Raw genomic sequence first — 57,671 nt, 5'->3', positions numbered from 1 at the left:
TGTTAGGCCGTGAAGAAATGTCTTATACTTATTTAGGTTTCAAAATGGGTAAATGGGATAAAGACAAGAAAGAAAACGTCTTAGATTCAAATGCTAAAATGTCAGATAAAAACTTACGTCAAGCAATGGGTTATGCTATCAATAATGATGAAGTTGGACAAAAATTCTATAATGGATTAAGAAGAAATGCGACCACATTGATTCCGACTGTGTTTAAGTCTTATCATGATAGTGACATTAAAGGATATACACAAGATAAAGAAAAAGCGAAAAAACTATTAAAAGATGCTGGCTATAAAGATAAAGATGGTGACGGATTTGTAGAAGATAAAGATGGTAAGAAATTAACAATTAAATTTGCTTCTATGTCCGGTGGAGAAACAGCTCAACCATTAGCCGATTACTATATCCAAGAGTGGAAAGACATTGGTTTAAATGTTGAATTAGCAACAGGACGTTTGATTGATTTCCAATCATTCTATGATAAATTACAAAATGATGATCCAGGTATCGATGTGTACCAAGGAGCTTGGTCTACAGGTATGGATCCAAGTCCAACAGGTTTATATGGTCGTCATGCCGCTTTCAATATGAGCCGATTTGTTAGTGAAGAAAATGATAAATTATTAGAAGCAATTGATTCTAAAGATTCTTTTGACTCTAAGAAACAGAAAAAAGCTTTCAGTGAATGGCAAGAATATGCTTACAAAGAAGCATTTGTTATTCCAACCTTATATCGTAGTGAAGTTTTACCAGTTAATAAACGGGTAACTGACTTTGACTGGAAGACAACTAGCTATGATGTTTGGGCAAAAGTTGGCGTTTCTGATAAAGAAAGACAATAATTAAGAGGCTGTAAACAGCCTTATAAAATGAGAGATAGATTAGATTATTCTAATCTATCTCTTTTATTTTATTCAGAAAGTTTTCAAAGATAACACAAATTATACTTGCAATCTTTGATTAAGTAGTATATCATCATTATTAAATCATTTTAATTTTTCTAATCAAAAGTTAATTGTTCGGGAGGAAATTATTTATGCAAAAGAAAAAGTTAGTCTATACAGGGATGGTAACATTGATGTCTCTGGCATTAGTAGGTTGTGGTGGTAATAAAGCAACTGACAAGGATGTTTCTAAAAACGACGATAAAAGTGATAAAAAAGAAGTATTAGCTAAAGATCAAGTGTTAAAAACGAACGTTACCCAAGAAATGCCAACAGCAGATATCTCTTTATCCACAGATGTCATTAGTGCGGTAGCCTTAAACAACTGTTATGAAGGAATTTATCGTTTGGGTAAAGATAGTCAACCAGAACTAGCAGGGGCTACAGAAAAAGCAGAAGTAAGTGAAGACGGCAAAATTTACAAAGTTAAATTAAAAGAAGATGCTAAATGGTCAGACGGAAAACCTGTTACAGCAGCTGATTATGTTTATAGCTGGCAACGAACAGTGGATCCTAAAACAGCTTCAGAATATGCTTACTTACACGGCTGTGTAAAAAATGCAGAAGATATTATTGCTGGTAAAAAGGATAAATCAGAATTAGGAATTAAAGCTGTCAGTGATTATGAGTTAGAAATTGAGCTAGACCGAGCAACTCCATATTTTGATTATTTACTAGCGTTCAGTACATTCATGCCTCAACGTCAAGATATTGTTGAAAAATGGGGCAAAGATTATGCGACAACTAGTGAAAAATCAGTTTACAATGGTCCTTTCGTTTTAGCAGAGTTTGACGGACCAGGAACTGATACAGAATGGTCTTACAAAAAGAATGATCAGTATTGGGATAAAAAAGTTGTAAAACTAGATGAAGTTAAAGTAAGTGTGGTAAAAGAAGCTTCTACTAGTCTTAACTTGTATCAAGATAATAAAGCAGAAGAAATTACCTTATCTGGTGAATTAGCTCAGCAAATGGCTAATGATCCAGAATATGTGATTGATAAAAAAGCAAGTGTTACTTGGTTAGAAATGAACATGCGAGATGAAAAATCGCCATTTAAAAATGAAAACTTACGAAAAGCTATTGCTTATTCAATTGACCGAAAAGCTTTAGTTAATCAAATTTTAGGTGATGGCTCAGTAGATGTTCAAGGAATTGTGCCAGCTGATATGGCTAAAAATCCTGAGTCAGGTCAAGATTTCGTAAAAGATTCTGGGAAGCATTTAAGTTACAACGAAGAAAAAGCCAAAGATTATTGGGAAAAAGCTAAAAAAGAATTAAAAGTAGATTCTCTTAAATTTGATATTTTAGCATCAGATACTGACTCTTCTAAAAAAGTGATTGAATACATCCAAGGTGCTATTCAAGACACATTAGAGGGAGTTAAGGTAACTGTTAGTCCAGTTCCTTTTGCAGTTCGTCTAGACCGTAGTAACTCTGGAGATTTTGATACAGTGTTAAGTGGTTGGAACGCTGACTATGCTGACCCAAGTAGTTTTACTGATTTGTTCGTGACAGGTAATTCTTACAACAGAGGACATTATACAAGTAAAGATTATGATGCTAAAGTGAAAGCTTCTGCAGTTGAACATGCCACTGAACCTGAAAAACGTTGGCAAGATATGGTAGATGCTGAGAAAATTATCATGGATGATATGGGTGTTGTTCCTGTCTATCAAAAAGCAGAAGCTCATTTAAGAACAGCTAAAGTAAAAGATTTAGTCGTTCATAGTACTGGAGCACCATTTACTTATAAATGGGCGTATAAAGTTGAATAAAAAAAGTAGTTAACACATGTGTTAACTACCTGATGTTACAAAAAGCAGCAGAACCGAAAGCAAAAGTAGGATGCCCCCTATACATAACCAGTAAACTGGTTGGGTTTGTACAATCTTTGATATCGGTATATAGTCTTTCGGTTCTTGCTTTTTTCTTAAATGAAGTAAATGTTTCATACTTCGTTGAAAATTATCAAAGAATCCAGAGGACATGATTAAAATCGTGAATCCGATGATTAAAAAAAATAAAGAAACCATAAACAAACTATTCGATAACTGAATAAAGGAAAAAGGTTGTTGTGTTAGTAAAAAATAACCTGTTAAACCAACAGCGATGATGAGAAATGTCCAAAATATTTTCTTACTATCCTTCATTTTCTTTTCTCTTTTCTTTGTATTTTTTAATATTAATGTAATGGATTTATAACAAAAAGTCAAAAATAGAGATAAGAGGTGTGATGATTTAATGAAAAATTTTCTTAAATATTTATTGAAACGAATCTTTTTTATGCTAATAACTTTATGGTTGATAGCGACAGTTACTTTTTTCTTGATGAAGTTTTTACCAGGTTCACCTTACGTCAATCAAGAGAAACTATCACCAGAGCAAATAGCTATTTTAAATAAACAAGCAGGATTAGATCGTCCAGTGATTGAGCAATATGGCATTTACCTAAAAAATATTGTCCAAGGTGACTTTGGGACATCTTTCCAATTTAAAAATCAACCAGTAGCTAAACTGTTAGTTGACCGTATTGGTCCATCGGTTCAGTTAGGAGTACAAGCCATTATTTTAGGTACGTTAATGGGGATTTTATTAGGGGTTATTGCGGCAATGAGACAAAACACCTGGGTGGATACAGTAGCTACCTTAGTGGCTATTCTTGGTCGTTCCATTCCTAACTTTGTGTTTGCTGTGTTACTTCAGTTACTGTTTGCAATCAAATGGCAAGTTTTACCAATAGCTAAATGGGACCAAGGGTTTATTTCAACTATTTTACCGACTGTTGCCTTAGCCATGTCTCCTTTAGCCGATTCGGCTAGATTTATTCGGACAGAAATGGTTGAAGTACTAGGAAGTGACTACATTGAGTTAGCAAGAGCTAAAGGATTAAGTTATTGGCAAGTAGCATTTAAACATGGCCTTAGAAATAGTTTAATTCCTCTGATTACTTTATTAGGACCTTTAGCTGTGAGTTTAATGACAGGTTCTCTAGTGGTTGAAAATATTTTTGCCATTCCAGGAATTGGTGAACAGTTTGTTAAATCCATTTTAACAAATGATTATCCAACTATTATGGCGGTGACGTTACTATTTTCAACTATGCTTGTAGTGGTTATTTTGATTGTAGATATTTTATATGGATTAGTGGATCCTCGTATTCGAGTGTCAGGAGGTAGTGAAACCTAATGGAACAAACACAACTTAATGTTAAACAGTTTTCAGCAGATAGTTTTGAACCATTGATTCACGCTGAAAGAGAAAGTAGAGAAAAAATAGTCGCTCCGTCTTTAACTTTTTTACAAGATTCTTGGCGGCGATTGAAAAAAAATAAAGGAGCAGTTATTTCTTTATTTATTTTAATTGCAGTAGCAGTAATAGCTTTTGGCTCAATTTGGGTATCTCCACACGATCCTACTAAACAAAATGTAAAGTACATTAATTTGCCACCTAAAATTCCAGGAGTTTCATTAGATGGTTTCAATGGAACTGCTTTAATTGGTGGACAACGTGTAGATAAATATGCTCAAGCAAATGTCCCAGAGCAAGTTCATTTTTATTTAGGAACAGATGGTTTAGGACGAGATTTGTTGTCTCGTTTATTAATGGGGACACGCGTTTCACTGATTATTGCTATTATAGCCGCCCTACTAGATTTATCAATTGGGGTAACTTACGGCATGATTTCAGGGATGAAAGGCGGCAAAGTAGATAATGTGATGCAGCGAGTTCTAGAAGTGTTATCAGGTATTCCTAACTTAGTAGTTATGATTTTAATGTTAACTATTTTTGAACCAGGTATGACTTCTATTATTTTAGCCATGATTGTGACTGGTTGGATTACGATGGCACGGATTGTTAGAGCTCAGGCTCTTAAAATAAAGGATCAGGAATATGTGATGGCAGCTCGCACATTAGGAGAGTCTTCAAGTAAAATTGCGTTAAAACATGTGTTGCCTAATATTTCAGGGGTCATTATTGTGCAAATGATGTTTAGTATTCCTTCAGCTATCTTTTTTGAAGCCTTTTTAGGATTTATTGGGTTAGGATTACGTCCACCTGCAGCTTCACTAGGAACATTGCTGAATGAAGGGTATAAAACTTTCCGATTTTTACCTCACTTAATGTGGGCACCAGCGATTACGTTATCCGTTATCATGGTTTGTTTTAACTTATTGGCAGATGGTTTAAGAGATGCATTTGATCCAAAAATGAAAGATTAGTGGTGAAAGTAATATGAAAAAAATATTAGAAGTAGATGACTTACATATTTCCTTTGATACATTTGCTGGAAAGGTTCAAGCAATTCGAGGAGTAAGTTTTGATTTATATAAAGGAGAAACTTTAGCGATTGTAGGAGAATCTGGTTCTGGTAAATCTGTTACGACTCGCACGATCATGCGGTTGTTAGCTAATAATGGGCATATTGATCAAGGGAAAATTTTGTTTAAAGGAGAAGATTTAGTCCATAAAACAGAACGAGAGATGCAAAAGATTCGCGGAAAAGAAATTGCCATGATTTTCCAAGATCCTATGACCTCATTAGATCCAACTATGAACATTGGAAATCAAGTCGCAGAATCTCTTAGAAAACATAAAAAAGTATCTAAAAAAGAAGCTTTAGCTAGTGCTTTAGAATTGTTGAAGCTAGTAGGTATTCCTAATGCAGAGCAGCGATTGAAAAATTATCCTCACCAATTTTCAGGAGGACAACGGCAACGGATTGTGATAGCTATCGCTTTAATCTGTTATCCAGAAATTCTGATTGCAGATGAACCTACAACAGCTCTCGATGTAACTATTCAAGCACAAATTATTGAATTAATGAAAGAAATCCAACAAAAGATTCAAACCTCTATTATTTTTATTACCCATGATTTAGGGGTAGTAGCTAATGTGGCAGACCGAGTAGCAGTGATGTACGGTGGTAGAATTATTGAAGTAGGTACCTCTGATGAGATTTTTTATCACCCACAACATCCTTATACTTGGGGACTATTAAGTTCAATGCCAACGTTAGAAATGGAAGAGAATGAGTTATATGCTATTCCTGGCTCTCCTCCTGATTTATTAGATCCACCTAAAGGAGATGCCTTTTATCCTAGAAATGAATATGCTTTAAAAATTGATACACTTGAAGCACCTCCTTTCTTTGAGGTTAGCCCAACCCATCAAGCGGCTACTTGGTTGTTAGCCCCTCATGCACCAAAAGTGACGCCACCAAAAGAAATAGTCAGACGTTGGCGTCTTTATGAACAAAAAACAGGGTTAAAGCAGACCGCTTTAAACTAGACTAGATAAGAAAGGAGAAAGCTATGAATCAAGTAGCTATGCCAAACAAATTGCTAGATGTCCAAAATCTGAAACAATATTTTCATCCAGGCCAAGAAAATGAAGTGCGAGCAGTAGATAATGTGAGCTTTCATATTTATGAAGGGGAAACCTTTGGCTTAGTTGGAGAATCTGGTTGCGGAAAATCTACAACAGGTAGAAGTATTATTCGTTTATACCATCCAACTGATGGAGAAATTTATTTTAACGGTGAAGATATTAGCAAGCTAAAAGGTAAAAAAAATATGCAACAATTTCGTCGGGACATTCAGATGATTTATCAGGATCCTTATGCCTCATTAAATCCTCGGATGAAAGTCCAAGATATTATCGCAGAAGGGATAGACATTCACGGGTTGGCTGAAAGTGATGCAGACCGTAATCAACAGGTGAATGACTTACTTGAATTAGTAGGTTTAGATAAGAGCCATGCTACTCGTTATCCTCATGAGTTTTCAGGAGGGCAACGGCAACGGATTGGAATCGCTAGAGCATTAGCTGTTCAACCACGGTTTATTATTTGTGATGAGCCTATCTCAGCTTTGGATGTGTCTATTCAAGCCCAAGTCGTCAATCTATTACAGGAACTTCAGCGGAAAAAGAATTTAACTTATTTATTTATTGCCCATGATCTTTCTATGGTGAAATATATTAGTGATCGGATTGGTGTCATGCATTTTGGCAAACTGGTAGAAGTAGGAACAAGTGAAGAAGTTTACCGTTTTGGCTTACATCCTTATACAGAAAGTTTGCTATCAGCGATTCCTTTACCAGATCCTGACTATGAACGTAATAGACGGAGAGTAACGTATCAAGCCCCTAAAGAAGATGGCAAAGAACGTTCTCTAAAAGAAATAGCTTCTGGACACTATATTTATTGCAGTGATGATGAAGTCCCTTTTTATCAAAAGAAGCTTGAACAAAAGAAAAGGCAGTAGATACTCTTTCCCCATCTGCTGCTTTTTATAAATAATCTCCGGGACTCTCTGCTCCAGAGTCTCGGAGATTTTTTGTTTTTATTAAAATTAAAGGAAAGCTAGAGAATATATTTCAAATTAAGTTAAAAACAAGTATAATGTAGTTTGATACAAACTAATTGAAAAAAGGAATGTGATCAATGGATGAACAATTTTTAAAGCTATTAAAAGATGAGTATCAAGTGGTCTTTCAGAAAGAAAACTTGTTAAAACAAGCTTTTACTCATTCATCCTATGTGAATGAACATCGCTATTTAGAATTAACAGATAATGAGCGGTTAGAATTTTTGGGAGATGCTGTGTTGGAATTGTTAGTCTCTGAATATATTTATTGTCATTATCAAGAGTCACCTGAAGGAAAGTTAACCAAGTTGAGAGCAGCTATTGTTTGTGAGGAAAGTCTGTCTAAATTTGCTATTGAATGTTCCTTTGATAAATATGTGCGACTTGGCAAAGGAGAAGAAAATTCAAACGGTCGGAAACGTCCAGCTCTTTTGTGTGATTTATTTGAATCTTTTCTAGGGGCGCTTTATTTGGATCAAGGATTAGAAGCAGTCAATCGCTTTTTACAACAAGTGGTGTTCCCTAAAGTTGAAGCTGGTGTTTTTTCACATGAGATGGATCATAAAACTGCTTTACAAGAATTATTGCAACGAAATGGAGATATTCATATTGAATATCATTTGGTGAGTGAAGAAGGACCAGCTCATGATCGTTCTTTTACAGTAGAGGTTCAAGCTGGTGAGAAGATTATCGGAACAGGTATTGGGAAATCAAAAAAATTAGCAGAACAAAATGCTGCCTGTGAAGGTATTTTGTATATGCAGAAAAAAAGCAGCTGAGTAAAAAAGAGAGCTTTCTTTTTTACTCAGCTCTCTTATGTTAGAGGGGAAGTATGAGGGGAGTTTGTCAGATTGTATTTAAAAAAAATAGAAATTGCCGGATTTAAATCCTTTGCAGATCGAACAGTGATTGAATTTGATCAAGGATTAACAGCTGTTGTAGGTCCAAATGGTAGTGGCAAAAGCAATATTACAGAAGCCATTCGTTGGGTACTAGGGGAGCAGTCTGCCAAAAATCTTCGAGGAGGAAGAATGCCTGATGTTATTTTTTCAGGTTCTGCTAAGCGAAAACCATTAAACATTGCTGAAGTCACCTTAGTGTTAGACAATGAACAGCGATATCTTCCACTAGATTTTAGTGAAGTAAGTGTGACCAGACGTTTACACAGATCAGGAGACAGCGAGTTTTTTATCAATAAAAAAAATTGCCGTTTAAAAGATATTGTGGAATTATTTATGGACTCTGGGTTAGGTAAGGAATCTTTTTCTATTATTTCGCAAGGAAAGGTAGAAGCCATTTTTAATAGCAAACCAGAAGATCGGCGAGGAATTTTTGAAGAAGCAGCTGGTGTGTTAAAGTATAAGCAAAGAAAACATGAAGCAGAAAAAAAATTATTTGAAACAGAAGACAATTTAAGTCGGGTACAAGATATTATTTATGAATTACAAGAGCAATTAACCCCGTTAAAAGTTCAAGCAGAAACAGCTGAAACTTATTTAACTTGGTCTAAAGAGTTAAAAAATTGGGATATAGGCACAACTCTACTTAAAATTGAACAAACACAAGCCTCTTTTAAAGAGTATCAACAGGGCATAAATAGCCAGCAGCAAAAAATTGAACAAGTTGTGGCTGAGTTAACAGAAAAACAAAAATATTTAGATAAGCTAAAAGTAGAGAAAAATGGATTAGATACTCACATAGAGCAGATTCAGCAACAATTGTTAAAAACAACGGAACAATTGGAGCAAACAGAAGCTAAAAAGCAGGTGTTACTAGAAAGAAACAGTAATACTCAAGAATTGAAAAAAGAGTACGAAGAACGATTAAATCAGTTAACTGCGACTATGCAGCAGTATGAAGAAGAATGCCAACAACTAGCAAGTGATAAAGAAAAGCAACAACAAAGGTATGATGTTCTTCAAAAAGAAGTCGCAGAATACGCAGAACAAGTGGCTTTTTATAGTCACTCTGTTAAAGAACAATTAGCTATTTTAAGAAATGACTACATAGAAAATATGCAAGGGTTAGCTACAACTAATAATGAAATCAAATATTTAGCTAAACAATGGCAACTGGAGTCGGCTAAAAACCAAGATTTATTAACCAAACAACAACAGTTAAAAGAAAAAGAACAACAGTTGCAAGTGGATAATAGGACTCTTCAGCAGGAGAGTCAGGCACAAGCCTTAGCCTTAAGTCAGTTAACTGAAACTTTTTCCAAAAAAGAACAAGCATTAAAAATAAAACGTGACATAATAAAGCAACAAGAACAAGCTATTTATCAGCTGATGGGACAAGTCCAACAAACAGGTGCTCGGCATAAAAGTCTACAAGAAGTTAAAGAAAACTACACTGGTTTTTATCAGGGAGTTAGAGCTATTTTAAAACAAAAAGCAGCTCAACCAGGAATTATCGGGGCAGTTGCAGAATTAGTAGAGGTTCCTGAAGAGTTAAGTTTAGGGATTGAAACAGCTATGGGAGCTAGTTCTCAACATATTGTTGTTGAGAATGAACAAATAGCACGTCAATGTATTACTTATTTAAAAGAGCAGCGTTTAGGACGGGGAACTTTTTTACCTTTAACCGTAATCCAAGGAAAGTCGCTGCCAGAAAGAGTCAAAGAGGGGCTTCGCTTTGAACCTGGATATTTAGGAGTAGCTAGTGAGTTAATTCAATATGAAACTAAAGTAGCCCCAATTATTCAAAATATTTTAGGCCGGACGTTAATGGCTAAAGATTTAGCTAGTGCTAATCGCTTGGCTCAGCAAGTTCGCTATCAATACCGAGTGGTTTCACTAGAGGGAGATGTAATGAATCCTGGTGGAGCTATGACAGGGGGTGCTTCTAAAAGAGGCCAAAAAGGTGGATTGTTTAATCAACAGCATGATTTGCAGCGGTTAGAAGCATTATTAAAATCTCAGCAGCAACAGCTTAAAAGCTTACAAACAGAAAGAGAAGCTAATTTACAACAACTCCAACAGCTAGAGTTAGGAATTGAAGAATTAAGACAAGCCATTCATCAAGGAGAGATGAAGCAAGAAGGAATTAATCATCAATTAGCGATTGTAATGAAAGAAGTAAAACAATCGGAAAGAGAGCAACAAGCTTTTTCTTTTGAAAATCATGAGTTACAAGTATTTTTACAAAATTATGAACAAGAACGAGATTTGTTAACTAAGAAGAAACAAACATTAGAACAAGAACAAGCCAAGTTAAAAAAACAAATGGACAGACTAGAAGAGCAGGCTGAAACCAACTCACAGAAAAAAGAAGAGGTTCAACAGCTTTATCAAGAAAAACAAGCTAAATGGTTAGTGAGCCAAGAACAGTTGCATCATTTAACTAGTCGCTTAACAGAAAAACAGCAACAATTAACCAAAGAAAAACGAACTTATCAACAATTGTATGATAAACTACAAGTATTGACAGAAGACAGAGTATCAGATGATGAAAGCCAAGAAGACTTGGCAAATAAAACTCAGCTGCTAGCTAGTCAAAAACAACAATTGCAAGAAGAGTTATTAGATCAGCGGCAAATAAAAAAACAACTAGTTCAAACAGTTGAAGATTTAGAAAATAACACTAGTTGTTTGCAAAGTTCAAGAGAAGAATTAGTTAAGATTCACAATCAGTATGAAGTGAAGCTTAACCGTTCTGAAGTAGAATTGGATAATTTGCTAGTCTATTTACAAGAAGAATATCAAACGACTTATGAATGGGCTAAGCAGCAAGGCAATCAGGTTGAGGATTTACATGAAGGGGAAAAAGCAGTTAAACAACTGCGTGAACAAATTCAAGGTTTAGGCCCAGTTAATATTCAAGCGATTGAACAATATCAACAAGTAAATGAGCGGTATACGTTTCTTAGTAGCCAAAGAAAAGATTTACTCCAAGCTAAAGATAGTCTGTTTTGTACAATGGACGAAATGGATGAGTTGGTTAAGGAGCGGTTTTTAGAAGTCTTTAACGGTATTAGAGAGAAGTTTCAAGTTGTATTTCCTAATATGTTTGGCGGAGGTTATGCTGATTTACGTTTAACGGATAAAGAAGATTTACTAAAAACAGGGGTAGAAATAGTTGCCCAACCTCCTGGCAAAAAATTACAAAGTTTAAGTCTACTTTCAGGTGGGGAACGGGCTTTAACGGCAATTGCGCTGTTGTTCTCTATTATTCAAGTCAGACCGGTGCCCTTCTGTGTATTGGATGAAGTGGAAGCAGCTTTAGATGAAGCCAACGTTAGTCGGTTTGGTCAGTATTTAAAAAACTTTGAAAATGATACCCAGTTTATTGTGATTACCCACCGAAAAGGAACGATGGAAGCAGCAGATGTGCTTTACGGGGTAACTATGCAAGAGTCAGGGGTATCCTCGATTGTATCTGTACGTCTGGATGATGTGAATAAAAATGAAACACAGGAATTTGTGTAGAGGAGAGAGGATTTATCACATGAGTATAAAATTAGTAGCGATTGATATGGATGGAACCCTTTTAAATAGTCAAAAAGAAATTTCTGAAAAAAATCAACAGGTTTTAAAAGAAGCTAAAAAGCAAGGGGTTAAAGTGGTTTTATGTACAGGTCGTCCACTTATCTCCGTACTAAGCCATTTGGAAACTTTAGGGTTAGTAGAAGAGGGAGATTATACAGTTACTTTTAATGGGGGAGTTATCCGTGAAAATGCATCAGGTAAAGTGTTAAATCAAATCACGATGTCCTTAGAAGACGTGAAAGAAGTTTATCAAATTATTGATCAACTAGGCATGACAGCAGATGTGTTATCAGATAATTATGCTTATACGTTGGATGGAACTAAGGGAAATGAACCTTCCATATATGACCAGTTAAATCATTTTTCTACCTTTGTTCCTAAAACTATTCATCAGTTAACAGCAGAGATGAACTTTAATAAAGTAGTATGTTCAGGACCTGTTGATAAAATTACTGAAAAATTAGCTCAAGTACCAGCTAATTACCGAGAAAAGTATAACGTTATTCGTTCAGGTGCTAATTTATTTGAATTTGTGCCAAAACAAGTATCAAAAGGCAATGGTTTAGCTATTTTAGGGGATTACTTAGGAATTACAGCCAGTGAAATGATGGGTCTTGGAGATGAAGAAAATGATTTATCTATGATTGAGTATACTGGTTGTGGAGTAGCTATGTCTAATGGCTCTGATATAGTCAAAGAAAAAGCCCAATATATTACTAAAACCAATGACGAAGACGGAGTAGCCTATGCAGTAGAAAAATTTGTGCTAGGTTAAGTTGTTATAAATAAGTCGGAAGATTAAGAGAAAAGGAGTGATCTTGTGGGATTTTTTGATAAGATAAAAAAAGCTTTTACAGGTGGAAAAGAACCTGAACTAACTGAATCAGCTGAAAAGATGGACAAAGGTTTAGCTAAAACAAGAAAGTCATTTTCAGATATTATGAATGAATTTATGGCTAATTTTAGAACGGTTGATGAGGAGTTTTTTGAAAATTTAGAAGAAGCATTGATTACAGCAGACGTAGGTTTTGAGACAGCTCTACGTATTTCTGATGAGTTAAGACAAGAAGTTAAATTGAAAAAAGCGAAAAAACCAGAAGAAGTCCAACAAGCAATTATTCAAAAATTAGTAGAGATTTATGAAGCTCAAGGCATGGAAGAAAACAATGAGTTAAACCTTCAAGAAGAAGGGCTAACTGTGATGCTATTTGTCGGAGTAAATGGCGTTGGAAAAACAACTAGTATCGGAAAATTAGCCAATCAGTACCGAGAAGAAGGTAAAAAAGTATTAATGGCAGCAGCGGATACATTTCGTGCTGGAGCGATTGACCAATTAGTTGTTTGGGGAGAACGAGCTGGCGTTGAAGTGGTGCGAGGCAAAGCTGGCGGTGATCCGGCGGCAGTTGTTTATGATGCGATTGAACGAGCTAAAGAAGAGAAAGCAGATATTTTACTCGTAGATACGGCGGGACGTCTTCAAAACAAGGTTAATTTAATGAAAGAGTTGGAAAAGATTAAACGAGTAATCCAACGAGAAATACCTGAAGCCCCTCATGAAGTCCTACTAGTAGTAGATGCTACTACTGGTCAAAATGCTATGGTTCAGGCAAAACAATTTAAAGAAACAACTGATGTGACTGGCTTAGTTTTGACAAAACTGGATGGGACAGCTAAAGGTGGTATGGTATTGGCTATCCGAAATGAATTACATTTACCAGTGAAATTAGTTGGTTTAGGAGAAGGCATTGATGACTTACAAGCCTTTGACCCTAATGAATTTATTTACGGGTTATTTAAGGATTTATTGACTCCAACTGGTGATTTGCCAGAAATAGCGACTACTTTAGAAGAACCAACTGAGATGGAAGCATCAGCTGAAGTAGAAGAAGAGGAAGCCGAAATAGAGGATTCCCAGACTCAAGAAGACGAATAAAAAGACTTACTAGAGATTTTATCATACACATAGAAACACATAAGAAAAGTTGTGTTAGAACACCTTTTCTTATGTGTTTTTTAGCTATTAAAAAGTAGCAGTTAGGGCAATTTAGCTAGTTAGAGTCAAAAACTTGTTCAATTGGCTTTTTTTTTGCTATTTTAGTAGATGAACTCATTTTAACTATTTTGTTTATAAAATGGTATAATAAAAAAATAAAGACAAAGGAGAGGAGGAGTTATATGGAAACACTCAAACCCTTATTACAATTAGAAAGCCTACGTCCTCTATTTAAAGAAGGTCGATTTGGTATTGAAAAAGAAAGTCAACGGATGGATCAAGAGGGAGATTTAGCCAAAACTGATCACCCTAGTATATTTGGTAATCGGAACTTTCATCCTTCTATTCAGACAGATTTCAGTGAAACTCAATTAGAGTTAATAACCCCAGTGGCAGATTCAGCTAAAGAGGTGCTAAACTATTTGGCAGCGATTCACGAGGTTGTTTTGCGTTCTTTACCAGAAGAAGAAGCGATATGGCCCCTAAGTATGCCGCCTGCTTTACCAAAAAAAGAAGAAGATATTATGATTGCTAAGCTAGAAAGAAATGAGGATGTTCTTTATCGTCGTTATCTCGCTTTAGCTTATGGTAAACGTAAGCAAATGGTGAGTGGTATTCACTATAATTTTGAATTTTCTAAAGAATTTTTACAACAGCTTTATCAAGAGCAAACTAGCTATGCTGATTATGTATCTTTTGAAACCAATGTCTATTTGAAAGTAGCGCGAAATTATTTACGTTACCGCTGGTTGATTGTTTACTTGTTAGGTGCTGCTCCTGTTTCAGAACCTGGCTATTTTACAGATTGCCATCACCGCAAACCTAAAGAACCTGTTCGAAGTTTAAGAACTAGTGATTTTGGCTATACTAACCATGATGATGTGTTTGTTTCTTACGAAACCATTGACCGATATGTAGATGATATTCACCGGTTAGTAGAAACAGGTGTTTTATCTGAAGAAAAAGAATTTTATTCACCTGTTCGTTTAAGAGGAGAGAAACGGGTAGCGGATTTAAAACAACATGGTATTCACTATATTGAAATTAGAAATATCGATTTAAATCCATTTGCGCCTTATGGGATTGATGAAAAAACCATTGAATTTTTACAATTTTTCTTAATGTTAATGCTTTGGATTGATCCATTAGAAACCGATGCTGACCAGCTTTTAAAAGTCGGAAATAAACGAAATAATGAGGTTTCTTTAGAGCACCCTCTAACTAAAACAAGTTATTACGAAGAAGGACACATGCTTCTTACCCAGATGAAAGAGATGGCCAAAGCTCTTCATTTATTGGAAAACGAATGTGAATTAATCAATTGGGTCGAGGAGTTACTTGAGAATCCTCAGAAAACTTTAAGTGGTCAACTGGTAACAGAGTATGAGGAAGGTTTAGCTAATGCTGATTTAGGAAAAGTTTTAGGTTGGAAAAATAAAGCCCAGGCTTTAGAAAAACCTTACCAATTAGCTGGTTTCAGAGATATGGAGCTATCTACCCAAATCTTGATGTTTGATGCTATTCAAAAAGGAATTGATGTTACTGTTTTAGATAGACAAGATCAAATTTTACGCCTTAGTTATGCAGATCATGTGGAATACGTTAAAAAAGCAAACATGACAAGTCTAGATAATTACATTGTGCCACTTATCATGGAAAATAAAACTGTTACTAAAAAATTACTAGCTCAAGCTGGTTTTAAAGTCCCTAGAGGCCGAGAATTTAGTAGTGTAAAAGAAGCTTTGAATGCTTCAGAACTATTTTTAAACAAAGGCTTTGTAGTTAAACCCAAATCAACTAATTATGGGATCGGGATTTCTATTTTTAAAGAAGGGGCTTCTTTTGAAGCTTACCAAGAAGCAGTTGAAATTGCTTTTAAAGAAGATCAAGCTGTTTTAGTAGAAGAGTTTATCGAAGGGACAGAATACCGTTTCTTTACAATTGATGGACAAGTGAAAGCCGTGATGTTAAGAGTACCTGCCAATGTAGTAGGAGACGGGGTTAAACGGATTGATGAACTAGTAGCAGATAAAAATAAAAATCCATTAAGAGGCACTCATCACCGAGCACCTTTACAGTTAATTGAATTAGGCACGATTGAAACCCTTATGTTAAAAGAACAAGGGTATACTCCTGAGACTGTTTTACCAAAAGGAGTGACAGCCTATTTAAGAGAAAACTCTAATGTTAGTACCGGTGGTGATTCTATTGATGTAACTGAAGAGATGTTAGATAGTTACAAACAGATTGCAGGAGACGCAGCTAAGTCGCTAGGTGCTGTGATTTCAGGCATGGATTTAATCATTTTTGACCCTAAAAAAGAAGGCAAAAAAGACTCTGATTCTTATGCCATTATTGAAGCTAACTTTAATCCTGCCATGCATATGCATGCCTATCCTGAAAGCGGAAAAGGCCGCCGCTTGACTAGAGATGTACTTGATTTACTATTTAAAGAGCTACCGAAAGATTAAGAAAGTAGGCTAGTTATGCAGCAAGTTATGACATGGAAACAAGCACTTACCCGCTCTTTTCAGTTAGTTGGGCTTATTCTAGGTATTAAATTAATCAGAAAAAGTCTGACAAACTTTACCGAAATTAGAAGTTTTCTAAGAGAGTTCAGTCAAGAAAGAGACAAAGGACTCGCATTAGTGACTTTCTTAGGCACTTTCCTGCTGATTTATTTAGTTTCTAGCTTAGTTTTAGGGCTTATTTATTACTTAGCCAATCATGTGGGAGCTAGCCTTAAAAAATAGAATAAACAAAAACACTCAGCTTAATCAGAGAAGCTGCCTCATCAAAATGGGACAGCTTCTAAAGCTTGAGTGCTTTTTTATTGTTTGGTCATATCTAGTAATTTATTTTTTAAATCAGCTTCCATAGTTTGTAGCTCTATTTCAGCTGCACGGCGTTTTTCTTTACCTTCTTTTTGGATACGTAAGGTTTCTTGAATAGTTTCAACTAAATCATTTTGAGTTTGTTGCAAGGTTTCAATATCCACTACGCCACGTTCATTTTCTTGGGCAATTTCAATAGCCGAAGTTTTAAGCATCTCTGAATTTTTCTTGAGTAGTTCATTGGTTGTATCAGAGACTTGTTTTTGAGCGGCAACAGCATCTTTTTGTCTAAAGAGAGTTAAGGCAATCGCAACTTGATTTTTCCATAAAGGAATAGCTGTATGAATAGATGTTTGAATTTTTTCAGCTAAAACTTGGTTAGTATTTTGAATCATTCTAAGTTGGGGAGCTTGTTGAATAGTAATTTGCCGAGCCAAATAAAGATCATAGGTTCGTTTGTCTAATCGTTCTAAAAATTGATTGAGATCATTCACTTTTTGAACTGCCATTTGATCGCCAGATAATTCTGCTTCTTTCACTGCTTCAGGAATGAGCTTTGTTTGTAGTTCTTCTTTTTTTAATTCTCCAGCAGCAATATAAATATTTAAAGCTTCAAAATAATCTTTATTTTTTTGATACAGCTGCTCCAGTAGCATATTATCATTTAATAAACCATTTTTTTCTTTTTCTAATTTTATCCCAATTTTATCAATTTGAGCTCCTACTTTTTGGTAGCGAGCGGTAGTTTCATAAATAGATTCTTTGACTTTACCGAACCAACGTTTGAAAATATTTTTATCTTGGGCTTCCAACTCTTCAGGATTGGCCTCGTTTAAACGGTACATGAGTTCATTTAATGACTCTCCAATCGGTCCAACATCTTGATTTTGGACATGATTTAATACCGTATGAGAAAAGTCTCCTAATTTTTGCTGAGCAGCAGCGCCGTAAGCTAATACAGACTGGGAATCATTAACGTCAATTTGTTCCGCTAATTGTTTGGCTTGTTCTTGTCGTTCTTTTGGTAAAGTTTCCAGTAAAGTCGCTACTTTTTTATCTGAAGAGACTGCTGGTTGCTGCGTCCCATGAGGATGTTCGGTATCTATATCGAAGGGATTGGTTAGTAAGTCATCTAAGGTATCATTAACAGAGGATACAGCATCTGTGTTATGTAAATTATCTGTCATCAAAAGAACCTCCTTTGTCTTCTGTTTGCTGAAAATCATTGAACCAATCAGTATCTTTTTGAATATTTTTTTCTGCTAGAGAAACTTCAATTTCTAAATCTTCTAAGTCATCTGCCACAATTTTTTCATAGTCACGAAGGACTAATTGAGATAATTCATCAATCACGGAAGCACTTTTATCAAGGGCTTGATAAGTTTGTTTGTTTTTTAAATCGTGGTTATTAATCTCTATGTATTTTTTGCTTAACTCGACTAAATTGGGGAGATGAGTATATAAAAATTGATCTGCTCGGTGAAGTTTTCTTGGTTCTTTAACTAGCTCTTTAAAAATACCTTTGGCAGCAATTAATGTATCATGTCTTAAATTAATCGCTTTTAGTTTTGGCACTTGATTCATTTGTTGTTCTAGTAGTTGAATTTGTTTTTTGGTAGCTGCCATTGTGTTTCTGAAAAAGATGATTTCTTCATCAGTCATACCAACCTTATAGTAATGATCTAGTAGGTCATCACTAGGTTCTGGCATTCTTCTTTTCTTTTTCTTCGGTGTTTTTTCTAGCCGATTAGCGATAAAGCTGATCAATAGTAGCCAAATGCTTAACACTAAAATACCTTTAAGAAAGGAACTGGATAGACTGACAATGGTTAAGGCACCAATTAAAGCAAGTAAACCTGTAAAGATAATCGACCATTTATATCGACGCATTTTTTTCACTCCTGTTCTCCGTGATTACATATTTAGTTTATCATAGCCTTTAAAAAAGCGTATCCGTCGTAAGATGGATTTACACTCAGTCTTTTTACCCCTATGATAATAGAAGAATTGACCAAAAGAAAGAAGAAAGGTATGATAAAAACAACATAAGTAGCCTAAGATAGGAGAAAAGGGAAGATGACAGATAATTTAGTTGAAAAAACACTGACACGAAAAGAAATTCTAACTGGTAATGTGATTCATGTAGTAGTAGATGAAGTGGAATTGCCTAACCATGAAAAAGGTCAACGGGAGATTGTCCTTCATCCAGGAGCAGTTGCTATCATGGCACTTACTTCCGATAAAAAAATGTTATTTGTAAGACAGTTCCGTAAGCCTTTAGAACGCACTATTTTAGAAATACCTGCTGGTAAAATCGATCCAGAAGATACTGATACATTAGCTACAGCTAAACGGGAATTAGAAGAAGAGACAGGCTATCAAGGTGAAAAATGGCAATTTGTAGCAGAATATGCCACGTCTCCAGGATTTAGTAACGAAATCATGCATACTTATTTAGCTACAGACTTAGTTAAAGTAGAAGACCCATTAGCACAAGATGAAGATGAATTTCTTCAATTAGTAGCTTATACGTTAGAAGAGGCAAAAGCAGGGATTAAACAAGGAGAAATCTATGATGCTAAAACCATTATGGCTATTCAAACTTGGCAGGCTATGACAGAGTCTGGTGAACTGTAAGAAGAAAGGAGTCCTTAAATGGGGGAAAAAGACCCAATCTTAACCCGCTCAAAAATTCGTGAGATGAAAAAAGAAGAAGAACGTACTTTAAGTCGGTTAACGAAACTAGACAAAGAACGTCTAGAGGCTTTACGAGAGAAAGATCGTTCTCAAAAGACCCCTTCAGATTTAACACCGCCCACTGAGGGAGGACGACTGGCACGGAATCAAAAAATTAATGAACGAAGTAGTTTTTTAACCAAAGCCATTATTATTGTGACAATTTTATTAATTATTATGGGGATTATTATTTTTAGACTGTAGAAAAAAGGAGTTAGGAATAGATGAAAATAGGAATTATTGGGGCAATGGCTGAAGAAATTCGCCTATTAAGAGAGGAAATGCAAGAACCAACTGAATGGCAAGAAGCCAGTGCTACGTTTATCTCAGGTAAAATTGGGGATCATCAAGTAGTTGTAGTTCAATCAGGGATTGGAAAAGTTTTAGCCGCTGTGACGGCTACATTATTAATTAGTCATTACCAAGTAGATATGTTAATTAATACTGGTTCCGCTGGTGGAATTGGTGAAAGTTTAGAAATTGGTGATTTGGTGATTTCTAATCGTTTAGCTTATTTTGATGTAGATGTGACGGCATTTGGTTATGCTCCAGGTCAAATGGCAGGCATGCCTCTTTATTATGAAGCTAATGAGCCTTTTGTTCAATATGTAGAACAAATCGCTAAGAGTCAAGAAGTTAGAGCTCATACAGGACTTATCGTAACAGGAGATACCTTTGTTCACAGTCCAGAACAAATTGATCAAATTAAAAGCATTTTCCCAGAAGTTTTAGCTAATGAAATGGAAGGAGCGGCTATTGCTCAGGTAGCCACTCAATACCAAGTACCTTTTGTTGTGCTGAGAGCTATGAGTGATGTTGGAGATGAAAATGCCCATATCAATTTTGACGAGTTTATTTTAGAGGCAGGTAAACGCTCTGCTCAATTGGTTATTGCTTGTATTAAACAATTAGCTTACTAAAAAGGAGAATAACAGATGAAAGCTTTATTAAATATTGATTATACCTATGATTTTGTTGCAACAGACGGGGCACTAACTACAGGGGAAGCCGGTCAAGTTATTGAAGCGGATCTGATAAGAGTGACACAAGAGTTTCTAGAAACAGGCGATTTTGTGGTGTTTCCAATTGATGCTCACGATCCAACAGATACCTATCATCCAGAAAATAAACTATTCCCTCCTCATAACGTTATTGGAACAAAGGGACGCAATCTTTATGGAAAATTAGCTAGCTTATATGAAGAATATCAAGGAGCTAGTAATGTATATTGGATTGACAAACGTCACTATTCCGCTTTTAGTGGAACAGATTTAGATATTCGTTTAAGAGAAAGAGGCATTACTGAACTTCATTTAGTAGGTGTTTGTACCGATATTTGTATTTTACATACAGCAATTGATGCGTATAACTTAGGCTATGATATTGTGGTGCATGAAGCAGCAGTGGCTAGTTTTAATCCAACAGGTCATGCTTGGGCTTTAGAGCATTTTGAAAATAGTTTAGGCGCTAAAGTTATTTGAATAAAAAAATGAGAGAAAAACTGTGAGTAGATGGGTGACAGTCATCTCTCATTTTTTTTACTTTATTATTTGAAGGACTTAGTGATAGAATGGTTCTACAAAACGAATTAGAAAGAAGCGATCTTATGACAGCTATTTATTTAGATAACGGAGCAACAACGCCTCTTCATCCTAAAGTGAAAGAAGCGATTATTGATACGTTAGACAATTTTGGTAACCCATCTAGTATTCATAGTTACGGCCGAACAGCTTATCATGTGATGGAAGAAGCAAGACTAACTCTTAAAACTTATATCCATGCTACAGCCAAGGATCAACTGATTTTTGTTAGTGGTGGAACAGAAAGTGATAATACAGCGATTATGCAAACAGCTATGAGCCGAAAAGAAGTAGGTAAGCATTTAATCACTACCCAAGTGGAACACCCAGCAGTCCTTGAAACTATGCGCTTTTTGGAAACGCAAGGTTTTGAAGTGACTTATTTACCAGTTAGTCAAACAGGGGAAATCACTGTGGAACAAGTTAAACAAGCCTTACGCCCAGATACTATTTTAGTATCGATGATGTATACCAACAATGAAACAGGGGTAATGTTTCCTATTAAAGAAGTAGGAGAATTATTAGCAGATCATCCAGCTTATTTTCACACAGATGCAGTGCAAGCTTTTAGCTTAGAAAGTATCAATGTGAAAGAATTAAAGGTTGACTTTTTATCTGCAACTGCTCATAAAATTAATGGACCAAAAGGGATTGGACTTTTATATGTAAAAGAAGGAATTTCACTTCCTACTCTTTTACATGGGGGAGAACAAGAAGGAAAGAAACGTCCTGGAACAGAAGATATTACTGGGATGCACGCTTTTGCTGTCGCAGCTAGCCAATTAGATGATGAAGAAAAATTACGACGCAAAGAACTGTTTAAAGAGTTTCATCACATCATTAAACAAACCTTAACCGAGGCCCAAGTTGATTTTTCAGTTAATGGATCTGAAGAACATGCTTCCCCTCATGTATTAAATTTATGGTTAAAAGGTGTACCTAATAACTTAATGTTAATGCGTCTTGATTTAGAAGGATTTGTTATCTCAACTGGTTCAGCTTGCTCTGCGGGAAATATTGATCCTTCCCATGTGATTGAAGCGATGTATGGTAAAAATCATCCTAGTTTAGATGAGTCTATTCGGATTAGCTTTGGTTACGGTAATAACACAGAAGATGTCACTAAATTTGCCAAAGCTCTAGCAAGTGTTGCTACTCAGTTAAAAAAATAACGAAAACTAGAGAAACCCTTACATTTATATTATAATAGAGAAAAAGAATAAATGAGGTGGCAAAGATGGCTTTTTCAAAGCAAGCAACAGTGGAAGGATGTCCTGTTAACTATGCAGTGAGTCCAAGTGCACGTAAATTTACGTTTAAAGATGTAGGATTTACCGAAACAGCTTCCGGCAACTTTCAGTACAATCGTCCATTAGAAGGCCTTGTAACAGATAAACAAGGATTTCGGTTAAAAATTACTGTAGCAGAAGATTTAAAAACATTAAAAATGAGTATTACAACAGCTAACGGAATGAAAAGTATGAATATTTTCAAAGGGGATAAATTTAAAGACCAACAAGAAAAATTCTACTTTACCTTAGATGAAATGATTGAACGAGGTTGTTTTGAAAAAATTGAATAGTTTTTCAAAGAAACAGAGCAATCTGTTTCTTTTTTTGGTTAAAAAGGATGCAATGATAGGCAGAAGCGTATATAATAGATTTTACTGAAAAAATCCGACCTTCAAATCGTAGAAATTTTCAGAATCTATTTGAAATGATGGTGATGTAAATGGCAGACAATTCTAAAACTAAGGTTGTCGTAGGCATGAGCGGAGGTGTAGACTCATCGGTCACAGCACTTCTGTTAAAAGAACAAGGGTATGACGTTGTTGGTATTTTCATGAAAAATTGGGATGATACAGATGACAACGGTGTTTGTACAGCTACAGAAGATTATAAGGATGTAGCTAAAGTGGCAGATAAAATAGGGATTCCTTATTATTCTGTCAATTTTGAAAAAGAATATTGGGACCGAGTCTTTGAATATTTCTTAGATGAATACAAACGAGGACGCACACCTAACCCAGATGTGATGTGTAATAAGGAAATTAAATTTAAAGCCTTCTTAGACTATGCAATGGCACTTGGAGCAGATTATGTGGCAACAGGTCACTACGCACGTGTGAGCCGAGATAACAATGGTGTCACCCATATGTTAAGAGGGGTAGACAATAACAAAGATCAAACTTACTTTTTAAGTCAATTATCCCAAGAACAACTAGCTAAAACCATGTTTCCACTAGGGGATATGGAAAAACCAGAAGTCCGAGAACTTGCTGAAAAAGCAGGACTAGCCACAGCTAACAAAAAAGACTCTACAGGTATTTGTTTTATTGGAGAAAAGAACTTTAAAGAATTTTTAGGTCATTATTTACCTGCTCAACCTGGTAAAATGCTAACAGTTGACGGAGAAGAAAAAGGCACGCACAATGGTTTAATGTACTATACCATTGGCCAAAGACAAGGATTAGGCATTGGTGGCGGTGGAAAAACGAATGATCCATGGTTTGTTATTGGAAAAGATTTAGCGACTAATACCTTAATCGTTGGTCAAGGTTTCCATCATCCTCTGCTTTATTCCACTCATTTAAAAGCAAGTGGTATTCACTTCACTACAAACGAAGCAAAACCAACTACCTTTAAATGTACCGCTAAATTCCGTTACCGCCAAAAAGATACTGGGGTAACTGTTTATTTAGACGAAACAGATCCAACTAAAGCTACGGTTGTGTTTGATGAACCAGTTCGTGCTATTACTCCTGGCCAAGCAGTAGTCTTTTATGACGGAGAAGAATGCTTAGGCGGCGGAGCAATTGATGCAGCCTTTGACGGAGAAACTGAAAGACAATACGTATAAACAAAAGACTTTATCTTACGGGATAAAGTCTTTTTTAATTAGAATCTTTCTAAATGGAATCCCTACTTTTAGCACAAAAAAACAAGAATCTTCTCATTTTGTGTATTATCGTTTGAAATTCATTCTCAATTAGGATAAAATGAAAGCAGTTGACAAATTTTGAAATTTGATTAGTTGGAGGGAATAACATGTCCATTTTAGAAATAAAAGATTTACATGTTTCAATAGAAGATAAAGAAATTTTAAAGGGAGTTAACCTGAAGATGCACACAGGTGAAATCCATGCCATTATGGGCCCTAACGGTACAGGAAAATCGACTCTTTCAGCAGCGATTATGGGAAACCCTAATTATACAGTAACCCAAGGTGAAATTTTATTAGACGGTGAAAATATATTAGAGCTTGAAGTAGATGAACGAGCACGTAAAGGTCTATTTTTAGCTATGCAATACCCAAGTGAGATTGCAGGTATTACTAATGCAGAATTTATGCGAGCAGCGATGAATGCTAAGCGAGCTGAAGATGATAAAATCTCTGTCATGCAGTTCCTTAAAAAATTAGATGAAAAAATGGATTTATTGAATATGCCAGAAGAAATGGCAGAACGTTATTTAAATGAAGGTTTCTCAGGTGGAGAGAAAAAACGAAATGAAATTTTACAATTATTAATGCTAGAACCAACTTTTGCTATTTTAGATGAGATTGACTCAGGATTAGATATCGATGCACTAAAAGTTGTGTCTGAAGGAGTCAATGCTATGCGTGGAGATAACTTTGGAGCAATGATTATTACCCATTATCAGCGCTTATTAAACTATATTACTCCTGATGTGGTTCATATTATGATGGACGGAAGAGTAGTCAAAACAGGTGACGCTGAATTAGCAAAACGTTTAGAAGCTGAAGGTTACGAAGGTATTAGTCAAGAATTAGGGATTGAATTAACTGAAAAATAGAAAGGAAGACAAGATAATGAGTGACACAAACTGGAACAACTATCTTGAAGACATCCAATCTTTTTCAGTCAATCAAGGAGAACCTGATTGGATGCTTAACTTGCGTCTTAGCGCATTAGAAAAAATAAAAGAGTTAGCTTTACCAAATATTGAACGCGTTCGTTTTAACCGCTGGCCATTAACTCAGGTAGCAGATTTTTATGAACCCTTAACAGAAGGAGCCGTTTATTCTTTTGATGAAACAAAAGATAGCCCATTAATTGTTCAAAATGGTCAAACTACAGTGATTGAGCAACTACCGATGAGTTTAATTGAACAAGGAGTTATTTTAACGGATATTTTTACCGCGTTACAAGAACATCCTCAGTTAGTGAAAAAAGCTTATATGCAACTAGCAGTGAAATACGATGAAGATCGGTTAACAGCTTTTCATGCTGCTTTTATGAATAGTGGTATTTTCTTGTATGTTCCGAAAAATGTTGTGATAGAAGAACCAGTGGAAGCGTTATTTTTCCACCAAGCTAACAGTGAAGCTAACTTTGTTAAACATGTGCTGATTGTAGCAGAAGAAAATAGTCAGGTGACTTACTTAGAACGTTACCAAACACTAGGCACTAGTCAAACAAAACAAACAGCTAACATCATGGTAGAAGTGATTGCTAAAAATAATGCCACAGTTAAATTCTCTGCTATCGATCAATTAGGGGAGAATGTGTATACTTACATGAACCGCCGAGGACACCTATTAAAAGATGCAACCATTAACTGGGCCCTAGGTGTGATGAACGATGGTAATGTGGTAGCTGATTTTGACTCTGATTTAATAGGAGAAGGTTCTCATGCAGAACTGAAAGCAGTAGCCATTAGTTCAGGGAAACAAACGCAAGGAATTGACACAAGAGTGACTAACTATGGTCGCCATTCAGTAGGACACATCATTCAACACGGCGTTATCCGTGAAAAAGGTACGCTAACCTTTAACGGAATTGGCCACATCATCAAAGGAGCAAAAGGCTCAGATGCGCAACAAGAAAGTCGTGTGTTGATGTTATCAGATAAAGCTAGAGGAGATGCTAATCCCATTCTTCTGATTGATGAAAATGACGTGACAGCAGGACATGCTGCTAGTGCTGGACGAGTAGACCCAGATGAAATGTATTATTTAATGAGTCGTGGATTACATAAAGCTGAGGCAGAACGTTTAGTTATTCGTGGTTTCTTAGGCAGCGTGATTGGCGCTATTCCACTAAAAGAAGTTCGAACAGAATTAACTGAAGTAATTGAAAGGAAGTTAAACTAATGCAAACACTGGATCATTGGCGTCAAGATTTTCCTATCTTAAAACAACAAGTAAATGATGAGCCTTTAGTGTACTTAGACAATGCTGCTACGACGCAAAAACCTCAACAAGTTTTAGATGTGATTGAAGCGTATTATCAACAAGACAATGCCAATGTCCATCGAGGTGTGCATACCTTAGCAGAACGAGCAACTAAAAGTTATGAAACTGCTAGAGAAAAAGTTCAACAGTTTATTCAGGCTAAAAGTACCAAAGAAATTTTGTTTACTAGAGGAACGACTACTAGTTTAAACTGGGTAGCGAAAAGTTACGGAGATTTAGCTGTTGAAAAGGGAGATGAAATTGTCATCTCTTACGCTGAACATCACTCTAACATTGTGCCTTGGCAACAATTAGCCAAGCGCAAAGGAGCTAAACTGGTATACATTGAGTTGACAGATGATGGCTATTTAGATTTAGAAGATGCTAAAGCTAAAATTACAGACCAAACTAAAATTGTGTCTCTTGCCCATGTTTCGAATGTATTAGGTGGCATTAATCCTATTAAAACATTAACAGAATTAGCCCATCAACACGGAGCGGTGATGGTGGTGGACGGAGCACAATCTACTCCCCATATGCCAGTCAACGTAACAGAGTTAGATGTAGACTTTTATGCCTTTAGTGGTCACAAAATGTGTGGTCCAACAGGCATTGGGGTTCTTTATGGAAAACAAGCCTTGCTAGAAAAAATGGAGCCAGTTGAATTTGGCGGAGAGATGATTGATTTTGTCTATCCACAAGAAAGCACTTGGAGTGAGTTGCCTTGGAAATTTGAAGCAGGGACGCCGAACATTGCTGGTGGCATTGGTTTGGGAGCGGCGATTGATTATTTAACAGCTATTGGCATGGATACTATTCACCAATATGAACAAGAATTAGTGGCTTATGTGCTACCTAAACTGGAAGCCATCGAGGGTGTCACGATTTACGGACCGAAAGATCCCAAAGATCATACTGGAGTGATTGCTTTTAATATTGAGGGACTACATCCTCATGACGTGGCCACTGCCCTTGATATGGAAGGTGTGGCAGTTAGAGCAGGTCATCATTGTGCTCAGCCTTTACTTCAATATTTAAAGGTTCCTGCAACAGCTAGGGCTAGTTTTTATTTTTACAATACAAAAGAAGATGCGGATCGTTTAGTGGACGCTATTCTTGCAACGAAGGAGTTTTTCCAAAATGGCCTTATCTAAATTAGATAATTTATACCGACAAGTCATTTTAGACCATTCCAGTCATCCCCACCATCACGGAGTTTTGGATGAGTCTACTAATGAAATTGAGATGAACAATCCAACCTGTGGCGATGTTATTCAATTACAACTTCATATCGAAGACGGTGTGATAAAAGATATGCGATTTGATGGTAGTGGCTGCTCGATTAGTACAGCCAGTGCTAGTATGATGACAGATGCAGTCATTGGTAAAACAGAACAAGAAGCTTTGGTGTTAATTGAACAATTTTCAGAGCTTGTTCAAGGAAATGAAACAGGAGACTTAGATGACTTAGGAGATGCTGCTATGTTATCAGGTGTGGCAAAATTCCCTGCTAGAATTAAGTGTGCTACTTTAGGCTGGAAAGCCTTAGAACAAGGTATTTTAGAAAAACAAGACACCACAGTCTCTAAGCAGTTACACAGGGAGGATAAAGGAGAGTGACCGACGTGAGTGACACAAATGTACCTGAATTAGAAGAATATAAATACGGATTTCACGACGAAGATATGCAAGATGTTTTCAGTACCGGTAAAGGTTTAACTGAAGAAGTAGTTCGTGAGATTTCTAAAATAAAAAATGAACCAGAATGGATGCTAGAATTCCGGTTAAAATCACTAGAAACATTTAATAAAATGCCTATGCAAACATGGGGACCAGATTTATCTGATATCGATTTTAACGATTTAACATACTTTAAACGTGCCAGTGATGAAAGTGTGCGAGACTGGGATGATGTACCGGATAAAATCAAAGAAACTTTTGAAAAAATTGGTATTCCAGAAGCAGAACGAAAATATTTAGCAGGAGCTGCTGCTCAGTATGAATCAGAAGTGGTTTACCACAACATGAAAGATGAATTTTCTAAATTAGGTATCATCTTTACAGATACAGATACTGCTTTACAAGAATATCCTGATTTATTCAAACAGTACTTTGCTAAATTAGTCCCTCCTACTGACAATAAACTAGCGGCACTTAACTCAGCAGTTTGGTCAGGTGGAACGTTTATTTATGTACCAAAAGGCGTTAAATGTGAAGTTCCTTTACAAACCTACTTTAGAATTAACGCAGAAAAAATGGGACAATTTGAGCGAACATTAATTATTGTGGATGAAGGGGCTAGCGTTCACTATGTGGAAGGCTGTACTGCACCGACTTATTCAAGCAGTAGTTTACATGCAGCTATTGTAGAAATTTACACACATAAAGACGGATACTGTCGTTATTCTACCATCCAAAACTGGTCAGATAACGTGTATAACTTAGTAACTAAACGTGCTAGAGCAGATGAAAATGCTACAGTTGAATGGATTGATGGAAACTTAGGAGCTAGAACTACCATGAAATACCCTAGTGTTTTCTTAGATGGAGAAGGGGCTCGAGGTACTATGTTATCTATTGCTTTTGCTAATAAAGATCAAATTCAAGATACTGGGGCAAAAATGATTCATAACGCACCGAACACTTCTAGTTCTGTAGTATCTAAATCAATTGCAAAAGGCGGAGGAGAAGTGAACTTCCGAGGCCAAATCAAGTTTGGTAAAAATAGTGAAGGTTCTAAATCACACATTGAATGTGACACTATTATTATGGATGACTTATCTAAGAGTGATACTATTCCTTTTAACGAAATTCATAATGATAAAGTGGCTTTAGAACATGAAGCTAAAGTATCTAAAATCTCTGAAGAACAACTGTATTATTTAATGAGTCGTGGTCTTTCAGAAGAAGAAGCTACAGAGATGATTGTCATGGGCTTTGTAGAACCATTTACGAAAGAATTACCAATGGAATATGCTGTTGAATTAAACCGTCTGATTAGTTATGAGATGGAAGGGTCAGTGGGTTAATATTTATATATAGGCTAGAAACGTTGTTGTATAGACGTTCCTAGCTTTTTTGTTTTGTGTTAAATCAAGAGTGACCTTGATTTTGACCTTGACGGGGTCAATTTTCCATAAATTTAGCAAAGACATCACCAGTCTTTTTGATTGCCTTTTCTGTTACGTGGGTATAAATGTTCATTGTGGTTTTTATATCTTTGTGTCCTAGTCGTTCCTGGACTTCTTGGATGTTCACACCACTTTCAAAAAGTAAACTACAATGTGTGTGCCTAAATCCATGAGGTGTGATAACTTTTAAATCTTTGTTTTTACGGTAAAGCCATTTTAACCAGTCATTAGCTATTTGAGGATAGTACAAACGGTTCTTAGTATCTGTAAACATGAATTGTTTATCATCTCTAATATTAATACCTCTAGCAAAGTAATATTGCCTTTGTGTGGTTCGCCATCTTTTGAGGATATTTATTGTTTCTTGATCAATATAAATCTGTCTGACTGATGCAGTTGTTTTAGGCTCTTGGATAATCACCTTGTTAAACTCATCAATAGCCAACGTTTTACCGATATTAAGAGTTTTGTTATCAAAGTCTACGTCTTTCCATTGAAGGCTTAAAACCTCGCTTTTTCTCATTCCTGTATAGCCTAAAATTCTAAAGAAAGTAAAAATCTTATAGTTTGCTATACCTTCTGTGAAGTCTAAAAACTCATTGAGTTCCTCTTTTGAATAAAAATTGATCTTCTTATCCTCTTCTTTTTTACGTGGAAGGGTAGTCTTAGCCATTGGATTATCCTTTATAACCTCAATAGATACACCATACTTTAATATTTGAGATGTTTGTTTTCTCAGATATGAATATTGTTTATATTCTTTGTGCCAGCCATTAACGACTTTTTGACAGAAAGAAACAGTTAACTTGTCGAGCTTAATCTTAGCAAAGACAGGCAATATCTGATTTTTGGCATACCTTTGAGCTATGGCCACACTAGATGGCTTGACCGACAAGCGATATTGTTCTAACCAGGTATCATACAACTCTTGAAATGTAATCACCTTTTTACGATTAAATCCATTCTCAATAACCTCATGTTGTAGTCTTTTTTCCTCTAGTTTTGCCTCTTTCAGTGTATCAAATCCACGCCTTGTAGTTGTTAGCTGCTTTCCTGTAACCTCATCAATTCCTAGATAGGTTTTAAAAAGCCATTTCTTAGATCCGTTCTTTAGTTCGTATTGTTTAAATTGTGCCATGGTTGTTCATCCTCCTGTATTCTCTTGGACGTGTGAGATGTAAGGGGATAAGAAGTATTATAGGTCAGGTTTTAAAATTTCTTTATATGCGTAAATTTTTTTGATTTCTTGAGATATATTTGCAATTTCAATACCAAAATCCATTTGCATTTCTTCAGGCATACTATCACTTTCAACGATAGATTCTAGTATAGTTTGCTTGTTTTTTAAATAATCAATTAGGCTATTAGTATCTTTGATATATACAGTAGGATTATCTAAATTATTAGCATACATTTGAGCAATGTCTGCAATCTGAACTCTCAATATTTCAGTTTGATTTAACGCGTTTATTACGTCTGAAAGAATTTTATCTTCAGCTTGATAACCTATTTTTAAAAGCATATTTTTAGCAACTTGATAATTATAGTTGGCTCCTATTTCACCTCTTAAAAAGGTTTCAGTAGGTACATTTATTAATCCTGCAATTACACCACACTGTTCTAAAGTAGGCAATGTAATCCCTTTTTCAATTTCTTTTAACTTTTGTTCAGAAATTAATTCAGCATGATTGCAAAGTTTTAAGCTCATGTTTATTAACTTAGAGAAATCGAATAAATCATTATCCCAATAAAGTCTAGCGTATTTAACTATTTTACCAACTTCTTTTGGATTTGCATTTTCATATAATTTTTCTAAAGTTATTTGTTCTCCATGTAAAAGATTTTCAACTGTTGTATTTCCAATTTCAGCAATTATTTTCAATCGTTCGTTACTAGGTAACGAGACACCATTTTCCCATTTAGACACATTACTTTTAGATGCTCCTGAAACCAATTCTCCAAATTCATCCATGTTCTTACCTAGACTTTTTCTGATGATTGATATACGTTTTCCTACTTCAGTTTTATTGATTTCCATATAATCACTCCTAGAAATCAAGTATAACTTAAAAGATTATAGAAATAAACATAAAGTTTCGTAAAGTTTACTTTTATTATTGACAAATCAAAAAACAAATTATACAATAGTTTCGTAAAGTTGATAAAGGAGGTGGCTTAGTGAGTAAAGTACCAGGATATAGAAAAATGTTAGGAATGACACAAGATGATATGGCGAAAGAATTTGGTATTTCAAAACAAGCTTATTGGAAAAAAGAAAAAGGTCAGACACAATTTTCTGATAAAGAGAAAGTGATGTTCAAAGAAATGTTGAAACCTTTATTTCCAAATATCACAATAGACTCAATATTTTTTTAATCTAAAGTTTCGTAAAGTTGAAATAAAGAAGAGAGGGCGGAAAATGCAACAGATAGAAACACAATCAGCATTTGAGATGTTCTTCCAGCAATTTGAGAAGGAAGTGTATGAAAGAGCTTATGCGACTATTCAATTAGCAATCGAAGAAGCTAGGCAAGATAGTAAGTTAAATGTTGATTTACTAAATCAGAAGGAAGCAGCAAAACGTTTAAACATGAGTGTTAACTACTTGAAGGGGTTACAAGAAAAGGGCTTGCCAGTTGTATTACTGGATAACAAGCCGATGTACCACATTCCAAGTTGCTTAAAATGGATCATTAACAACTATCAAAAATAAAACATTTGGACGTGTGAGATTGTAAGTTGTTAAAACATCAAAGGAGAGATGAAAATGTGTAAGGTTAGACGATTCGGAGCGTTATTAGGTGTCTTTGTATTAGGAATGATTTTAGGAGCTTTAAACAGCCAATTATTAGCTATTTTAGGTGTGCCGTTGTTTTTAATTTTCTTTATGGCTTATGAAGAAGCGAATTATACAAGGAAAAATATAAGGAGTAGGAGGATGATTAATGAGTAAAATTGTTGAGTTTAAAGTCGGTAAGAATGAAACAGTAAAGAATCTACTGGATGAAGCCAGGGAAACACTGATTAACGTCTTAAGCCTAGAAGAAGGTAATAGGTATTCCGTTACCATAACCGATGATATAGGTACAAAACGGACAACTGAGAGTGCCTTAGAACGTTCCAAAGGTTTAGTAGCAATAGCAATCGAAAAATATATTGATGAAGCACAGGAAATTTTAAGCGATGAAAAGTAAAAAGTCCCTTGAAGTATTGACGTACTCCAAAGGACGATACTAAGAATAACTTCCACAAGCTTTCTTAGTATCAAGTTTATCATAAAAACTAAATTTGAGAAACGAGGATACTCATTTGAATAACGAAGAAATTAACTTAAATCAATTATTACTAGAAAAAAATATGTTAACTGGTGCATTGGAGGGTCTAGCTGCTTTTGTCAGTGATCACATCTCTAAAGAAAATGTACTGATGCAAGATGTGAGTGCCCTGCATGGTTTAATTTATGGTATTCAATTAATGGCAGAAGCTCATGGCGATAACCTGGACAAGTATGAGTTAAAACTTATTGAAGAAAAAAGAAATAAATAAAGAAAAGAGGTCCATGATTTATGGCTAGAGTGTTAAGTGTGATAGAAAGTTCTGTTCTTAATTTAGTACCACAAGGAATGGACAACAGAAGAAATTTAAAAGAAATAGCATCTCTCATTGATTTAGATATGAGGTCAATACAAGAGATTATAAACCGACTAATCAGCTACGGAGTGCCTATTTGTGCGTTCCGTGGCAACAATCAAAGTGGTGTTTATATACCTACCAATCAAGAAGAATTAAGGTTAGGTACCAGGGCGGTTAAGTCTCAAATTAAAGAAATGATGATACGTGTTGACCGAGTAGAAAAAGCTGATTTGATTAATTGGAAATCTGCAGTAGTAACTACTAAGCAAAGTGAATTGGAGGTTTAGAGGTGACTGAACAGCCAAATTACTATGCGATAATACCGTCAAACGTTAGATATGACAAGGACTTAAGCCCTAATGCTAAGTTGCTTTATGGTGAATTAACTGCCTTGTGTAATCAAAATGGATATTGCTGGGCAAGTAATGATTACTTTGCTCAGCTATACGGAGTAAGTAAAATATCCGTTTCAAAATGGGTAAGTCAATTAAAAGAAAAAGGGTATATATTTGTTGAAATGAATTACAAGGAGGGTACTAAAGAAATTTTAAATAGGCATATAAGATTAGTTAATGAGCCTATTAAAGAAAACTTTAATACCTCACAAAGAAAAGTTAAAGCACCTATTAAAGAAAAGTTTAAAGATAATAATACATCTAATACTACAATTAATAATACATATAATAATATAGATCAAATGTCATCAAAAACCGATGACAAAGAGAGACTTAATAATTCTTTTGAATCAATTTGGAAATTCTATCCAAAGAAACAAGGAAAGGATAAAGCTTTTAAATCGTATCAAAAAGCTATTAAAGATGGTGTGACGGATGAAACTATCTTAAACGGTCTAAACAATTACTTGAAACAAATCGAAGTTCAAAAGACGGAACAACAATATATCAAACAAGGTAGTACCTGGTTCAATCAAAAATGTTGGGATGATGAATATGTAATCACAGCTAAACAAAATAATGACAATGATTTCAGTGATTGGGCTAAGTATGCAGGAGGTTAGCTATGAAAACATCAAGAAGTTTTAGAAATACGCTAAATAGACTTACTGAAAAAACAGGAGAGCAATGCTTTAAGCACTCTTTGAGCGTTAAGAAAAATATGGGAAGAACTTCTTATAATTTAAAAGAAGTGGTCCCCTTTGATGAAGAATTAGGCTCTTATCCAATTGATATTTTAAAAAATACCAAAACAGGTAGTGTTTATTGTCCTGAGTGTCGAAAAGAGCGGACTATTGAGCGAGAAAGTGAAATGATTCTAAAAGCTGAACAAGGTCACAGATTAGAAACTACGAGTAAAATGTTAAAAAATAAGAGTCTTTTAGTAGACTCAACAATTAAAGAGGCTACTTTTGAAACGTTTAAAGTGACGGATGAAGCAACAAAGGTTTTAAAAGAAAAAGCCGTCAGTATTGTTTCAAGTATTCTAAGTGGTGATACTAACAATTATCTTTTAGTTGGGGAAGTGGGTAGAGGGAAAAGTCATCTTGCTATGGCTATCCTCGACAGAGTGAATAAGGATAGCTATAAACAAGGAAAAGCAAGGTCATGCGTTTTTATCTCAATCCATGCAATGATCAGCAAAATTCATAATGGATATGGGTTAAGTGATTTGGAATACCAAACATATAGGTACACTGACAATTATTTCAAGGAGCTTGCTAATAGAGTTGATGTTCTTGTGTTAGATGATTTGGGTTCTGAATTAGGTCAGATTAATAGCAAGACTGAGGCGAGCGATTCAGTAACAAAGATTTTGAATGCCATTTTAGAAGCAAGACAAGGTAAGGTAACTATAATTACCACTAACCTAAGCGAGAACAGAATAAAGCTTGCTTATGGTGATCGTATTGAAAGTAGATTAAAAGATGGCTTAGAGAATAATGCCATTCTATTTACTGGCACGAATGATAAAAGAGTAAATAAGCCGATTTAAGAGCTTAAAAAGATTCATAATGAATAAGTCGAATAACTTTATAAATTAGCACACAAAAGAAATGAGGAAGTCAGAGGTGGAAGAACTAGACAAGATAGATAAGCGAGTTAAATCAATTACGAATAGTTTTGATAAATTGATAAAAGAAGCTAAATCATTTAATTCTGTTATGTTCTCGTATAACAGAACCTATCAGTCATTAACTGAATTATCTTTGGATTTATCCGAATATCAAACCGAAATGGCTATAAAATACGCAAAAGAGATGGTTCTTTTCGTAGAGCAAGGGCTATCGGTACGAGAAATAGCTTTTGAGCTAGATCTCTTTGATGATGATGTGAAGCAGCTACTTAAAACATTGAATCTAACTGTTAAAGCTAAGTCACAAATCAAATTGAAACGATACAGGGAACAATTAGGCTATTTAGCTGAATTAGGGTTCACAGTGAATGAGATAGGCGAGAAGCTAGATAAATCACCAAATACGATAAAGCAATATTGCAGAATAAACGGTATCAAGTTTAACGAGGAAAGTCGTCCGATGTTACAAGTTGAGTTAGATGATTTGATGAATGACATTGCTGAAGGTGATTATTAAATCATTGTGGCCAAGAAAATAGATTAAGTAGTAAAGGGAGAAATGCATGATAGATAAGGGATTGAGAGAGTCAGAGAATGGAGTTATTCTTATAAAAAATGGTGTGAAGAAGTTAGTAGTGACACCAAACTATGGGGAAGTAATCATAAAAATAAAGGATGGTATACCGATAAGAGTTGAAAGCGTCAGAGATGCCACAAGATTTGAGGAGCTACCTGATTACAAGTAATTAAATACAGTCCAACCAAAGAACTTGGAGGACATCTTAACAGCGTAGAAATACGTTTGTTGAGGTGTCCTCTTTTTTGTTGTCGTAGGAGGAAGACCGTTGACTGATAAAGAACTTATTATTAATTCATATAAAAGCACACTCTCAAATCTGAGAGCAAGATATAAAGTAATGGATCCAGAACATCCCGACAAAAAGACCATAAGCGGGATGATTTCATCTCTTGAATATTCTCTTTTTTGGTTAAAGAATGGTCATGAGAAGCCACCAAACAGGGATATATCACAACGTTCCTATGAACAACGCACTGAGTATTGGGCTGATGTGTCTTTAGTTACCCAGTATCATAAAGATGCAGTAGTTCTTATTGGTGGGGGAAATGATGATGAGTTAAAGCCTTCTCAAATTGAAACAATAGATAATGCCTTGAAATTACTTACAGACAAGGAACAACAGACTTTTATTGATATTTATGCCAATGGTCACACTTACCAGCAAGTAGCGGATTTATACGGATGTTCAAAAGGGACGGTCCAATCATATATTAATCGGGCTAAGAAAAAGATAAGTACAGCGATAAAAGAAGGTGCAATATCACAATGATTTCAAAACAAACACGATACGCACCCTTTAAAAACAATCTAGTATGTAACAATTCGATAAACCGGAGCGTTGCAACGTTTTTATGTTGCGTTGCATCATTTGTTGCAACTTATTATGTCTTATTAAGCGAGAGTTGTTAGTGTGATTAGTTTGAAGTAACAATAAAAGAAGCCAACAATTGCCAATATTTTCAAAACAAAACTCGAAGAATGATAGTAATTTATTGACTTAAATTACAAAACAACTCGATGAGTGGAAAGCTATAAGATACTATAAATCATGACAAATCCGTACTTGATACAAAAATATATGAAACTATGAAAGATAGGAGGTTGATACATGAACCACCTATTATCTGACATTTCCGACACCCTAAAGGGATAAAAATTGTTAGTGAAGTTTTTGGGAGGTAATCAGAGGTCCTAAAAAAGATAGCCGAGAAATCCGAGTCATTAAAAAGGAATTGAGCGATTTGTGAGGCTCTAAAAAGAGATATTAGAGTTTTTGTAGTCCTAAAAAAGAGATGAGGCGATGAATTGAAATTATTAAGAAATGGCGAAACAGTAGAGTATCCAATCGAGCTAATTTTACCTATGTACGTTCACCATAAGTATAAATTGATGTGGAATAGCATAGAGATGAACTTTGAGCAGTTGGATAATTTAACATCGTTTAGTAATGAGTTTAAAACAGTTGCTAGGCTTGATTACATCGTTAAGAGTTTGCCAGAGGATGAGAGAAAGACATTTGAGCTATTGACCTATATTGAACCGTTTAACGCTAGAGATATTGATATTTTTAATCTACAGCCTAATGAGAATAGAACGGTCTTGAAATTCATCTCTAAAGGTAAAGGATTTGATGCTGCTTATCTTAATGAGAAGCTTGCTCCAATGTATCTAGGTAAGAAGTCGATACCTAAGAAAGTATATAAAAGTTTGTTGGAATCATTAGAGAATGGCTTAGTCGAGGTTCAAAGACAAGTTACTGAAGGAGAGTTGTTTCTTGAAGATATGTTGATTTAATAAGTCCATCTCTTGTTACTTTGCTTCTTGCATGAGATAATACTATTGTAATGCTAGATGTTATGACACTAACCGATGTACCTGTAAGCTCGCTTTAATTAGTGGGCTTTTTTAATACGATATGTTAATAGGAGCGATGATATTAATGAATAGTTATATGATTAGATTAGATGGATTAAAGTTAAATACTGGAAGTTATTCTTTTATTCCTAAACCTATTGAAAAAAATCTAAATATGGAGGGAACAATAGAAAGCCCAGGATCATTTCATAAATTAAATAGTCAATTAAAAAAAACCAACTTTGAGAAAATGATTGGTACTTTAGATTATGATTCATTATTACGAAGACCTACCATTTTTATACTTATTCCGTCTACTGATATGGATTTTAATTTAACCCAAAAGAAAGAGTACGTTGAAAAAATAGGCATGATGTCTCAAAATATTAATAATATCGCAGCTGTATTATCCATAGCTATATGGTTAATTAAAGATTCAAATGTAACAACAAGTCATTTTTATCATTATAATTTTTTTAATGGTGTAGTAAATAAATACTTTAGAAATTCTATAAATACAAATAGTAGCGGAGAAATTGAAAGTATAAATTTGAAACCGAAAGAACTGAATGAAGCAATAACTATAATGTATGAAATATGGGAATACTTTGTTATTGAAGAAAAGAATAGGAAAGAGATAGAGACAAAAGATAATTATGAAACAATCTATTATGAAATTGAAAAATCTCTTTCATACGAGGGGAAAAGTTTTTATAGAGCATTTTTGCTATTACAAGAAGCCCGAATGACTGGCTATTTACCTAGTAAAATAGCAAAGTATTGTGCATGTTTAGAGTGTCTTTTTGCGATAAAAAAAGATAGTTCTAAAAACATAAAAAATATAACTGCAAGTTATTTGTATGATCAAAAAATAGACGTTGATGAAATAAGGTCAGTAATGTCTGAATCTTATGGAGTGAGGTCGGATCATGAACATGGCTCTCAAATAAAATATTTAGCCTCAAAAAAAGATGATGAATTAACAAACTTATCTAAAAAAATTGATAATTATTTAAGATTAGTTTTAAAAAAGATTCTAAATGAAAATAATGAAGTACAAGAAATTTTAAATTATGATAATGATGTAGATTCTAAAATGAAGGCTAGACAGTATTTTCTAATACCTGCAAGAGAAATGTTTCCTGATGATTATAAGAAATAAGAACAAAATATCTTATTCAACTAAAAACACTTTTTTAGAGCCAAAATTTTTAAGTAATAAGACTTTTGTAGGATAAAGAACCTCACAAAACCTCACCTTGTACCTTATATAAGTTTTGAGAACTTGACTAAACATGACTTTTAATCGCTTATTGTGGTTGCTTTGTTATCAAATGTTATGGTTTACTACGTTATCATGCTAAGAAATGATAAGGTTAAGTTGTTTATAGGCTTAGAAATGCTGAGATTAAACTTTCTATATGCTAACAAAAGCTAACGTTCGCACCTATATACTAAAGATATAAGCCTAAAATGTTAAGAAATGTTAAGGTTGAAACGAATATAGGGAACCATTTTTATTTTACAAAGTAAAATTATTGCCTTTTACAATGTAAAATTTTTTAAGCCGATATTCTTGTCGGCATATTTATTTTGTTTAAAACGTTGATAATATAGCTTGTTTTAGTTTTAGGAAGGACAGACAAGGAAAGAGGAAAATTAAATTTTACTTGATTAGTTTACAATGTAAAAATACCCAAGGGGAAATCTCCTTCGGGTAGCTTGCCCAAAAAAGGGCCACCCTTAACTTTAAGGCGGGCACAGATTTGTGCTGGCATATAGTTAATAAGGTAAAAGCTCGCTTTAATTAGTTGGACCTTTTGGTATACTTAAACAAAAGGAGTTAAAAAGATGAATACACAATATGGTTTAGAAAGTCAAAAAAATAAATTTATTAATGCTAAAGAAAGCTATAATGAAGCTAGAGAAACACAAAGAAAAATATTAGTGAATATGTTAAAAAATGAAGGATATAAGGTTTTTGAGGGCCCACGAGCAGGGAAAGGAAGTACTAAATACACTGCAGGTAAGGAGTTGGACATATCGTATGACTTAAGCAATTGGAAGTGGGTTTCTGGAGTGAAATCGTCTAATGAAGTTAGTATCTACTTACAAAGTTTTGATAGAGATCCAAAAAGTAGAAATTATCATGTTCTATTTGATCGTATTTCTATACAAATAAATAATTTGGAAATTAAACGAACGGAATTTGAATTACCACTTGATGATAATATATTAGAAAAATTAGCAGAGCTTATATTTCAGGAGATAGAAAAACAGAATTAAAACATATCCTTATTAATGTAAAAAAGTTGTTATAAAAGAGATAGTCGATCATCTCTTAGTCTATATAAAGTTAGAAATAATATCACTAGCACACTCTTAACTGGGTGTGTTTTTTTGTTTTGATTAATTGACGTCAAGTTGGTTATATTTTGACTGGACATCTCTATCTATTATTTTACAGGGAACGTCAGTTCTGATATAATGACTATATAGTCCTTTGAGATTATATTAGCTGAGATGTAAGATACTATTGTTATCTTATGTCTTTTTTGTTTTAATAGAAGGTAAGCTAATATAATTATTTGGAGGAAAATAATGGAAAAACTAAAAGGCTTAGGTACACGTTTTCTTGTTTTTGCTCGAGGTTTGAGGCAGAAACCATCTAGTATTTTTTTAGCCATACTAACGATAATATTAGGAATTCCTGGATTCCAAGCGTGGTCTGAAAACCATACAATTCTATATGTGCTATTCATAATATGTTTGATTCTCGTGTTTTTATGGGATATATATGGTCAAGGAGATCTAATTACGGATAAAGATGAAGAAATAAATAGACTCAAAGATAAGATTCAACAACGAGATACAAGTCATGAAATGATTTTGGAAAGTTTAGGGGCAATCCCTGAAGATTTTTTGGAATTGGTTTTTGATGAATTAAGATTTAATTCGGATGAAAGAATTTCTCTTTATACATATAGAAACAAAGAATTTATTATCGCAGCAAGACATGCTCGGGTTAGACATCTAAGTACTGAGGGAAGGCCATCATATCCTGAAGGAGAAGGATACATTGGATTAGCTTGGAGAGAGCCAGATAATAATGATTGCTACTATACATTAAATTTACCAGACTATAACGTTAATAAAGAAGAGTATTTGTCAAAGGTAAAACAGGAAACGAAAATGAGTAAAGCAGTAATTGAGAAATTAACAATGCACAGTAGGAGTTACTATGCTAAAATTGTTAGAGAACATAATCAGCCAATCGGAATAATCGTACTTGAGAGCCGATCCTCAGAATTTCCATCTAGTATAGACGATATAACGAGTATCCTAAACGGAATGGCCGGGAAGCATCTAGCAGCACTAATTAAAGTTAATGAAAATGCAAATGGGATTGGAGGGAATGGTAATGAGCAATAAATCTATAGAGAACATTCTACACTATATCTTAAATGAATATCCTTACCCGAGTGATCTAACAAAAACTAGGATAACTAAGATAGTATACTTAGTTGATTGGTATTCAGCGTTAGAAAACGGACAGCAATTAAGTAATATTAATTGGTATTTCGATCATTATGGGCCTTATGTATCTGATGTTTTGGATGTTGCGGATGATGATAAAAAAGTAAAGATTAAAGAGACAGTTTCAGCTTATGGTGGAGTTAAGTATATTGTTGAACCAAAAGATAAAAATGAAAAACTTAAAGTTAACCTCAGTGAAAAAGAAATTAAAATTATTTCTCAGGTAATAAAAGATACTGAGGAACTTTCGTGGAATAAATTTATTGATTTTGTATATGACACTGCACCTATCAAAAATAAGAACAAGTATAGCAGCTTAAATTTATCGGAGTTGGCAAAAGAAGAAAAAGACAGCTTAAAAAGCTAAATTATTTTTTATAACTTGCCCGTGGTAATGAAGATTTTTGAATACGTGATTGAATACATCCTATTTCTAGGGTGTATTTTTTTTAGCTTACAATGTATCATAATGATAAGGAGTGATATTTTTGGAAGAAAGCATAATTTTTTTAGGGTTAGAGGTCGGTAGTTGGGCAGATTGGGTAGGGATAGTTGTTACCTTTTTAACTATATTCTTAACTATTCGATATTATAATAATGATAATAAAAAACAGTTTAAAATAGTTTTATACCCTATATTCACAAAAGAAATAGAAAAAGGTATTACAACTTTTCATGCAAGTCCTGTTAGTTTGGAATTTTACGCTGTAAATTTTTCTAAAGCGCCTGACTTAGTATATTTTTTTACAATTAGAACAAAAAGAAATTTTTTTCAAAAAAATATTAGAAAAGTTCCCAAGATTAATGTTGATTGGGATTTTTCGTTTGGAAATAGAGTGCCAGATTACCAACCTGTAGAACCTAGAAATAAAACTAAGATAGAGCATTTTGAAATTCATTGGTTTTATGATGCTGCTCTTAGTGCATATTATAAAACAAAGAATAAAAAATTTATGAAAAAAGTGTTCCTAGAAATAGTGTACGTTAATGTTGATGGGAAAGAATTTTCTAAACCAATTGTTTTTACCGTGGAAAACTTGTTAGCATATAGTAATGAAAAAAAGAGATGATTTCTCATCTCTCAATCTATGTAAACTTACATTTCACACGTCCGTTTTTTTGACCTTGATTTTGACCTTGATGAAAATATGCTGATTTGATTATCAATGATATTTATTAATTTGAGAACCTTGATATATCAGTATTTAAACCGTGTAAAAAGATTGAGTGATGTCATTTACTTTAAATGGAAGGCAGTGTAGGGTAATCATAATATATAAGCTGGAAACGTTGATGTAATAATGTTTCTAGCTTTTTTGTTTACCTTCATTTATGAAATACTATCTAAAAAACTATCTATTTGTTAGAAGTTTGAATGTTGAGTTAGTTTTTTATATTATGCAGTATGCTAAAATTATTGAACAAAGGAAGGAGAAAAGAAATATATGTGGGAATTTTTGGGAGCAATAGGAGGAGCAATGATTGGGGCTGTTATCACATGGAGACTAGAGTCTAATAGAACTAAATCTATTATTGAAGAGACTATCAAAGGAGCTGACCGAGAGGTATATAGGGAAGTTGAAAAGTTAAATCGAAATTTAAAAAAAGAAATAGCTGACGAAAATAAATTATTTCAAGAAAAATGGGAGCAAAAGAAAATTGATGCTAATTTGAAGGCTAAAGCAAGACTGGAGTGGATTGGTGAAGTTAGGCAATTAGTTGCTGAATTTATTACTCATGCGATACATTATATATCTATTATTAAGGAATTAGATGCTTTGGATGAAATCAAAAATAATATAATAAGCGACTATAAATCAGACATGAGTCATAAAAATGAGAAGTACAATGGTTTGGAAAGGGAAGCAGAGGATCAAAAAAAATTAAGAAATAATCAGAGTATGTGGGAGGCACAACGTAATCGCCTTGATCTACACTATTATAAAGCTAACGAAATACTTTATAAATTAGAATTATATATCAGTAACCAAGTAGATCATGAGGAGATGATCAAGTTAATAGATTGGTTTATAGAAACCCAAAATAAATTGACTATACATGTAGATAGATATCATTGGGAAAGTTTTTCTAAATTTAATAATGTTAGTAACAGTTGTACTGATTATCTAGATAAGGTGGATAGGTTTAAAGATATATTTAGAGATTATTTAAAAGAAGAATGGGACAGAGCAAAAAATGGTGAGTAAAAAACGAATATGAGATTGTATTTATAGGTTATTTTTATCGAGTGATTAGATTGCTTTTTGTTAAGTGAGTAGATATAAAAGTGTCTTTCAATATATTTATAAACGAAATTATTTTGACAATTTTGCTTTTAAGTGGTTTACTATAGATAGTTGTTATAAAGATATAACAAGTTGGTGAAGGGAATGGATGAACAAAAATTACCGCTATATACAATCATTACAACGGAAATGATACGAAAAATTGAAACGAAAGAATGGCCTGTCGGAAGTAAGATTCCTTCAGAAAAAAAATTAGGTGAACTATTTCAAGTAAGTAGGATTACAGTCAGAAGAGCTTTATCTGAACTAGAGAGAAAAGGTTATCTTGTTAAAAAGCAAGGTAAGGGAAGTTTTGTCAAGGGCAAAGGTGGTTTTGAGTTAGATATAGAATTTGAAGATATTAGCTTTGCTATATCTCGAATGGGTATGATTCCAAGTATTCAATTAATAAATTCTCAGCTAGTCATAGATCCATCTATTGACGATATTAGAAAAGAGATGGATTTAGATAATTATGAATACGTTTACAAAATAGAGCAGTTGTTTTTAGGTAATAAGCAACCTATGTATTCGCAGGTAACTTATTTACCATTCTCTAGATTTCCTATGATTTACTATCATGAATTAATGGATAAGCAGCTAATCCCATTTTTAGCTCAAAAATATAATTTTAGAGATATTGAATTTGAAAAGCATTATTCAGCAGGAAATTTAAAACAAGCGGACAATTTTTTGGAAGCGCAAACAGGAAGCTCTTATACTCAATTAAAGATAATTGGTAAAGAGTCTGAAAAAATCGTGTTTTTAAGTACTGGTAAAGCGATAAACCGTTTACCAGCTTATTTAATAAATAAAACTGGAGGAAATATAATGAGTACACCAAACATTTTATTAACTAGAATTGATAATCGATTGGTACATGGACAGGTAGGGGTTACTTGGACAAAAACTTTAGGGGCAAATCTGATTCTTGTCGCTAATGATGAAGCTGCTACGGAACCTTTGCAACAAAAATTAATGTCTACTACAGCAAAATCATCTGGGGCGGGTATTAGATTTTTCACATTAGAAAAAACTAGTCAAATTATTAGTAAAGCAGCGGATAGACAAAAAATATTTATTGTCGTAAAAACACCAAAAGATGTAAGAAGTTTAGTTGAAGCCGGTGTTCCAATTAAAGAAGTAAATGTAGGTAACATGCATTTTTCACCTGGAAAAGTTGAAGTGACTAAAAAAGTTTACGTTGATGAACAAGATAAAGAAGATTTAATGTATTTGGTGAATAAAGGAATTGATGTCTATATTCAAGATGTACCTGGTGACAGAAAAGTAAGTATACAATTTTAGAGTAAAAAGGAGGTATATATTTATCATATAGTAAAAGAGTAAATAATTTTAGAAAAGAGGAGGAGAAAAGATGAGTATCACTTTAACACAAGGGTTGTTGTTAGGGGTATTTGCTATTATTGCAGGTTTGGATTCTTGGTTGGAAGTATTTTATATCTTTAGACCAATCATATCTTGTACAGTGACTGGTTTGATTTTAGGAGATTTACAAATGGGAATTATAGCGGGTGGATTAACCGAGTTGGCTTTTGCTGGCTTGACACCAGCAGGAGGAACACAACCACCTAACCCTGCTATTTGCGGGATTATGACAGTAGTAATTGCCCATTCTACTAATGTGTCTCCATCAACAGCTATAGGATTATCGTTACCGTTTGCTATGTTAATGCAATATATTCTTTTAATGTATTATTCTGTTTTTTCATTTTTCATGCCTAAATTAGATCAGTATGCAAGTGAAGCAAATACTAAGAAATTTGCTCAGATTTCATATCTAACTATGGGGATTGTTTGTTTAACATTCTTTTTGGTAACGTTTTTATCAGCATATGCAGCACAGGCTCCTATGGCAGCTTTAGTAAAAGCAATGCCTGTATGGTTGATTCATGGGTTTGAGCTAGCTGGGGGAATATTACCAGCTGTTGGATTTGCAATGTTATTAAAAGTTTTGTTACGTGTAGAATTTATGCCTTATTTATTGTTAGGTTTTGTTGTTGCTAGTTTTATTAATTTTGATAATGTGTTACCAGCAGCAGTTATAGGGATAATATTTGCCATGATTGAATTCTTCCGCGATAAAAAACATAAAGAATTACAAGCAGAAATCGAAAATATGAAAAATTCTGATAACTTTTTCGGAGGTGATCAAGATGGAATCTAAAGAATTAAATCAAAAATTAACTTCAAAAGATTTAACACGTTTAGCTATGAGATCATGTTTATTACAATCAGCATTTAGTTATGAAAGAATGCAAGCTGGTGGTTGGACATGGGCGCAAGTACCATTATGGAAAAAGATTTTTGGAGATGATAAAAAAGCCCTCTCAGAAGCAATGACTGATAATATGGAATTTATCAACACTTCACCACCAATGGTTTCTTTATTGATGGGTTTGTTAATGAGTTTAGAAGAACAAAGAGTTGATAGGCAAACTATTAAAGGGTTGAAAAATGCTTTGTTTGGACCTTTAGCAGGAATTGGGGATGCTATTTTTTGGTTTACTATCATGCCTATCGTAGGAGGAATTGCTGCTTCTTTTGCTTCTAAAGGGAATATTCTTGGGCCAATTATTTTTATGATTGTTTATTTTGGCATCTTCTTACTAAGAATACCATTTGCTAGAATGGGATATAATTTAGGAGCAAAAGCTATTGATGTCATTCAAGAGAACTCAGAAATTATTTCGAGAGTAGCTACCATTATGGGGTTAACTGTAATTGGTGCTTTAATCAGTTCCTATGTGACGCTATCTTTAACTGTTAAAATTGGAGATGTATCTTTACAAAAAGATTTTTTAGATAAGATATTCCCTAATATTTTACCATTAGCTTTTACATTCTTACTGTATGGTTTGTTAAAGAAAAAAATGTCACCTATTGTATTAATTCTCTTAACATTTATCATGGCGATTGTTTGTTCTTTCTTTGGAATTATGTAGGAGGTATGAAGTAATGAAGTATGCGACAGTTATTAGTGGTCATGGTGGCTTTGCCACAGGTATGAAAGCATCTTTTAATTATATTTCTAGCATACCTGAACAATATTATTTTATTGATTTTAATGAAGGTATGAGCGAAAAAGATTTAGAAAATAAATTTTTAGAAATAATGAATGAAGAAAAACAAGTTTTATTTTTTACTGATTTGCTAGGAGGAACTCCTTATAAAGTGGCTGCGCAGTTAGCATACTTTAATGAAAATATTGAAGTTGTTACGGGATGTAATTTGAGCTCTTTATTAGAAAGTTCATTTATGGACTATAACAGTATAGAAGATTATGCCAATGCTTTAGTTGAAATATCAAAAAATATGACAGAATGTTTTTCTTTAGATGAATTACAAGAATTAGAAGATAATACATTAAGTGATGGTATTTAGTGTAAGATTTCTAGTTAGATGATTTAATGGACATACAGCAAAACATCTGAGATTTTAAAACTAATCTCAGATGTTTTGCTTTTTTAATAGGCAGAAAAAGCTGGTAGGAATGATTTAGACTTATAAACTTTTACCCCCTCAGATTTTAGTCTAATTTGCATTTTTATGTTAATCAGATAAAATAGATAAGGAGAATAATAAGTTAGTTAGGAGATATTTATTTGGATACTTGGTTATTTATTGGGTATGAATTAGTAGCGACTTTAGGCCCTTTGATGGTGATATACTTAGTCAAATATAAAAGGGATAAATCATGGTTATCACTTTTAATTTTTTCAGTTTATCTGATGATGGTTTTTAATGTGACAGGAGCAGGCACTCTGTATGATATTTTTTTATATGGGATAAAATGGAACGGTGAACAAGTTAATCTTATACCATTTTCACAAGGTATTTCCTTGGTTGAATACGGACTGAACATTGTGATGCTAATGCCTTTTGGTTTGCTAGCTGCAGCTTTATTTACTGACAATACTAGTATTTATCCTGTGATGAAAAATGGTTGTCTGTTGATTTTGATAGTGGAGTTAAGTCAGCTATTAAATAATCGCCGAACAGATGTAGATGATCTGATTATGAATAGTTTAGGTTTGTTTGTTGGCTTTCTACTATATAAATTAGTTAGTAAAAAGTTGAAAACAAACCCTATTCCAAACATTCAATTACCAATTTCAAGTGTTATTTGGATAACATTTATTTCACGTTTTTTCTTATTTAATGACTTTGGTTTAGCTAAATGGTTATATGGATTTTAATTGAATAAGGATATTTGCCTAAAACATATGTCATGTTTTAGGCTTTTTTTAGGTTCTAATTTGATAGAAAAATAGGGTTTAGCATGCTAAATTAGTTTTTTTCCATTAGAATAAAAAGCAAGAGAGAGTTTTGATGCAAGTGGAATGAAAGGAGCAAGGTTTATAGCACATATTTTTATGCATTAGCCGAGAACACTGGCGACTTTAGTCGTGTAGATGAATCGGCTTCGGTTGGAGTATAGCTTCAGCTAGGTTACACAACTGATATATATAATATTACAAACCTTTGTGAAATTTAACGATTACATATGTTAAACTATTTTCAAGGAGTTTTTTCATGTCAAAAGTACATCATGGTCGTGGATATGTCTACTCTATTCAATATCATTTAGTTTGGTGTGTTAAATATAGATACGTCTGTTAAAAAGTTATTAAAGCAAATTGCTTTAGATAGCGATATTAAAATCATTGAAATGGATTCAGACAAAGACCACGTTCAGATGCTTATTGAGTGTAAACCTCAACATTATATGCCAAATATAATCAAAGCGTTTAAAGGTGTGTCTGCAAAAGAAATGAGGTGAATTGTCATGCTACGTCATAAAGCTTATAAGTTTAGATTATATCCAAATGTTGAACAAGAAATATTAATGGCTAAAACAATTGGTTCATCAAGATTTATCTATAATCATATGCTAAATGCTTGGAATATTTCATACCAGGAAACAGGTAAAGGCCTATCTTATGGTAAATGTTCTGCTATGTTACCAGCTATGAAGAAATCAGATGATACATCATGGTTAAGAGAAGTAGATAGTGTAGCATTACAATCCTCTATTAAACATTTAGCGGAGTCTTTCGATAGGTTTTTCAAAAAACAAAATCGATCGCCTAACTTTAAAAGTAAGAAAAATCCGGTTCAAAGCTATACTACTAAAAATACCCATAACAATTTGGCTATTGTAGATAATAAGTTGAAATTACCTAAGCTTGGGCTGGTTAAATTTTCTAAGAGTCGTGAAGTTAACGGCCGTATTTTAAGTGCTACCGTCTGTAAAAATGCCAGTGGTAAATTTTTCGTTTCGTTACTATGTGAAGAGGAAATAACTGAATTACCAAAAAACAACAATAGTGTTGGAATTGATTTAGGTATTACTGATTTTGCCATTCTTTCTAATGGTCAAAAAACTGATAATCATCAATTCACATCCAAAATGGAAAAGAAATTAAAGCGTGAACAACGCAAATTGTCAAGACGTGCGCTAATAGCTAAACAAAATGGTCTTGATTTGTTTGAAGCTAAAAATTATCAAAAACAAAAACACAAAGTGGCTAGATTACACGAAAAAGTAACAAACCAACGTACTGATTTTTTGAATAAGTTAAGTACAGACATGATCAAAAACCACGATATTATCTGTATAGAAGACTTAAATACAAAAGGTATGTTGCGTAATCATAAACTAGCCAAAAGTATCTCTGATGTATCTTGGTCTAGTTTTGTAACTAAACTCCAATACAAAGCTGACTGGTATGGACGAAAAATAATCAAAGTGGATAAATGGTTTCCATCAAGTCCAATTTGTTCAGAATGCGGACATAAAGGTGGCAAGAAACCTCTCGAAATTCGAGAATGGACTTGTCCTGTTTGCCATACCCATCATGACCGAGACGTCAATGCTAGTCTCAATATCCTGATCGAAGGTCTAAGGTTACAAGAATTGGCATAAGTTAAGAACCGTAGGGACTACGGGTATAGCTTGGTAAATAAAAGACACCGCTGATAGTAAAAAAATACACTATCAAGTATGCTTTTTTCCCAAGAATCTCGTGACTTTAGTCATGAGAGGTTCAAGGTAGAGGATGATTTAAGCTTAATTAAAGGTAAAGGCTTATCTTTTTCATTAGAAAAAGAAGGACATACTGTTACTCTAGGGAAAACTTACCGAGAGGCACTTCTAAAGTGGGAAGAAGATCATTATGATTTGGTTATTTTAGATGTATCTTTACAGAAGGTTAGTCAAAAACTAGGAAACAACTATCAAGTATTGAATGTAAGAGAACAAAATACCACCAGTACTTATTTAGCTTTTAATGTTTTTATTTATGGCTTTTTATTAATAATCGGAGCTGTGACTTTTCTAAATATCATTAATAGTATCTCACTAAGTGTTTCTGCTAGACTTTCTCAATTTGCTACGATGCGAGCAGTGGGAATGGAAATGAAACAAGTAAGTCAGGTTATTTTAGCAGAAGCGATGTCTTATGGAGTTGTCGGAGGAATTGTAGGTTGCGGGGTTGGAGTGTGGTTAAATAAATTTTTATTTGATCATTTAATTGGTAATCACTTTGCTTATGCTCAGTGGCACTTTCCAATTGGACTATTAGCAGTTGTTTTTGTGTTTGTGATGTTATCCGTCTTAACTGCTGTTTATTTTCCAGTTAAAAGAATTGAGCAATTATCTGTAACAGAACATTTGAATGAGGTGTAGGGTTTAATTTTAATTACCTATAGAAAAAAACAGCTAGAAGATGATTAATCTTTTAGCTGTTTTTTTCTATAGGTGACGGTTATTTAAATGAAATATAATACTAGCTTTAGCGATATTTAATAAAATGAGCATGATAACGTGTTGAATCGAAAATTATTGTATTATAATCTAGCACTTGTCCATTTTTTAAAAAAGTTATTAAATTTAATTTAACTAAGGGAGTGTTAACTGGTACAGATAATTTACGTGCTAGGTAGTGATTAGCTAAAATAGCGTCAACTGTTTGGTGAGAGTAATCAATGATTTGATGTTTAATTTGTTCAATGTAATGAAATTTTGATTGCATTAAATGATTTACTGAAAAATCAGGATAATCACTTGCTGATAGGTATCCCTTTTCTAAAGAGCAAGGAAGATTATCACTAAATATAATTCTTTCATAAAAAAAAACAGGATTTCCAGCTGTAATATTTAATTTAGAAGCAACGGTTTTAGATGCTTTTTCTAATTGGAAAGTGATTATTTTACTAGAAGGTTTTTTACCAGAAGCTAAAATTTCTTCCGTAAAAGATGTTATTTTTGAAGAACGATTTACAGTCTCAATTTGTTTGGAATAAATAACTTTTGTACCACTTCCTTGTTTTTTTTCAACAAAACCTTTCTCAACTAACAATTGCAAAGATTGTCGAATAGTAACCCTAGATACATTAAAGTATCTACATAATTGCAATTCTGTAGGTAATAGCTCTCCTTCCTTAAAATAGTTTGACAAAATTTTATTTGATAATTCTTCAGCAATACTTACATATAGGGGAGATGATTTATTTGTCATGGCTATCCTCCTTTTTATTATAAAAGTATTATAACAAATATATCTAAAACTAAATGGTATTAATAAAAATATGTATAAATTGTATCTTTATATCTAATTTGTATTAATACAAATTAATTTGTTATATCAAAATTCACTCGCAATATTGTAAACGTTTTTAACAATGCTATACTCATGTTGAATATTGCTAACTACTACTTGAGTATTTTATAAGCAATGGAAATTAATGGTTATTAATTTTTTCGTATAGATTATAAGTTGAATTAAGAAGTTGATAGAGTAAGCAGTTATAGTTAGTAACAAATAAAAAAATGAGGTTAAATATATGAAAGCATTTATTCTAGTAGGCCATGGCAAACTTCCTAAAGCAATGATTCAGTCTGTCAAAATGATGACTGGAGATATCCCTAATCTATATTCTATTTGTTTAATGCCAGAAGAAGGGACAGACCAATTAAAAATAAAAATGAAAAAATTGAAAACCGAACTAGCTCTTTATAAAGAAATATTAGTATTTGCAGATTTATTTGGAGGTACACCTGCTAATACATTATTTCAGACATATCAAAAAGATTCGCGTTTTTCTTTTATTACAGGTATGAATTTTCCTATGGTTTTGATGGCTGTTTTGACACCCAATGCATCAAAGGAAGAGATAATTTTAGTCGGCCAAACAGGAATTAAGGATTTGCAAGCTAAAGAACAGGTTAAAGATTTAGAGAGCACAAATTCTGAAATACTTATAACAAAAAAAGAAAGTAAAGCTAAACAATCAACAATACATGTGCGTATAGATTCTAGAGGGATTCATGGTCAAGTTACTACTGCATGGCTTCCCTATCTACAAGTTAATCGAATTGTTGTTATTGACGATTTAGCTATCAACAATCCTACACAAAAAATTGCGTTAAAAATGGCTTGTCCTGAACAGGTTAAATTATCTATTTTATCCACTGATACTGCTGTTAAGCGTTTCCGAGATGATGTTTCTTACAAGAACGAGAATATACTTGTGTTAATTTTACGAGTTGAGACATTAAAAGAGATAGATAAAAAAGACTTTATTTTTAAAGAGATAAATTTAGGCAATGTCCCTGCTAGGAAAGATACAAGAAAATATCGTCAAACAATTCATTTAACTGATAGAGAGCGAGAAATTATAAAAAAGATAATAACTAAAGGAACAAAATTTACTGCTCAAATGGTGCCTAATGATGCAATAGTTGATTTTGATGAATATCTTGATTAAAGAGGAGGGAAAATATGTCTTTATGGCAAGCGTCATTAATTGGAATCTTTGCTTATTTAGGAAGAAATCAAGTACCGTGGTTCTTTGGTACTACTGGTGGATGGTATGGGATTGGACGTCCGTTGGTTGCAGGGGGGATTTGTGGATTTATTTTAGGAGATATTTACTTGGGAATATTTTGCGGAATATTGATTCAAGCTCTTTATATAGGTCAAATCACACCGGGAAGTGCGATGCATTCCGATGTCAATTTAGCTAGTTTTGTTGGTATATCTATAGCTATTTCTTCACATACTCATCCAGAAGTAGCAGTAATGTTAGCAATCCCTTTAGGTTTATTAGGTGTTTATTTAAATCAATTAACCATGTCAGCTCAGGTCTGTTTTTCAAAAAAAGCGATGACTTATGCTGAAACTGGAGATGCAAGAAAAATTAGATGGATAAATATTTGTGGAACGTCCATCTCCTTTTTAGAACGCTTTTCTGTTGTACTATTATTATGTTATTTTGGTTCTCCAGTTATTACAAAAGTATTAGAGATAGTACCAGAAGTAGTAGTTTATTTTTTGGTAATTAGTGGAAGAGTTATTCCCTTAATAGGTTTTTCAATGTTGTTAAATCAAATAATTAATGAAGGTTGGATGATGGTTCTTTTTTTATTTGGATGGTTAATGTGTTTTATATTTAAATTAAGTATGCTTCATTTAATATTAGTGGCATTTTTCATTTCCATTATTTATCTATTAGCGTATACAAAAGGCTGTTCTGAAACCATCTTAGTTCAACAAGATACTCTTCAAAGAAATAACATAGAAGAGGAGGGTGATTATGAGGAGTGACAAAGAGTTGAAATTATCTAAAAAAGATATTTGGTTAGCCTCATGGAGATGGATTTTTTTTGCTTTGAGCACTCAAAATTATGAATACATGATGGGAACAGGTTTTGCACATAGTTTATCTGGTTCGTTAGAAAAACTTTACGAACATGATCAAGTAGGGTTGTCTAAAGCATTAAAACGCCATGTAACATTTTTCAATACAGAACCTCAACTAGGATCCATTATACCTGGCATAGTATTATCATTAGAAGAAGAATATGCTAATAATCAAGATAATCAAGAGCCAAGTGCTATTCTTCAGACGAAAAATGTTTTAATGGGGCCTATAGCTAGTTTAGGAGATTCTTTCCTAGTTGGGATGGTTAATCCTATTTTATTAAGTATAGCAATTGGCTTATCTGCTAATGGTTCACTTCTTGGATTAATAGTTTTTTTAATATTATGGATAGTGTTAGTAATTTTCATACGTCATTTTTTATTTATTAAAGGTTATTTATTGGGGTTAGATGCTATTAAAATATTAAAAAATGAAAAAATTAAAAACAAAATCGTACAAGTAGTAACAGTATTTGGATTAATTGTGATTGGAGGAGCAACTGTAGTAACGTCTGAGGTAATTACGAGTACTCAATTTTTATTTGATAAGAATGGAATGACTATGCAAAAAATAATGGAGCAACCAATGTTTGGCTTTATATCCATATTTATTTTGCTTACTTATTATTTTTTTCTATCTAAAAAAAAGTGGTCATTTGTTAGATTAGTGTGTGCTTCATTATTAGCTGTTGCAATAATACTTTTGTTTCAAATTTTATAATAAGGAGTTTTAATCATGACATATAATAGTTACATTACCGATTTACATTTGAATTTGCATCCGAATCAAATAGATTTATTAGATAAATGGTACGAACATAGTAAAAAAGTAAGTGACTTTTTTACTATAGCGTATTATCCATACCACATGATAGAAGTCAAAAATGGATATAAAACAGAAGAAGAAATAGATTTTGAGAAAATGCATCATCAATGGGGAGAAATTAAAAAATTTTTAAATAAAAAAAATAAAGAAGATAATTTTATTAGCTTCTTAGGTTATGAATGGCAAGGTGCAGGATTAGATGGAGATCATAATATTTATTTTCAAAAAGATACAGGAGATATTTTACTCCCTAAACGATATGAAGAGTTAGTAAATTCCTTTAAGGGAAGAGAAGTGATTGGGATTCCTCATCATCTAGGTTATTCAGTGGGAAACCGGGGTAAAAATTGGTTAACACACAATGAAGAATTTTCGCCTTTAGTTGAAATATATTCTCATCATGGTAGTTCTGAAAAAGATCAAACTAATCTTGCTATGGATCGTCATATACATATGGGACCTCGCGTAGACGGGGGGACAGTATTAGATGGATTAAAACAAGGGTATCATTTTGGGGTCATTGCTTCAGGAGATAATCATGAAATTCCAGCACTGGTGAAAAATGGGAGGGCAGGTGTGTGGGCAGAGAGCTATACCAAAGAATCTATTTGGAATGCCTTTAAAGAACGTCGAACTTTTGGATTTACAGATTCTAGGATAACAGTGTGGACAGAGTTAGAAGGTCATCCAATGGGCAGTATTATATCAACTAACAATAAAAAAAGTCAGATGTATGTATCGATAGTTGCTAATAGCTGTGTAGAACGGATAGAATTATATAAAAATACTCAATTAATAGATATATATATTCCAAAATCTTCTTGTAAAGAGAGAAGTCAAAAAGAAACTGTTTGTTTTAAATTTAAACTTGAATGTGGTTGGGGACCTAACGTGAAAATTTTTCCTAATGTATACGAAAAAAATTGGAAAGGTACTCTGAAAACAGAGGGGAAAATTAAATCAGTTGAATCCATTTTTAACTCTTTTGATAATACGTTTAATATATCTACAGACCAACGCACTGTAGACTTCAACTGTAAATCTCAAAAAAATACGGATACAGATCATTGGATGCGAGATGGTAGCATGAAAAACGAAGGGTATATTTTTGAAATTGAAGCTCCTATTACAAGTGAAATTCAAATTGATTTAGATGGAGAAAAAATAATCTATTCTGTTTTAGATATATTACAAAAAAGTCATCTATTTGTTTTTGAGAAAGAGGCTAGGAAGTTAGTTAAAAATTTGTCAGATTTGCAAGATTTTTATCGTAGTGATGGGTGGTATCATAATGCCTATAAGGCAAAAATTTATCAAGGATTTGTTAAAGAAGCATATGAAGTGGAAACATATTTTGAAGTTGTTCCTCCTTTAATTGGAGAAGAATCTTATTTTGTTAAAGTATTTCAAAGTGATGGTCAAGTAGCTTGGGGGTCTCCTATATGGTTGAAAAATATAGAAGAATAACAATATTTGAAGCAAATTAAGAGCAATAAATAGTGTGTTTTTTTACCGGATTCATTTATTTAATAGGTAGATAATTAAATGAATTATTATAAAAAAGTTGTATTGAGAAAAAGTTCTCTATACAACTTTTTTTAGGAGCTAATATTAATTTGTTATGTTTTTAGATAATGATTGGCAACTAATATATATGCCTGAACCTATAAAAATTGGGACGATTAAGAAACCTAATATAGGATTAAATAAACAAGCTAAAAGAAGTAAAAGATAAGCCAGTAAATTGATTATTGATAAATACCATTTTCTTATAGAAATATAAACAGCAAACAAAAAGATAGATTTACTAGTTTTTTCTAAATTCAAACTAGTATAATAAGAAAAGTTCAAAAGAATTGGAGTAAATAAACTGCTACTAAATATAAATAATAAAACTATAAATGGGGGAAGTGAAGTTCTAAATCTAAAAAAATAAATAAACGTGAGAGAAACAACACTAAAAATAATAGAAAAAGGTAATATTTTGAAGAAAGATTTTTTGAAATTAGAAAAATAGGTAGAAAAAATACGAACTCCGTTATTTTCACTAATAATATGAATACAGAAAAGCAATGAGCTTAAGCTAGGAAGTAAGGTTATACCTATAAGAAACATACCAATTATAATATTATTAGAATGTGAAAAAAATAAAATATATAAAAATATAGGTAAGTTGCTTAGAGCAAAACAACAGTTACATAGCAGTCCTTGATAAATAGTATTACTAATTTTATAAAACAAATGATTATCCATAGTATGAATCCTTTCTACTAGTTACTAGAGCATAGATTTAACATAATTGGTTGGAGAAAGTTCAGTCACACGTTTAAATGCCCGTGCAAAAGTAGAGTAATCTTTATAGGCAAGTTGTTCACAAACTTCAGTTACAGATATACCTTGGTAAAGTAGTTTTTTCGCTAAAGAAATTTTATTTAGCTGTATAAATTGATAAATAGATATTCCTAGCTCTGCTTTAAATAGTCGGTTGAGATAATGTTTATTCATATTTAATTTTTTTTCAATTGTATTAAGAGAAAGGGTTTGGTCTAAGTTTTCTTGTATAAGGTGAATAATTTGGCTCACAATTGGTGATAATTCATCATTAGTCAAAAAAGATTCATCTAAATTACAGTTTGTAGCTGTTTGATTGATAAGTATTAAAATTTCAATTAAATATACTTGCATTAGTATATTCTTACCAAACAATTCTTGATTTATTTCTTCTAAATTTTGTAATTTATCAGTAATTTGTATAAAAGTTTGCGTTTCCGCTTGATTTAAATGAATCATATTTTTTGTTTCAAAAATTTTTAATAAATCAAGAGATTCTTGTGGTATGAGTTGAATAAGTTTAGAGGAAAAATGAATAATTGCTCGTTCGTAACTGGATTTTGATAGTATTTTTGGACCATGAATACGTGTGCTATTAATGAGGAATAGATCTCCTTTAGTAGGCTTAAATAATTCTCCATCAATAAAAAAGCTAATATCGCCGCTAATAAATAAGTTTAATTCATAATGATTATGTAGATGTGGAGCAAAGTGCATAGTTTCTTCTGTGTTTCCGTGGGAGCTTAGAGTATTAGAAGCAAAATGCTCAATGTTATAGTTCATATACAAAATCCTTTCAATGTATTACTGAAGTGTATAGATTAATTAATAGATTACATTATTTACTCATAAAATGCAAAAAACAACTTAATTTTTTACATAAAAAGCTAATTTTTTAGTATAATTTAGCTTTTTTAAATATGTAAGGGTTTTTATTTAGTTTCTTTTTGTATTGTTTTAGTTTCTTTTTGTATTGGTGATGCGTACATGATGATTTAAAATAAAGGTATCAAATCAGTGGAGGGAATTGTAATGGGGAAGAAAAAGTTGAGTTTTTTAGCAATTATGGCATTATGTTTACTATTTGTAACAACAGGTTGTTCAAAAGGAGAAAAAGCTAAAGACAAAACAAGTGATAACAATGAAATATCTTTAGCTGTTTGGGGGTATGATCAAAATACAGAATTTAAAGCGTTAGTAGAATCTTTTGAAGACAAACACGATGCTAAAGTTAAAATTGTGGATATAGATCCTGGTGCATATGAAAACAAAATAACAACATTGTTAGCAAGCGGTGACAAAACAGATGTACTTGCTATGAAAGATGTAGGAAGTTATGTAAATTATGCTAATAAAAAACAGTTATTAGATTTAAGCACGTATTCTGATAAATTATCAGAAGAAGACATTAAAAGTTATGGTGAGAATTTAGAAAGTTATAGAACAGAAGATGGCAAATTGTACGCGCTGCCATTTAGAAAAGATACTTATGTTTTGTTCTATAATAAAAAATTGTTTGATAAAGCGGGAGTTAGCTACCCAGAAAAGTTAACTTGGGAAAGTTACCAAGAAATGGCTAAAAAAATGACAA

At 33.5% G+C, this 57,671-nt stretch carries 60 protein-coding genes and 2 pseudogenes (2 of these 62 cut by a window edge); 55 read left to right on the top strand and 7 right to left on the bottom strand.

Going from position 1 to position 57,671, the window contains the following annotated elements; genetic code table 11:
- Together C7P63_RS07550 and C7P63_RS07545 are read left to right on the top strand one after the other, a co-directional pair.
- Nucleotides 1–845, top strand: partial view of an oligopeptide ABC transporter substrate-binding protein gene (locus C7P63_RS07550; protein WP_125943559.1) — the final stretch only. 952 nt of this gene lie to the left of the window's left edge; 845 of the gene's 1,797 nt are visible here — the last part of the coding sequence; its start codon lies off the left edge, out of view; it ends in the stop codon at nt 843–845.
- Nucleotides 846–1,039: 194 nt separating this feature from the next.
- Complete coding sequence (locus tag C7P63_RS07545) at nt 1,040–2,725, top strand: peptide ABC transporter substrate-binding protein (protein ID WP_125943558.1); 1,686 nt, start codon at nt 1,040–1,042, stop codon at nt 2,723–2,725.
- A gap of 21 nt (nt 2,726–2,746) precedes the next feature.
- Here the strand turns inward: C7P63_RS07545 and C7P63_RS07540 are convergent, their stop codons facing one another.
- A complete protein-coding gene (locus tag C7P63_RS07540) occupies nt 2,747–3,100 on the bottom strand; it encodes a DUF3899 domain-containing protein (protein ID WP_125943557.1) in 354 nt (117 codons plus the stop codon).
- Between the two features lie 91 nt (nt 3,101–3,191).
- On the opposite strand from C7P63_RS07540, the gene opp3b reads away from it, so the two are divergent.
- From opp3b to C7P63_RS07490, 10 genes and pseudogenes are all read left to right on the top strand, one after another.
- The gene (gene opp3b / locus C7P63_RS07535) at nt 3,192–4,136 is read left to right on the top strand and encodes an oligopeptide ABC transporter permease (RefSeq protein WP_125943556.1); all 945 of its coding nucleotides are present in this window, start codon (nt 3,192–3,194) and stop codon (nt 4,134–4,136) included.
- The gene (opp3C, locus tag C7P63_RS07530; RefSeq protein WP_125943555.1) at nt 4,136–5,170 is read left to right on the top strand and encodes an oligopeptide ABC transporter permease; all 1,035 of its coding nucleotides are present in this window, start codon (nt 4,136–4,138) and stop codon (nt 5,168–5,170) included. Before opp3b ends, opp3C begins: the two co-directional genes overlap by 1 nt.
- 13 nt (nt 5,171–5,183) lie before the next feature.
- Nucleotides 5,184–6,239 carry an ABC transporter ATP-binding protein gene (locus C7P63_RS07525; RefSeq protein ID WP_125943554.1) on the top strand — a complete coding sequence of 352 codons (1,056 nt, stop codon included), beginning with the start codon at nt 5,184–5,186 and terminating at the stop codon, nt 6,237–6,239.
- 38 nt (nt 6,240–6,277) lie between these two features.
- Nucleotides 6,278–7,216: an ABC transporter ATP-binding protein gene (locus tag C7P63_RS07520; protein WP_125943574.1), complete on the top strand. Its 939-nt coding sequence runs from the start codon at nt 6,278–6,280 to the stop codon at nt 7,214–7,216.
- Nucleotides 7,217–7,395: 179 nt separating this feature from the next.
- Complete coding sequence (gene rnc / locus C7P63_RS07515; RefSeq protein ID WP_125943553.1) at nt 7,396–8,097, top strand: ribonuclease III; 702 nt, start codon at nt 7,396–7,398, stop codon at nt 8,095–8,097.
- Between the two features lie 72 nt (nt 8,098–8,169).
- Nucleotides 8,170–11,745 (top strand): chromosome segregation protein SMC, encoded by a 3,576-nt coding sequence (gene smc, locus C7P63_RS07510; protein WP_125943552.1) that lies wholly within the window; start codon nt 8,170–8,172, stop codon nt 11,743–11,745.
- Between the two features lie 19 nt (nt 11,746–11,764).
- Entirely contained in the window at nt 11,765–12,580 is an 816-nt protein-coding gene (locus tag C7P63_RS07505; RefSeq protein ID WP_125943551.1) for a Cof-type HAD-IIB family hydrolase, read from the top strand.
- 45 nt (nt 12,581–12,625) lie between these two features.
- Nucleotides 12,626–13,612: pseudogene (gene ftsY / locus C7P63_RS07500) on the top strand (signal recognition particle-docking protein FtsY); the annotation flags it as partial.
- Nucleotides 13,613–13,980: 368 nt separating this feature from the next.
- On the top strand, nt 13,981–16,269 hold the full coding sequence (gene gshAB, locus C7P63_RS07495; protein WP_125943549.1) for a bifunctional glutamate--cysteine ligase GshA/glutathione synthetase GshB: 2,289 nt from the start codon (nt 13,981–13,983) through the stop codon (nt 16,267–16,269).
- Nucleotides 16,270–16,284: 15 nt separating this feature from the next.
- Entirely contained in the window at nt 16,285–16,551 is a 267-nt protein-coding gene (locus C7P63_RS07490) for a hypothetical protein (RefSeq protein WP_125943548.1), read from the top strand.
- 77 nt (nt 16,552–16,628) lie between these two features.
- On the opposite strand, the gene C7P63_RS07485 is transcribed toward C7P63_RS07490, so the two are convergent.
- Both C7P63_RS07485 and C7P63_RS07480 read right to left on the bottom strand, forming a co-directional pair.
- A complete protein-coding gene (locus C7P63_RS07485) occupies nt 16,629–17,819 on the bottom strand; it encodes a toxic anion resistance protein (protein WP_125943547.1) in 1,191 nt (396 codons plus the stop codon).
- Complete coding sequence (locus C7P63_RS07480; protein ID WP_125943546.1) at nt 17,809–18,522, bottom strand: 5-bromo-4-chloroindolyl phosphate hydrolysis family protein; 714 nt, start codon at nt 18,520–18,522, stop codon at nt 17,809–17,811. The genes C7P63_RS07485 and C7P63_RS07480 overlap by 11 nt, the downstream gene beginning before the upstream one ends.
- A gap of 186 nt (nt 18,523–18,708) precedes the next feature.
- Between C7P63_RS07480 and C7P63_RS07475 the strand changes: the two genes are divergently transcribed.
- The 12 genes from C7P63_RS07475 (at nt 18,709) to sufB (ending at nt 29,173) form a co-directional block, all read left to right on the top strand.
- On the top strand, nt 18,709–19,269 hold the full coding sequence (locus C7P63_RS07475) for an NUDIX hydrolase (protein ID WP_125943545.1): 561 nt from the start codon (nt 18,709–18,711) through the stop codon (nt 19,267–19,269).
- 18 nt (nt 19,270–19,287) lie between these two features.
- A complete protein-coding gene (gene macP / locus C7P63_RS07470; RefSeq protein ID WP_125943544.1) occupies nt 19,288–19,572 on the top strand; it encodes a cell wall synthase accessory phosphoprotein MacP in 285 nt (94 codons plus the stop codon).
- Nucleotides 19,573–19,592: 20 nt separating this feature from the next.
- The gene (locus C7P63_RS07465) at nt 19,593–20,288 is read left to right on the top strand and encodes a 5'-methylthioadenosine/adenosylhomocysteine nucleosidase (protein ID WP_125943543.1); all 696 of its coding nucleotides are present in this window, start codon (nt 19,593–19,595) and stop codon (nt 20,286–20,288) included.
- Between the two features lie 15 nt (nt 20,289–20,303).
- Complete coding sequence (locus C7P63_RS07460; protein WP_125943542.1) at nt 20,304–20,849, top strand: cysteine hydrolase family protein; 546 nt, start codon at nt 20,304–20,306, stop codon at nt 20,847–20,849.
- Between the two features lie 125 nt (nt 20,850–20,974).
- Entirely contained in the window at nt 20,975–22,120 is a 1,146-nt protein-coding gene (locus tag C7P63_RS07455) for a cysteine desulfurase family protein (protein ID WP_125943573.1), read from the top strand.
- A gap of 65 nt (nt 22,121–22,185) precedes the next feature.
- Nucleotides 22,186–22,530, top strand: a complete 345-nt coding sequence (locus C7P63_RS07450; protein ID WP_125943541.1) for a cysteine desulfurase — start codon at nt 22,186–22,188, stop codon at nt 22,528–22,530.
- A 149-nt stretch (nt 22,531–22,679) separates the two neighbouring features.
- Nucleotides 22,680–23,807, top strand: coding sequence for a tRNA 2-thiouridine(34) synthase MnmA (gene mnmA, locus C7P63_RS07445; RefSeq protein ID WP_125943540.1), 1,128 nt, complete (start codon nt 22,680–22,682; stop codon nt 23,805–23,807).
- A gap of 188 nt (nt 23,808–23,995) precedes the next feature.
- Nucleotides 23,996–24,763 (top strand): Fe-S cluster assembly ATPase SufC, encoded by a 768-nt coding sequence (sufC, locus tag C7P63_RS07440; RefSeq protein ID WP_125943539.1) that lies wholly within the window; start codon nt 23,996–23,998, stop codon nt 24,761–24,763.
- Between the two features lie 16 nt (nt 24,764–24,779).
- The gene (gene sufD / locus C7P63_RS07435) at nt 24,780–26,063 is read left to right on the top strand and encodes a Fe-S cluster assembly protein SufD (protein ID WP_125943538.1); all 1,284 of its coding nucleotides are present in this window, start codon (nt 24,780–24,782) and stop codon (nt 26,061–26,063) included.
- Nucleotides 26,063–27,298 carry a cysteine desulfurase gene (locus C7P63_RS07430; protein WP_125943537.1) on the top strand — a complete coding sequence of 412 codons (1,236 nt, stop codon included), beginning with the start codon at nt 26,063–26,065 and terminating at the stop codon, nt 27,296–27,298. Before sufD ends, C7P63_RS07430 begins: the two co-directional genes overlap by 1 nt.
- Nucleotides 27,285–27,764, top strand: coding sequence for a Fe-S cluster assembly sulfur transfer protein SufU (gene sufU / locus C7P63_RS07425; protein WP_125943536.1), 480 nt, complete (start codon nt 27,285–27,287; stop codon nt 27,762–27,764). Before C7P63_RS07430 ends, sufU begins: the two co-directional genes overlap by 14 nt.
- Nucleotides 27,765–27,769: 5 nt before the next feature.
- The gene (gene sufB, locus C7P63_RS07420) at nt 27,770–29,173 is read left to right on the top strand and encodes a Fe-S cluster assembly protein SufB (protein ID WP_424580146.1); all 1,404 of its coding nucleotides are present in this window, start codon (nt 27,770–27,772) and stop codon (nt 29,171–29,173) included.
- 97 nt (nt 29,174–29,270) lie between these two features.
- Here the strand turns inward: sufB and C7P63_RS07415 are convergent, their stop codons facing one another.
- Together C7P63_RS07415 and C7P63_RS07410 are read right to left on the bottom strand one after the other, a co-directional pair.
- Nucleotides 29,271–30,413 (bottom strand): site-specific integrase, encoded by a 1,143-nt coding sequence (locus C7P63_RS07415; RefSeq protein WP_125943534.1) that lies wholly within the window; start codon nt 30,411–30,413, stop codon nt 29,271–29,273.
- A 57-nt stretch (nt 30,414–30,470) separates the two neighbouring features.
- Nucleotides 30,471–31,313, bottom strand: a complete 843-nt coding sequence (locus tag C7P63_RS07410; protein ID WP_125943533.1) for a helix-turn-helix domain-containing protein — start codon at nt 31,311–31,313, stop codon at nt 30,471–30,473.
- 140 nt (nt 31,314–31,453) lie between these two features.
- Between C7P63_RS07410 and C7P63_RS07405 the strand changes: the two genes are divergently transcribed.
- The 26 genes and pseudogenes from C7P63_RS07405 to C7P63_RS07275 all read left to right on the top strand — a co-directional run bounded on the left by C7P63_RS07405 (nt 31,454) and on the right by C7P63_RS07275 (nt 49,907).
- On the top strand, nt 31,454–31,651 hold the full coding sequence (locus C7P63_RS07405; RefSeq protein ID WP_125943532.1) for a helix-turn-helix transcriptional regulator: 198 nt from the start codon (nt 31,454–31,456) through the stop codon (nt 31,649–31,651).
- Nucleotides 31,652–31,694: 43 nt separating this feature from the next.
- Nucleotides 31,695–31,988, top strand: coding sequence for a hypothetical protein (locus C7P63_RS07400; protein ID WP_125943531.1), 294 nt, complete (start codon nt 31,695–31,697; stop codon nt 31,986–31,988).
- Between the two features lie 48 nt (nt 31,989–32,036).
- On the top strand, nt 32,037–32,228 hold the full coding sequence (locus C7P63_RS07395) for a hypothetical protein (RefSeq protein WP_125943530.1): 192 nt from the start codon (nt 32,037–32,039) through the stop codon (nt 32,226–32,228).
- Nucleotides 32,221–32,469 carry a hypothetical protein gene (locus C7P63_RS07390; protein WP_125943529.1) on the top strand — a complete coding sequence of 83 codons (249 nt, stop codon included), beginning with the start codon at nt 32,221–32,223 and terminating at the stop codon, nt 32,467–32,469. The genes C7P63_RS07395 and C7P63_RS07390 overlap by 8 nt, the downstream gene beginning before the upstream one ends.
- A 115-nt stretch (nt 32,470–32,584) precedes the next feature.
- A complete protein-coding gene (locus tag C7P63_RS07385; protein WP_125943528.1) occupies nt 32,585–32,821 on the top strand; it encodes a hypothetical protein in 237 nt (78 codons plus the stop codon).
- Between the two features lie 20 nt (nt 32,822–32,841).
- The gene (locus C7P63_RS07380) at nt 32,842–33,195 is read left to right on the top strand and encodes a DNA replication protein (protein ID WP_125943527.1); all 354 of its coding nucleotides are present in this window, start codon (nt 32,842–32,844) and stop codon (nt 33,193–33,195) included.
- A gap of 2 nt (nt 33,196–33,197) precedes the next feature.
- Nucleotides 33,198–33,926: a helix-turn-helix domain-containing protein gene (locus C7P63_RS07375; RefSeq protein ID WP_165863798.1), complete on the top strand. Its 729-nt coding sequence runs from the start codon at nt 33,198–33,200 to the stop codon at nt 33,924–33,926.
- A gap of 2 nt (nt 33,927–33,928) precedes the next feature.
- Nucleotides 33,929–34,858, top strand: coding sequence for a DnaA ATPase domain-containing protein (locus C7P63_RS07370; protein ID WP_125943525.1), 930 nt, complete (start codon nt 33,929–33,931; stop codon nt 34,856–34,858).
- A 61-nt stretch (nt 34,859–34,919) separates the two neighbouring features.
- The gene (locus C7P63_RS07365) at nt 34,920–35,456 is read left to right on the top strand and encodes a response regulator transcription factor (protein WP_125943524.1); all 537 of its coding nucleotides are present in this window, start codon (nt 34,920–34,922) and stop codon (nt 35,454–35,456) included.
- A gap of 46 nt (nt 35,457–35,502) precedes the next feature.
- Nucleotides 35,503–35,685: a hypothetical protein gene (locus tag C7P63_RS07360; RefSeq protein ID WP_125943523.1), complete on the top strand. Its 183-nt coding sequence runs from the start codon at nt 35,503–35,505 to the stop codon at nt 35,683–35,685.
- 99 nt (nt 35,686–35,784) lie between these two features.
- The gene (locus C7P63_RS07355) at nt 35,785–36,288 is read left to right on the top strand and encodes a sigma-70 family RNA polymerase sigma factor (protein WP_125943522.1); all 504 of its coding nucleotides are present in this window, start codon (nt 35,785–35,787) and stop codon (nt 36,286–36,288) included.
- 536 nt (nt 36,289–36,824) lie between these two features.
- On the top strand, nt 36,825–37,313 hold the full coding sequence (locus C7P63_RS07350) for a hypothetical protein (RefSeq protein ID WP_125943521.1): 489 nt from the start codon (nt 36,825–36,827) through the stop codon (nt 37,311–37,313).
- A gap of 145 nt (nt 37,314–37,458) precedes the next feature.
- Entirely contained in the window at nt 37,459–38,535 is a 1,077-nt protein-coding gene (locus tag C7P63_RS07345) for a HEPN domain-containing protein (RefSeq protein ID WP_125943520.1), read from the top strand.
- Between the two features lie 689 nt (nt 38,536–39,224).
- A complete protein-coding gene (locus C7P63_RS07340) occupies nt 39,225–39,659 on the top strand; it encodes a hypothetical protein (RefSeq protein ID WP_125943519.1) in 435 nt (144 codons plus the stop codon).
- A 315-nt stretch (nt 39,660–39,974) separates the two neighbouring features.
- Complete coding sequence (locus C7P63_RS07335; protein ID WP_125943518.1) at nt 39,975–40,805, top strand: hypothetical protein; 831 nt, start codon at nt 39,975–39,977, stop codon at nt 40,803–40,805.
- Nucleotides 40,795–41,277, top strand: coding sequence for a Panacea domain-containing protein (locus C7P63_RS07330; RefSeq protein ID WP_125943517.1), 483 nt, complete (start codon nt 40,795–40,797; stop codon nt 41,275–41,277). The genes C7P63_RS07335 and C7P63_RS07330 overlap by 11 nt, the downstream gene beginning before the upstream one ends.
- A gap of 121 nt (nt 41,278–41,398) precedes the next feature.
- The gene (locus tag C7P63_RS07325) at nt 41,399–41,980 is read left to right on the top strand and encodes a hypothetical protein (protein WP_125943516.1); all 582 of its coding nucleotides are present in this window, start codon (nt 41,399–41,401) and stop codon (nt 41,978–41,980) included.
- A 375-nt stretch (nt 41,981–42,355) separates the two neighbouring features.
- Nucleotides 42,356–43,117 (top strand): hypothetical protein, encoded by a 762-nt coding sequence (locus C7P63_RS07320; RefSeq protein ID WP_125943515.1) that lies wholly within the window; start codon nt 42,356–42,358, stop codon nt 43,115–43,117.
- A 183-nt stretch (nt 43,118–43,300) separates the two neighbouring features.
- The gene (agaB, locus tag C7P63_RS07315; protein ID WP_125943514.1) at nt 43,301–44,503 is read left to right on the top strand and encodes a PTS galactosamine transporter subunit IIB; all 1,203 of its coding nucleotides are present in this window, start codon (nt 43,301–43,303) and stop codon (nt 44,501–44,503) included.
- A 70-nt stretch (nt 44,504–44,573) separates the two neighbouring features.
- Nucleotides 44,574–45,383 carry a PTS galactosamine transporter subunit IIC gene (gene agaC / locus C7P63_RS07310; RefSeq protein WP_125943513.1) on the top strand — a complete coding sequence of 270 codons (810 nt, stop codon included), beginning with the start codon at nt 44,574–44,576 and terminating at the stop codon, nt 45,381–45,383.
- Nucleotides 45,373–46,161: a PTS galactosamine transporter subunit IID gene (agaD, locus tag C7P63_RS07305; protein WP_125943512.1), complete on the top strand. Its 789-nt coding sequence runs from the start codon at nt 45,373–45,375 to the stop codon at nt 46,159–46,161. The genes agaC and agaD overlap by 11 nt, the downstream gene beginning before the upstream one ends.
- 13 nt (nt 46,162–46,174) lie before the next feature.
- On the top strand, nt 46,175–46,600 hold the full coding sequence (locus C7P63_RS07300) for a PTS sugar transporter subunit IIA (RefSeq protein ID WP_125943511.1): 426 nt from the start codon (nt 46,175–46,177) through the stop codon (nt 46,598–46,600).
- A 221-nt stretch (nt 46,601–46,821) separates the two neighbouring features.
- Nucleotides 46,822–47,415 carry a VanZ family protein gene (locus C7P63_RS07295; protein WP_125943510.1) on the top strand — a complete coding sequence of 198 codons (594 nt, stop codon included), beginning with the start codon at nt 46,822–46,824 and terminating at the stop codon, nt 47,413–47,415.
- Between the two features lie 337 nt (nt 47,416–47,752).
- Nucleotides 47,753–47,987 (top strand): annotated as a pseudogene (tnpA, locus tag C7P63_RS07285) (IS200/IS605 family transposase); the annotation flags it as partial.
- A gap of 18 nt (nt 47,988–48,005) precedes the next feature.
- On the top strand, nt 48,006–49,145 hold the full coding sequence (gene tnpB, locus C7P63_RS07280) for an IS200/IS605 family element RNA-guided endonuclease TnpB (protein WP_125943509.1): 1,140 nt from the start codon (nt 48,006–48,008) through the stop codon (nt 49,143–49,145).
- 78 nt (nt 49,146–49,223) lie between these two features.
- Nucleotides 49,224–49,907 carry an FtsX-like permease family protein gene (locus tag C7P63_RS07275; RefSeq protein WP_125943508.1) on the top strand — a complete coding sequence of 228 codons (684 nt, stop codon included), beginning with the start codon at nt 49,224–49,226 and terminating at the stop codon, nt 49,905–49,907.
- Between the two features lie 106 nt (nt 49,908–50,013).
- Here the strand turns inward: C7P63_RS07275 and C7P63_RS07270 are convergent, their stop codons facing one another.
- Entirely contained in the window at nt 50,014–50,739 is a 726-nt protein-coding gene (locus tag C7P63_RS07270) for a GntR family transcriptional regulator (protein WP_125943507.1), read from the bottom strand.
- Nucleotides 50,740–51,064: 325 nt separating this feature from the next.
- Here C7P63_RS07270 and C7P63_RS07265 point away from each other — a divergent pair, with 325 nt between their 5' ends.
- From C7P63_RS07265 to C7P63_RS07250, 4 genes are read left to right on the top strand one after another with little or no spacing between them, the layout of a single operon-like run.
- Nucleotides 51,065–51,988, top strand: coding sequence for a PTS sugar transporter subunit IIAB (locus C7P63_RS07265; RefSeq protein WP_125943506.1), 924 nt, complete (start codon nt 51,065–51,067; stop codon nt 51,986–51,988).
- 14 nt (nt 51,989–52,002) lie between these two features.
- A complete protein-coding gene (locus C7P63_RS07260; protein ID WP_125943505.1) occupies nt 52,003–52,827 on the top strand; it encodes a PTS mannose/fructose/sorbose/N-acetylgalactosamine transporter subunit IIC in 825 nt (274 codons plus the stop codon).
- The gene (locus C7P63_RS07255; RefSeq protein ID WP_125943504.1) at nt 52,817–53,644 is read left to right on the top strand and encodes a PTS system mannose/fructose/sorbose family transporter subunit IID; all 828 of its coding nucleotides are present in this window, start codon (nt 52,817–52,819) and stop codon (nt 53,642–53,644) included. Before C7P63_RS07260 ends, C7P63_RS07255 begins: the two co-directional genes overlap by 11 nt.
- A 15-nt stretch (nt 53,645–53,659) precedes the next feature.
- Nucleotides 53,660–55,216 (top strand): DUF3604 domain-containing protein, encoded by a 1,557-nt coding sequence (locus tag C7P63_RS07250; protein ID WP_125943503.1) that lies wholly within the window; start codon nt 53,660–53,662, stop codon nt 55,214–55,216.
- Nucleotides 55,217–56,026: 810 nt separating this feature from the next.
- On the opposite strand, the gene C7P63_RS07245 is transcribed toward C7P63_RS07250, so the two are convergent.
- Nucleotides 56,027–56,863: an AraC family transcriptional regulator gene (locus C7P63_RS07245; RefSeq protein WP_125943502.1), complete on the bottom strand. Its 837-nt coding sequence runs from the start codon at nt 56,861–56,863 to the stop codon at nt 56,027–56,029.
- Between the two features lie 249 nt (nt 56,864–57,112).
- Between C7P63_RS07245 and C7P63_RS07240 the strand changes: the two genes are divergently transcribed.
- A protein-coding gene (locus tag C7P63_RS07240; RefSeq protein WP_125943501.1) for an ABC transporter substrate-binding protein crosses the window boundary here: on the top strand, nt 57,113–57,671 show its 5' end (the start). 725 nt of this gene lie beyond the right edge of the window; 559 of the gene's 1,284 nt are visible here — the first part of the coding sequence; it begins with the start codon at nt 57,113–57,115; its stop codon lies beyond the right edge, outside the window.

Origin of the sequence: Vagococcus humatus, assembly GCF_003950325.1 — a bacterium.
GTDB lineage: Bacteria > Bacillota > Bacilli > Lactobacillales > Vagococcaceae > Vagococcus_C > Vagococcus_C humatus.
This window is presented reverse-complemented; position numbering and strand designations above follow the sequence as displayed.

What these genes read in the sequence shown, in the direction of transcription:
- C7P63_RS07320 (WP_125943515.1), top strand. Translation starts at nt 42,356, where the DNA reads ATGTGGGAATTTTTGGGAGCAATAGGAGGAGCAATGATTGGGGCTGTT.
- macP (WP_125943544.1), top strand. Translation starts at nt 19,288, where the DNA reads ATGGGGGAAAAAGACCCAATCTTAACCCGCTCAAAAATTCGTGAGATG.
- opp3b (WP_125943556.1), top strand. Translation starts at nt 3,192, where the DNA reads ATGAAAAATTTTCTTAAATATTTATTGAAACGAATCTTTTTTATGCTA.
- C7P63_RS07300 (WP_125943511.1), top strand. Translation starts at nt 46,175, where the DNA reads ATGAAGTATGCGACAGTTATTAGTGGTCATGGTGGCTTTGCCACAGGT.
- C7P63_RS07265 (WP_125943506.1), top strand. Translation starts at nt 51,065, where the DNA reads ATGAAAGCATTTATTCTAGTAGGCCATGGCAAACTTCCTAAAGCAATG.
- C7P63_RS07255 (WP_125943504.1), top strand. Translation starts at nt 52,817, where the DNA reads ATGAGGAGTGACAAAGAGTTGAAATTATCTAAAAAAGATATTTGGTTA.
- C7P63_RS07260 (WP_125943505.1), top strand. Translation starts at nt 52,003, where the DNA reads ATGTCTTTATGGCAAGCGTCATTAATTGGAATCTTTGCTTATTTAGGA.
- C7P63_RS07360 (WP_125943523.1), top strand. Translation starts at nt 35,503, where the DNA reads ATGATAGATAAGGGATTGAGAGAGTCAGAGAATGGAGTTATTCTTATA.
- C7P63_RS07415 (WP_125943534.1), bottom strand. Translation starts at nt 30,413, where the DNA reads ATGGCACAATTTAAACAATACGAACTAAAGAACGGATCTAAGAAATGG.
- mnmA (WP_125943540.1), top strand. Translation starts at nt 22,680, where the DNA reads ATGGCAGACAATTCTAAAACTAAGGTTGTCGTAGGCATGAGCGGAGGT.
- C7P63_RS07490 (WP_125943548.1), top strand. Translation starts at nt 16,285, where the DNA reads ATGCAGCAAGTTATGACATGGAAACAAGCACTTACCCGCTCTTTTCAG.
- C7P63_RS07335 (WP_125943518.1), top strand. Translation starts at nt 39,975, where the DNA reads ATGGAAAAACTAAAAGGCTTAGGTACACGTTTTCTTGTTTTTGCTCGA.
- rnc (WP_125943553.1), top strand. Translation starts at nt 7,396, where the DNA reads ATGGATGAACAATTTTTAAAGCTATTAAAAGATGAGTATCAAGTGGTC.
- C7P63_RS07380 (WP_125943527.1), top strand. Translation starts at nt 32,842, where the DNA reads ATGGCTAGAGTGTTAAGTGTGATAGAAAGTTCTGTTCTTAATTTAGTA.
- C7P63_RS07430 (WP_125943537.1), top strand. Translation starts at nt 26,063, where the DNA reads ATGCAAACACTGGATCATTGGCGTCAAGATTTTCCTATCTTAAAACAA.
- C7P63_RS07390 (WP_125943529.1), top strand. Translation starts at nt 32,221, where the DNA reads ATGAGTAAAATTGTTGAGTTTAAAGTCGGTAAGAATGAAACAGTAAAG.
- C7P63_RS07525 (WP_125943554.1), top strand. Translation starts at nt 5,184, where the DNA reads ATGAAAAAAATATTAGAAGTAGATGACTTACATATTTCCTTTGATACA.
- agaC (WP_125943513.1), top strand. Translation starts at nt 44,574, where the DNA reads ATGAGTATCACTTTAACACAAGGGTTGTTGTTAGGGGTATTTGCTATT.
- opp3C (WP_125943555.1), top strand. Translation starts at nt 4,136, where the DNA reads ATGGAACAAACACAACTTAATGTTAAACAGTTTTCAGCAGATAGTTTT.
- agaB (WP_125943514.1), top strand. Translation starts at nt 43,301, where the DNA reads ATGGATGAACAAAAATTACCGCTATATACAATCATTACAACGGAAATG.
- C7P63_RS07505 (WP_125943551.1), top strand. Translation starts at nt 11,765, where the DNA reads ATGAGTATAAAATTAGTAGCGATTGATATGGATGGAACCCTTTTAAAT.
- C7P63_RS07330 (WP_125943517.1), top strand. Translation starts at nt 40,795, where the DNA reads ATGAGCAATAAATCTATAGAGAACATTCTACACTATATCTTAAATGAA.
- gshAB (WP_125943549.1), top strand. Translation starts at nt 13,981, where the DNA reads ATGGAAACACTCAAACCCTTATTACAATTAGAAAGCCTACGTCCTCTA.
- C7P63_RS07475 (WP_125943545.1), top strand. Translation starts at nt 18,709, where the DNA reads ATGACAGATAATTTAGTTGAAAAAACACTGACACGAAAAGAAATTCTA.
- C7P63_RS07465 (WP_125943543.1), top strand. Translation starts at nt 19,593, where the DNA reads ATGAAAATAGGAATTATTGGGGCAATGGCTGAAGAAATTCGCCTATTA.
- C7P63_RS07410 (WP_125943533.1), bottom strand. Translation starts at nt 31,313, where the DNA reads ATGGAAATCAATAAAACTGAAGTAGGAAAACGTATATCAATCATCAGA.
- tnpB (WP_125943509.1), top strand. Translation starts at nt 48,006, where the DNA reads ATGCTACGTCATAAAGCTTATAAGTTTAGATTATATCCAAATGTTGAA.
- C7P63_RS07400 (WP_125943531.1), top strand. Translation starts at nt 31,695, where the DNA reads ATGCAACAGATAGAAACACAATCAGCATTTGAGATGTTCTTCCAGCAA.
- C7P63_RS07485 (WP_125943547.1), bottom strand. Translation starts at nt 17,819, where the DNA reads ATGACAGATAATTTACATAACACAGATGCTGTATCCTCTGTTAATGAT.
- C7P63_RS07520 (WP_125943574.1), top strand. Translation starts at nt 6,278, where the DNA reads ATGCCAAACAAATTGCTAGATGTCCAAAATCTGAAACAATATTTTCAT.
- C7P63_RS07450 (WP_125943541.1), top strand. Translation starts at nt 22,186, where the DNA reads ATGGCTTTTTCAAAGCAAGCAACAGTGGAAGGATGTCCTGTTAACTAT.
- C7P63_RS07455 (WP_125943573.1), top strand. Translation starts at nt 20,975, where the DNA reads ATGACAGCTATTTATTTAGATAACGGAGCAACAACGCCTCTTCATCCT.
- C7P63_RS07275 (WP_125943508.1), top strand. Translation starts at nt 49,224, where the DNA reads ATGCTTTTTTCCCAAGAATCTCGTGACTTTAGTCATGAGAGGTTCAAG.
- C7P63_RS07340 (WP_125943519.1), top strand. Translation starts at nt 39,225, where the DNA reads ATGAATACACAATATGGTTTAGAAAGTCAAAAAAATAAATTTATTAAT.
- C7P63_RS07545 (WP_125943558.1), top strand. Translation starts at nt 1,040, where the DNA reads ATGCAAAAGAAAAAGTTAGTCTATACAGGGATGGTAACATTGATGTCT.
- C7P63_RS07370 (WP_125943525.1), top strand. Translation starts at nt 33,929, where the DNA reads ATGAAAACATCAAGAAGTTTTAGAAATACGCTAAATAGACTTACTGAA.
- sufD (WP_125943538.1), top strand. Translation starts at nt 24,780, where the DNA reads ATGAGTGACACAAACTGGAACAACTATCTTGAAGACATCCAATCTTTT.
- C7P63_RS07540 (WP_125943557.1), bottom strand. Translation starts at nt 3,100, where the DNA reads ATGAAGGATAGTAAGAAAATATTTTGGACATTTCTCATCATCGCTGTT.
- C7P63_RS07480 (WP_125943546.1), bottom strand. Translation starts at nt 18,522, where the DNA reads ATGCGTCGATATAAATGGTCGATTATCTTTACAGGTTTACTTGCTTTA.
- C7P63_RS07365 (WP_125943524.1), top strand. Translation starts at nt 34,920, where the DNA reads ATGAGGAAGTCAGAGGTGGAAGAACTAGACAAGATAGATAAGCGAGTT.
- C7P63_RS07245 (WP_125943502.1), bottom strand. Translation starts at nt 56,863, where the DNA reads ATGAACTATAACATTGAGCATTTTGCTTCTAATACTCTAAGCTCCCAC.
- agaD (WP_125943512.1), top strand. Translation starts at nt 45,373, where the DNA reads ATGGAATCTAAAGAATTAAATCAAAAATTAACTTCAAAAGATTTAACA.
- sufC (WP_125943539.1), top strand. Translation starts at nt 23,996, where the DNA reads ATGTCCATTTTAGAAATAAAAGATTTACATGTTTCAATAGAAGATAAA.
- C7P63_RS07395 (WP_125943530.1), top strand. Translation starts at nt 32,037, where the DNA reads ATGAAAATGTGTAAGGTTAGACGATTCGGAGCGTTATTAGGTGTCTTT.
- C7P63_RS07460 (WP_125943542.1), top strand. Translation starts at nt 20,304, where the DNA reads ATGAAAGCTTTATTAAATATTGATTATACCTATGATTTTGTTGCAACA.
- C7P63_RS07345 (WP_125943520.1), top strand. Translation starts at nt 37,459, where the DNA reads ATGAATAGTTATATGATTAGATTAGATGGATTAAAGTTAAATACTGGA.
- C7P63_RS07250 (WP_125943503.1), top strand. Translation starts at nt 53,660, where the DNA reads ATGACATATAATAGTTACATTACCGATTTACATTTGAATTTGCATCCG.
- C7P63_RS07270 (WP_125943507.1), bottom strand. Translation starts at nt 50,739, where the DNA reads ATGACAAATAAATCATCTCCCCTATATGTAAGTATTGCTGAAGAATTA.
- sufU (WP_125943536.1), top strand. Translation starts at nt 27,285, where the DNA reads ATGGCCTTATCTAAATTAGATAATTTATACCGACAAGTCATTTTAGAC.